At 71.7% G+C, this 57671-nt stretch carries 48 protein-coding genes and 1 tRNA gene (1 of these 49 cut by a window edge); 24 read left to right on the forward strand and 25 right to left on the reverse strand.

Annotation, left to right across the window (positions count from 1 at the left end):
• Nucleotides 1–1084: the 5' portion of a TadA family conjugal transfer-associated ATPase gene (locus tag IEZ04_RS26220; RefSeq protein ID WP_189219430.1), read on the reverse strand. It extends 146 nt beyond the left edge of the window; only the first 1084 of its 1230 coding nucleotides appear in the window; it begins with the start codon at nt 1082–1084; its stop codon lies off the left edge, out of view.
• Between the two features lie 58 nt (nt 1085–1142).
• Nucleotides 1143–2237, reverse strand: coding sequence for a septum site-determining protein Ssd (gene ssd / locus IEZ04_RS26225; RefSeq protein WP_189219431.1), 1095 nt, complete (start codon nt 2235–2237; stop codon nt 1143–1145).
• A gap of 646 nt (nt 2238–2883) precedes the next feature.
• Between ssd and IEZ04_RS26230 the strand changes: the two genes are divergently transcribed.
• Nucleotides 2884–3708 carry an HAD family hydrolase gene (locus IEZ04_RS26230; RefSeq protein ID WP_189219432.1) on the forward strand — a complete coding sequence of 275 codons (825 nt, stop codon included), beginning with the start codon at nt 2884–2886 and terminating at the stop codon, nt 3706–3708.
• Between the two features lie 419 nt (nt 3709–4127).
• Here IEZ04_RS26230 and IEZ04_RS26235 read toward each other — a convergent pair whose 3' ends face one another.
• Nucleotides 4128–4949, reverse strand: coding sequence for a Fic family protein (locus IEZ04_RS26235; RefSeq protein WP_189219433.1), 822 nt, complete (start codon nt 4947–4949; stop codon nt 4128–4130).
• A 142-nt stretch (nt 4950–5091) separates the two neighbouring features.
• Between IEZ04_RS26235 and IEZ04_RS26240 the strand changes: the two genes are divergently transcribed.
• Nucleotides 5092–6072 carry an ATP-binding protein gene (locus IEZ04_RS26240; protein ID WP_189219434.1) on the forward strand — a complete coding sequence of 327 codons (981 nt, stop codon included), beginning with the start codon at nt 5092–5094 and terminating at the stop codon, nt 6070–6072.
• A gap of 51 nt (nt 6073–6123) precedes the next feature.
• Here IEZ04_RS26240 and IEZ04_RS26245 read toward each other — a convergent pair whose 3' ends face one another.
• Entirely contained in the window at nt 6124–7392 is a 1269-nt protein-coding gene (locus tag IEZ04_RS26245) for a polysaccharide deacetylase family protein (protein ID WP_189219435.1), read from the reverse strand.
• 322 nt (nt 7393–7714) lie between these two features.
• On the opposite strand from IEZ04_RS26245, the gene IEZ04_RS26250 reads away from it, so the two are divergent.
• From IEZ04_RS26250 to IEZ04_RS35175, 6 genes are all read left to right on the forward strand, one after another.
• Nucleotides 7715–10051 carry a SulP family inorganic anion transporter gene (locus tag IEZ04_RS26250; RefSeq protein WP_189219436.1) on the forward strand — a complete coding sequence of 779 codons (2337 nt, stop codon included), beginning with the start codon at nt 7715–7717 and terminating at the stop codon, nt 10049–10051.
• A 315-nt stretch (nt 10052–10366) separates the two neighbouring features.
• A complete protein-coding gene (gene acs / locus IEZ04_RS26255; protein ID WP_189219437.1) occupies nt 10367–12322 on the forward strand; it encodes an acetate--CoA ligase in 1956 nt (651 codons plus the stop codon).
• Between the two features lie 219 nt (nt 12323–12541).
• Nucleotides 12542–13957: a Na+/H+ antiporter NhaA gene (nhaA, locus tag IEZ04_RS26260; protein WP_189219438.1), complete on the forward strand. Its 1416-nt coding sequence runs from the start codon at nt 12542–12544 to the stop codon at nt 13955–13957.
• Nucleotides 13958–14157: 200 nt separating this feature from the next.
• Nucleotides 14158–14637: a phage holin family protein gene (locus tag IEZ04_RS26265; protein WP_189219439.1), complete on the forward strand. Its 480-nt coding sequence runs from the start codon at nt 14158–14160 to the stop codon at nt 14635–14637.
• A gap of 242 nt (nt 14638–14879) precedes the next feature.
• Complete coding sequence (locus tag IEZ04_RS26270) at nt 14880–15827, forward strand: alpha/beta fold hydrolase (protein WP_189219440.1); 948 nt, start codon at nt 14880–14882, stop codon at nt 15825–15827.
• Between the two features lie 128 nt (nt 15828–15955).
• Entirely contained in the window at nt 15956–16135 is a 180-nt protein-coding gene (locus tag IEZ04_RS35175) for a hypothetical protein (protein WP_229821284.1), read from the forward strand.
• 19 nt (nt 16136–16154) lie between these two features.
• Here IEZ04_RS35175 and IEZ04_RS26275 read toward each other — a convergent pair whose 3' ends face one another.
• The 3 genes from IEZ04_RS26275 to nth all read right to left on the reverse strand — a co-directional run bounded on the left by IEZ04_RS26275 (nt 16155) and on the right by nth (nt 19341).
• On the reverse strand, nt 16155–17354 hold the full coding sequence (locus tag IEZ04_RS26275; protein WP_189219441.1) for a MarP family serine protease: 1200 nt from the start codon (nt 17352–17354) through the stop codon (nt 16155–16157).
• A gap of 96 nt (nt 17355–17450) precedes the next feature.
• Complete coding sequence (locus IEZ04_RS26280; protein ID WP_189219442.1) at nt 17451–18146, reverse strand: NUDIX hydrolase; 696 nt, start codon at nt 18144–18146, stop codon at nt 17451–17453.
• Between the two features lie 250 nt (nt 18147–18396).
• Nucleotides 18397–19341 (reverse strand): endonuclease III, encoded by a 945-nt coding sequence (gene nth, locus IEZ04_RS26285; protein WP_373296364.1) that lies wholly within the window; start codon nt 19339–19341, stop codon nt 18397–18399.
• Nucleotides 19342–19742: 401 nt separating this feature from the next.
• Between nth and IEZ04_RS26290 the strand changes: the two genes are divergently transcribed.
• Entirely contained in the window at nt 19743–20417 is a 675-nt protein-coding gene (locus IEZ04_RS26290) for a Crp/Fnr family transcriptional regulator (protein WP_030573597.1), read from the forward strand.
• 121 nt (nt 20418–20538) lie between these two features.
• Here the strand turns inward: IEZ04_RS26290 and IEZ04_RS26295 are convergent, their stop codons facing one another.
• The 5 genes from IEZ04_RS26295 to sp36 all read right to left on the reverse strand — a co-directional run bounded on the left by IEZ04_RS26295 (nt 20539) and on the right by sp36 (nt 23291).
• A complete protein-coding gene (locus tag IEZ04_RS26295) occupies nt 20539–21369 on the reverse strand; it encodes an MBL fold metallo-hydrolase (RefSeq protein WP_189219444.1) in 831 nt (276 codons plus the stop codon).
• Nucleotides 21366–21578 carry a hypothetical protein gene (locus tag IEZ04_RS26300; RefSeq protein ID WP_189219445.1) on the reverse strand — a complete coding sequence of 71 codons (213 nt, stop codon included), beginning with the start codon at nt 21576–21578 and terminating at the stop codon, nt 21366–21368. Before IEZ04_RS26300 ends, IEZ04_RS26295 begins: the two co-directional genes overlap by 4 nt.
• Complete coding sequence (locus IEZ04_RS26305) at nt 21575–22453, reverse strand: NUDIX hydrolase (RefSeq protein WP_189219446.1); 879 nt, start codon at nt 22451–22453, stop codon at nt 21575–21577. The genes IEZ04_RS26300 and IEZ04_RS26305 overlap by 4 nt, the downstream gene beginning before the upstream one ends.
• A gap of 215 nt (nt 22454–22668) precedes the next feature.
• On the reverse strand, nt 22669–23136 hold the full coding sequence (locus IEZ04_RS26310) for a RidA family protein (protein WP_189219447.1): 468 nt from the start codon (nt 23134–23136) through the stop codon (nt 22669–22671).
• Nucleotides 23133–23291: a Sp36 family protein gene (gene sp36 / locus IEZ04_RS26315; protein WP_003967454.1), complete on the reverse strand. Its 159-nt coding sequence runs from the start codon at nt 23289–23291 to the stop codon at nt 23133–23135. The genes IEZ04_RS26310 and sp36 overlap by 4 nt, the downstream gene beginning before the upstream one ends.
• A 106-nt stretch (nt 23292–23397) precedes the next feature.
• Between sp36 and bagA the strand changes: the two genes are divergently transcribed.
• Both bagA and bagB read left to right on the forward strand, forming a co-directional pair.
• Nucleotides 23398–24375: an ATPase BagA gene (gene bagA, locus IEZ04_RS26320; protein WP_189219448.1), complete on the forward strand. Its 978-nt coding sequence runs from the start codon at nt 23398–23400 to the stop codon at nt 24373–24375.
• Complete coding sequence (gene bagB, locus IEZ04_RS26325) at nt 24372–25889, forward strand: ATPase BagB (RefSeq protein WP_189219449.1); 1518 nt, start codon at nt 24372–24374, stop codon at nt 25887–25889. Before bagA ends, bagB begins: the two co-directional genes overlap by 4 nt.
• Nucleotides 25890–26118: 229 nt before the next feature.
• Here bagB and wblA read toward each other — a convergent pair whose 3' ends face one another.
• Complete coding sequence (wblA, locus tag IEZ04_RS26330; RefSeq protein WP_030573555.1) at nt 26119–26457, reverse strand: transcriptional regulator WblA; 339 nt, start codon at nt 26455–26457, stop codon at nt 26119–26121.
• A 592-nt stretch (nt 26458–27049) separates the two neighbouring features.
• Between wblA and IEZ04_RS26335 the strand changes: the two genes are divergently transcribed.
• Nucleotides 27050–29401, forward strand: a complete 2352-nt coding sequence (locus tag IEZ04_RS26335) for a transglycosylase domain-containing protein (RefSeq protein ID WP_189219450.1) — start codon at nt 27050–27052, stop codon at nt 29399–29401.
• Nucleotides 29402–29550: 149 nt separating this feature from the next.
• Here the strand turns inward: IEZ04_RS26335 and IEZ04_RS26340 are convergent, their stop codons facing one another.
• On the reverse strand, nt 29551–30018 hold the full coding sequence (locus IEZ04_RS26340; RefSeq protein WP_189219451.1) for a GatB/YqeY domain-containing protein: 468 nt from the start codon (nt 30016–30018) through the stop codon (nt 29551–29553).
• A 203-nt stretch (nt 30019–30221) separates the two neighbouring features.
• Between IEZ04_RS26340 and IEZ04_RS26345 the strand changes: the two genes are divergently transcribed.
• From IEZ04_RS26345 to IEZ04_RS26365, 5 genes are all read left to right on the forward strand, one after another.
• Nucleotides 30222–31154, forward strand: coding sequence for a metallophosphoesterase (locus IEZ04_RS26345; RefSeq protein ID WP_189219452.1), 933 nt, complete (start codon nt 30222–30224; stop codon nt 31152–31154).
• 110 nt (nt 31155–31264) lie between these two features.
• Entirely contained in the window at nt 31265–32161 is an 897-nt protein-coding gene (locus IEZ04_RS26350; protein WP_189219453.1) for a Pr6Pr family membrane protein, read from the forward strand.
• Between the two features lie 29 nt (nt 32162–32190).
• Nucleotides 32191–32264: transfer RNA gene (locus IEZ04_RS26355), tRNA-Pro, on the forward strand.
• A gap of 220 nt (nt 32265–32484) precedes the next feature.
• Nucleotides 32485–34740 carry a glycosyltransferase family 4 protein gene (locus tag IEZ04_RS26360; RefSeq protein WP_189219454.1) on the forward strand — a complete coding sequence of 752 codons (2256 nt, stop codon included), beginning with the start codon at nt 32485–32487 and terminating at the stop codon, nt 34738–34740.
• Nucleotides 34741–34990: 250 nt separating this feature from the next.
• Nucleotides 34991–36955 carry an NAD-binding protein gene (locus IEZ04_RS26365; RefSeq protein WP_189219455.1) on the forward strand — a complete coding sequence of 655 codons (1965 nt, stop codon included), beginning with the start codon at nt 34991–34993 and terminating at the stop codon, nt 36953–36955.
• Between the two features lie 60 nt (nt 36956–37015).
• On the opposite strand, the gene IEZ04_RS26370 is transcribed toward IEZ04_RS26365, so the two are convergent.
• Nucleotides 37016–38890 (reverse strand): S9 family peptidase, encoded by a 1875-nt coding sequence (locus IEZ04_RS26370; RefSeq protein WP_189219456.1) that lies wholly within the window; start codon nt 38888–38890, stop codon nt 37016–37018.
• Between the two features lie 172 nt (nt 38891–39062).
• Here IEZ04_RS26370 and IEZ04_RS26375 point away from each other — a divergent pair, with 172 nt between their 5' ends.
• Nucleotides 39063–39887, forward strand: a complete 825-nt coding sequence (locus IEZ04_RS26375; protein WP_189219457.1) for an SURF1 family protein — start codon at nt 39063–39065, stop codon at nt 39885–39887.
• 90 nt (nt 39888–39977) lie between these two features.
• On the opposite strand, the gene IEZ04_RS26380 is transcribed toward IEZ04_RS26375, so the two are convergent.
• The 8 genes from IEZ04_RS26380 to IEZ04_RS26415 all read right to left on the reverse strand — a co-directional run bounded on the left by IEZ04_RS26380 (nt 39978) and on the right by IEZ04_RS26415 (nt 48210).
• Complete coding sequence (locus IEZ04_RS26380; protein ID WP_229821286.1) at nt 39978–41294, reverse strand: hypothetical protein; 1317 nt, start codon at nt 41292–41294, stop codon at nt 39978–39980.
• Nucleotides 41295–41422: 128 nt separating this feature from the next.
• Nucleotides 41423–42100, reverse strand: a complete 678-nt coding sequence (locus IEZ04_RS26385) for a SigE family RNA polymerase sigma factor (protein ID WP_189219458.1) — start codon at nt 42098–42100, stop codon at nt 41423–41425.
• 394 nt (nt 42101–42494) lie between these two features.
• Nucleotides 42495–43598: an aspartate-semialdehyde dehydrogenase gene (locus IEZ04_RS26390; RefSeq protein ID WP_189219459.1), complete on the reverse strand. Its 1104-nt coding sequence runs from the start codon at nt 43596–43598 to the stop codon at nt 42495–42497.
• Nucleotides 43598–44875: an aspartate kinase gene (locus IEZ04_RS26395; RefSeq protein WP_189219460.1), complete on the reverse strand. Its 1278-nt coding sequence runs from the start codon at nt 44873–44875 to the stop codon at nt 43598–43600. Before IEZ04_RS26395 ends, IEZ04_RS26390 begins: the two co-directional genes overlap by 1 nt.
• 383 nt (nt 44876–45258) lie before the next feature.
• A complete protein-coding gene (locus tag IEZ04_RS26400; protein ID WP_189219461.1) occupies nt 45259–46242 on the reverse strand; it encodes a M56 family metallopeptidase in 984 nt (327 codons plus the stop codon).
• Between the two features lie 239 nt (nt 46243–46481).
• On the reverse strand, nt 46482–47141 hold the full coding sequence (locus IEZ04_RS26405) for a DUF5063 domain-containing protein (RefSeq protein WP_189219462.1): 660 nt from the start codon (nt 47139–47141) through the stop codon (nt 46482–46484).
• Nucleotides 47134–47733 carry a recombination mediator RecR gene (recR, locus tag IEZ04_RS26410; RefSeq protein WP_189219463.1) on the reverse strand — a complete coding sequence of 200 codons (600 nt, stop codon included), beginning with the start codon at nt 47731–47733 and terminating at the stop codon, nt 47134–47136. Before recR ends, IEZ04_RS26405 begins: the two co-directional genes overlap by 8 nt.
• Nucleotides 47734–47868: 135 nt before the next feature.
• Nucleotides 47869–48210 carry a YbaB/EbfC family nucleoid-associated protein gene (locus tag IEZ04_RS26415; RefSeq protein ID WP_189219464.1) on the reverse strand — a complete coding sequence of 114 codons (342 nt, stop codon included), beginning with the start codon at nt 48208–48210 and terminating at the stop codon, nt 47869–47871.
• Nucleotides 48211–48643: 433 nt separating this feature from the next.
• Here IEZ04_RS26415 and IEZ04_RS26420 point away from each other — a divergent pair, with 433 nt between their 5' ends.
• A complete protein-coding gene (locus IEZ04_RS26420; RefSeq protein ID WP_189219465.1) occupies nt 48644–49408 on the forward strand; it encodes an SLATT domain-containing protein in 765 nt (254 codons plus the stop codon).
• Here the strand turns inward: IEZ04_RS26420 and IEZ04_RS26425 are convergent.
• Nucleotides 49345–51579, reverse strand: a complete 2235-nt coding sequence (locus tag IEZ04_RS26425; RefSeq protein WP_189219466.1) for a serine/threonine-protein kinase — start codon at nt 51577–51579, stop codon at nt 49345–49347. The genes IEZ04_RS26420 and IEZ04_RS26425 overlap by 64 nt on opposite strands.
• A gap of 347 nt (nt 51580–51926) precedes the next feature.
• Here IEZ04_RS26425 and IEZ04_RS26430 point away from each other — a divergent pair, with 347 nt between their 5' ends.
• From IEZ04_RS26430 to IEZ04_RS26445, 4 genes are all read left to right on the forward strand, one after another.
• Nucleotides 51927–52646 carry a GntR family transcriptional regulator gene (locus tag IEZ04_RS26430; protein ID WP_189219467.1) on the forward strand — a complete coding sequence of 240 codons (720 nt, stop codon included), beginning with the start codon at nt 51927–51929 and terminating at the stop codon, nt 52644–52646.
• A gap of 203 nt (nt 52647–52849) precedes the next feature.
• On the forward strand, nt 52850–53500 hold the full coding sequence (locus IEZ04_RS26435; protein ID WP_189219468.1) for a putative DNA-mimic protein: 651 nt from the start codon (nt 52850–52852) through the stop codon (nt 53498–53500).
• A gap of 370 nt (nt 53501–53870) precedes the next feature.
• On the forward strand, nt 53871–54377 hold the full coding sequence (locus IEZ04_RS26440) for a hypothetical protein (protein WP_229821287.1): 507 nt from the start codon (nt 53871–53873) through the stop codon (nt 54375–54377).
• A gap of 50 nt (nt 54378–54427) precedes the next feature.
• On the forward strand, nt 54428–54799 hold the full coding sequence (locus IEZ04_RS26445) for a peptidase inhibitor family I36 protein (protein WP_189219469.1): 372 nt from the start codon (nt 54428–54430) through the stop codon (nt 54797–54799).
• Between the two features lie 292 nt (nt 54800–55091).
• Here the strand turns inward: IEZ04_RS26445 and IEZ04_RS26450 are convergent, their stop codons facing one another.
• Complete coding sequence (locus tag IEZ04_RS26450; RefSeq protein ID WP_189219470.1) at nt 55092–56375, reverse strand: adenylosuccinate synthase; 1284 nt, start codon at nt 56373–56375, stop codon at nt 55092–55094.
• A 199-nt stretch (nt 56376–56574) separates the two neighbouring features.
• On the opposite strand from IEZ04_RS26450, the gene IEZ04_RS26455 reads away from it, so the two are divergent.
• A complete protein-coding gene (locus tag IEZ04_RS26455) occupies nt 56575–57663 on the forward strand; it encodes a diacylglycerol kinase (protein WP_189219471.1) in 1089 nt (362 codons plus the stop codon).
• Nucleotides 57664–57671: the final 8 nt, after the last annotated feature.

Raw genomic sequence — 57671 nt, forward strand, 5'->3', positions numbered from 1 at the left:
CCAGTCCGCCAGGAGCCCGCTCCAGCACGTGCACCTCCGCGATCCGTCGTCGCCCGTCGCGATCCCGTACCAGGTGGAGGACCACCGACAGCGCTGCCGCCAGCTGGCTGTGGAGCGCGGCCCGGTCGAGCCCGGCCGCCGTGCCCAGCGCCTCCAGGCGGGCGGGCACCTGTGCCGCGGCGTTGGCGTGCAGAGTCCCGCACCCTCCTTCGTGGCCCGTGTTGAGGGCGGCGAGGAGGGACACGACCTCGGGACCTCGCACCTCGCCGACGACCAGCCGGTCGGGCCGCATCCGCAGCGCCTGCCGCACCAGGTCCTGCAACTCGACGAGCCCGGCCCCCTCCTGGTTGGCGGGTCTGCCCTCCAGCCGTACGACGTGCGGATGGTCGGGCCGCAGCTCCGCCGAGTCCTCGGCCAGCACGATCCGTTCACCGGGATCGACCAGCCCGAGCAACGCGCTGAGCAGCGTCGTCTTGCCCGTGCCGGTGCCCCCGCTGATCACGTAGGACGAGCGGGAGGTGATCAGCGCCCGCAGTACGCGGGCTCCGCCGGGCGGCACCGTCCCCGCCGCCACCAACTCGTCGACAGTGAACGCCTTCGGTCGCACCACCCGGAGGGACAGACAGGTCGAGCCCACGGCCACCGGCGGCAGCACGGCGTGCAGACGCGTGCCGTCCGGGAGCCGCGCGTCCACCCACGGCCGGGCGTCGTCGAGCCGCCGTCCGGCCACGGCGGCCAGACGCTGCGCCAGGCGTCGTACGGCCGCCGCGTCCGGGAAGGTCACCGCGGTCAGCTCCAGGCCGCCGCCACGGTCCACCCAGACCCTGTCGGGTGCCGACACCAGTACGTCGGTCACGGACGGATCGGCGAGGAGCGGCTCCAGCGGCCCGCTGCCGACCAGCTCGGAACGCAACCGCTCGGCCACGCCGAGGACTTCGGTGTCCCCGAGCACCCGGGCCCGCTCCCGGAGCGCCTGGGCCACGCGCGCGGGCGTCGGTTCGGACCCGTTCTCGGCGAGCCATTGCCGTACGTCGTCCAGGAGAGCTTGGCCGTCACCGGCCGTCGTGCCCCAGGTGCCGTTCACGCGGCCTCCTTCCCGTCAGAAGCGCACCCGGGGACGCCCACGCGCGCGTCGGTCTTCCTCATGCGGCCTCGACCCCCGTCAGCGCCCGGTCCCAGAACGCGCTGCCGAACCGGGCGAGCGGCCCGCGCACGGCGCCGCCGGGATGGTTGCCGGTATCCATCAGCCCGGTCTCCACGGGCACTTCGCCGACCAGTGGCAGTCCGAGCAGCCGGGCCACCTCGCGGTCGTCCAGCCCCGGCGCGTACGGGCCGCGAACCGCCACCCGCAGGTCGCGCAGGACCATGCCAAAAGCGGAGGCGACTCTTCCGGCCGCCGTGATCGCGCGCAGTTCGGCAGGGACGACCAGGAGACCCACGTCGATCTGGGCGAGCATCTCGGCGACGCCGTCGTCGATGCGGCGCGGCAGGTCGACGACCACCGCGCCGCCCCGTCGGCGGCCGGCGGCGAGCACCGCCCGTACCGCCTGGGGAGGCACGGTGACCGCGTCACCGCGGTCCCAGCTGAGGACCCGCAGCGCGTGCAGTTCGGGCAGCGACTCCTCCAGGGCGCCGCCGCCGACACGGCCGCGCGACGCGGCGAAGTCGGGCCAGCGCAGCCCCTCGGCCGCCTCACCGCCCAGGAGGACATCGAGCCCGCCGCCGAGCGGGTCCGCGTCGACAAGAAGGGTGCGTCGGCCCTGGCGTGCGGAGGCGACGGCGAGCGCGCAGGCCAGGGTGGACGCCCCGGCACCGCCGCGGCCACCGATGACGCCGACCGTCAGGGCGGGTCTGCCGACCCCCTCGGCCACGTCGGCGATACGGTCGACCAGCCACTGCTCGCCGTCCGGCAGCACCAGCACGTGGTCGGCGCCGATCTCCACGGCCCGCCGCCAGATCCCGGAGTCGTCCTGGTCCCGGCCGACCAGCACCACGCCCCTTCTCCGCGCCGCCCCGCGCACTCGGCGCGCTGCGTCGTCTCCGACGAGGACGAGCGGCGCCGAGTCCCAGCTGTCCCTGCCCTGCGGACCGCCGTGATGGACCTCCGGTCTGGCCCCTGCGGCCGCGCACAGGCGCAGCAGGTCGTCCAGCAGTTCCGCGTCCTCGGTGACGATCAACGGCCTGCCCTGCCGCCCTTCGGCGGCGGGCGGCCGGTCGTCGGTGATGGCTCCCGCCATGACGTCCGTCCCCCTTCGCTGCTCCCCGCGCCGGATCCGGAGCCCACCTCGCCCCGTGAATCCCGCCCGTGTTGAAGTCCTGTGTGAAGAACCGGCGACCGGCCTCCATATGCACGGCCGGCAGAAACCGGCCGGGCGCACCGGCAAACCGAACCGGCCATGAACTCGCCGCCAGCGGTGCGTGCTGGAATCACGGTGCAGCGATCCCCGAAATCATGTGGATCTTGGTCTAAAACTGTGGACATCGCAGGGGCTGTGAATATCGCCGTCACTCAAACAGGCGACCCCGACGACGCTCCCGCACGACGCCGACAAGGCTTCGCCGGGGCCTTGCCACGGCCTCGGCACGGTTGCCGCAACGCAGCCTGACAGCTACCCGCAGTGACGGATCATGAGGAGTGGGCCAAGGCCGCCCAGAGGCCGCGACACGGCGCGGCGATCTCGGAAAAGGTGGAGAAAACCCACCCGGACATGCGACGACCCCCGCCGGGGGGGAGAGCGGGGGTCGTCCCCACGGCCGACTCGGGGGGGGGAGGAGTCGGGCCGGGTTAGCACGGTCGCGAACGATCCGTGACTTCCATGGTGTACCCGAGAGCCCTCTCAGGCAAACCCACGCGCCCCACACTAGCCCGAATGGCGGGCACATATGCTCGGCCTCGTGGATAACCACTCCTTGCCCCGCACAGCGGCCTTCTTCGACCTGGACAAGACGGTCATTGCGAAGTCGAGCACACTCACGTTCAGCAAGTCGTTCTACCAAGGCGGCCTGATCAACCGCAGAGCGGTCTTGCATACCGCATATGCCCAGTTCGTCTTCCTCGCCGGCGGCGCCGACCACGTCCAGATGGAGCGGATGCGCGCGTACCTGTCCGCGCTGTGCCGCGGGTGGAATGTCCAACAAGTGAAGGAGATCGTCGCCGAGACGCTTCACGACCTGATCGATCCGATCATCTACGACGAGGCCGCCTCCCTCATCGAGGAGCACCACCTCGCCGGGCGGGACGTCGTCATCGTCTCGACGTCCGGAGCCGAGGTGGTCGAACCGATCGGTGAACTGCTCGGCGCCGACCGCGTGGTCGCGACCCGGATGGTCGTCGGCGACGACGGCTGCTTCACGGGCGAGGTGGAGTACTACGCCTACGGCCCGACGAAGGCGGAGGCGATCAGGGAGCTGGCCGAGTCGGAGGGCTACGACCTCGCGCGATGCTATGCCTACAGCGATTCCGTGACCGACGTGCCGATGCTGGAGACCGTCGGGCACCCGCACGCGGTGAATCCGGACCGCGCGCTGCGCCGCGAGGCGCTCGCGCGCGGGTGGCCGATTCTGGACTTCAACCGCCCGGTGCGACTCAAGCAGCGGCTGTCCGTGACGCCGCGTCCGGCACTCATGGCCGCGGCCGCCGTAGGAGCCGCAGCGGCCACGGCGGGCCTGGTCTGGTACGCGAGCCGCCGACGGATGTCCACGGCATGAAACAAGGCCGAGCATTCCCGACCGGCCGATAACCCGGGTGCCCTTTTCGCGTCTGTTTGAACGTAAAAGTAAAGAAGTGCAGCCAGGGCTTCCACTTGGTGCGGTCCGGGAGTACAAAGGATTCAACGGCCCGCGAGACCAAGGGACATCCGAAGGGATCACCTTTAACGCAATTGGCCACACGGACCGAGCATGGACACCGAGCACCCACGCGACGTCGACCCGTCGATTACGGGCCAGCCGCACCAGGCGACGGGCGAGGTTCCCGACCTGATGGGCAACATATCGAGGACGCATGGTAACCCGGTGGACATGCCGGCGGCGGTACGAGTACTCGTACCGCCGCTACCCTTTCCGGGCGACCGGCCCCGCGCCGGAAACGCCGCGCAGGGAACACGACCCGCACTCGTGAGAGGGCGTCAGGCCGCTCCGCGCTGCAGGGCCTCGCAGACGGCCGTCGACTCACGGGCGCCGAGTCCGACCGCCTCGCCGCAGTGGGTGATCCAGGCGGACATGCCCTCAGGTGTGCCGGAGACGTAGCCCTCCAGCGCGGCGACATAGGCGGCGCGGCCCCGTTCCGCGTGGCCGACCTCGGCGGGACAGATGGACTTGGGGTCGAGTCCGCTGCCGACCAGGACGATGCGTTCGGCCGCGCGCGCGACGAGGCCGTTGTGGGAGCCGAAGGGGCGCAGCGCCAGCAGTTCGCCGTGCACGACGGCGGCGGTCACCAGGGCCGGGGCCGAACTGCCCGCGATGATCAGCCGGGACAGTCCGTCCAGACGTCCCGCGACCTCGTCGGCGTCCGGCAGCGGAAGGTCCACGAGCGGCTCGTCGACCTGTTCACCGTGCTGCCGGGGACGCCCCACGCGCGCGTCGCCGTCCGCCGCCGCCACCAGGTGCAGCCGGGCCAGCACGCGCAGGGGCGACTGCCGCCAGATGGACAGCAACTGACCCGCTTCGGCGGTCAGCCGGAGCGCCGCACCCATGACACGGGCTTCGTCGCCGCTGAAGTCACTGCGGCGGCGCACCTCCTCGAGGGCCCAGTCGGCACCGGCCAGCGCCGCGGAGCCGCGCGCCCCCCGAAGCGCCGCCTCCGAGGTGACCTCGTTGCTGCGACGGCGCATGATCCGGTGCCCGTAGACCCGGTCCACGGCCTTGCGCACGGACTCGACGGACTCGGCCACGCTGGGGAGCTCCCCCAGGGCCGCGAGGGGGTCAGCGGTCGCGCCTTTCGTACTCATGAGTACGACAGTACGCGCCCCGTCGCCCGGCCGTCTCCCGCCCGGTCGGGGCGCTCCCGCCCATCGCGCCCTCCCACACAAACGAGTGGTCTCACCCACCAAGCAGTCACCCAGGGAGGTCGGCACACTACGCTAGGTGAACATGAAAATTGCTTTCGTAGGGAAGGGCGGCAGCGGCAAGACCACCCTGTCCTCCCTGTTCATCCGGCACCTGGTTGCCGTAGGGGCACCGGTCGTCGCCGTCGACGCCGACATCAACCAGCACTTGGGGGCCGCGCTCGGCCTCGATGACGCGGAGGCCGCCGGGCTGCCCGCGATGGGCGACCGGCTGCCGTCGATCAAGGACTACCTGCGCGGTTCCAACCCCCGCATCGCGTCCGCCGAGACGATGATCAAGACGACTCCGCCCGGCCAGGGGTCCCGGTTGCTGCGGGTGCGCGAGAACAATCCGGTGTACGACGCCTGCGCGCGTCCGGTGAAGCTCGACGGCGGCACCGCCCGGCTGATGGTCACCGGCCCCTTCACCGACGCCGACCTGGGCGTCGCCTGCTACCACTCCAAGACGGGCGCGGTGGAGCTGTTCCTGAACCACCTCGTCGACGGCCCCCACGAGTACGTGGTGGTCGACATGACGGCCGGCTCGGACTCCTTCGCGTCCGGCATGTTCACCCGCTTCGACATCACGTTCCTGGTCGCCGAGCCCACCCGGAAGGGCGTGTCGGTCTACCGCCAGTACAAGGAGTACGCCCAGGACTACGGGGTCGCCCTGAAGGTCGTCGGGAACAAGGTGCAGGGCCAGGACGACCTCGACTTCCTGCGCGCGGAGGTCGGCGACGACCTCCTGGTCGCCGTGGGGCACTCGGACTGGGTACGCGCCATGGAGAAGGGGCGGCCGTCGGCGTTCGAGCACCTGGAGGAGGCCGACCGCGACTCCTTGCGCACCCTGCAGGCGACCGCGGACGTCACGTACCACCGACGGGACTGGGAGCGTTACACGCGCCAGATGATCCACTTCCACCTGAAGAACGCGAGCACATGGGGCAACGCGCGCACCGGAGCCGACCTGGCGGCACAGGTCGACCCCGGGTTCGTCCTCGGCGAGGGTTTCGCGGCCACGGCCTGATCCTCGCCTCGTGCCCGGCTTCCGGCGGCTGTCCGGCCGGCAGTACGGAGGTCACCGTCCGGCTGCCGGCGCACCGGGGACACCTCTCGGGGCGGGAGCGGGCTCGCCGCCCAGGAAGGTCTTCCAGCCCCGCTCCGGAGCCTGGCCGACCTTGAGGCTGCGCAGCTTGGCGAGGATCCTGGGGTCCTGTGCGTCGAGCCAGTCGGCGAGTTGGCGGAAGGAGACGCAGCGTACGTCGCGCTGGGTGCAGACCCTCTCGACGGTCTCCTCCACGGCACGCATGTAGGTGCCGCCGTTCCAGGACTCGAAGTGATTGCCGATGATCAGGGGTGCCCGGTTGCCGTGATAGGCCCGCCGGAATCCCCTGAGCAGGCCGTCGCGGAACTGGTCGCCCCAGTGGTCGTGCAGGTCCGGGTCCCCGGTCCGCGCGTCGGACTGGTTCATGTAGAAGTTGTAGTCCATGGTCAGCGTCTCGAAGCCGCGGCCGGGGACGGGAACGAGTTGCATCGACAGGTCCCACAGCCCCCGCTTCTTCTCGGGCCACACCTGGTCGTTGACACCGCTGCTGTCGTAGCGGAAGCCCAGGTCGCGGGCGGCCTTCCGGAAGTTCTCCCGGCCCTCGAGACAGGGAGTGCGGCCGCCGATCAGCTCCTTGTCGTAGTCGAAGGGCAGCGGGGCCTCCTTCCCGGCTCTCGCTGTGGTCCTCCAGGACTTCACGAAAGTCTTGGCCTGGCTGATCTCGCTCTTCCACTCGGCCACCGACCACTCGCCGACCCCTCCGCCCTCACCACAGAAGTGCCCGTTGAAGTGGGTCCCGATCTCGTTGCCCTCCAGCCACGCACCTCTCAGCTGCTTCACGGTGTCCCTGACGCCCCGCACATCGTTGAAGCCGATGTCCGAGCTGCCCGGCGCGTGCCGCGGCGGCTCGTACCGCTCGCTCCTCGCCTCCGGGAGCAGGTACACGCCGCTCAGGAAGTACGTCATCGTGGCGTCGTTCTCCCTGGCCACCTTGCGGAAGTGTGAGAACAGCCGCTGACCGTCCTCGCCCGCTCCGTCCCAGGAGAAGACCACGAACTGCGGCGGCCGCTGCCCCGGTCTCAACCGCTCGGGCCTGGGCAGATGCGGTTGGCTCCCGGTGTAGGCGGTCGAGCCGTCGCCGATCGGACGCATGACGCTGCCGGGTGCCGGAGCCGCGGCGGCCTTTCTCCCACGGCGCACGTCTCTCTCCGGACCGGCGCCACCGAGCGCGCAACCGGCGAGCGCCGGGGCGCAGACGGCGGCGAGCGCGACCCCTGCGGCGATCCTCTGGGGAGTGGCCATGGTGGTGCCACCTCCTTCCTGCAGTCGGGACATCGCTGAGCAACGTCGCACGAACCACTCGAAGGATTTGTACGACAAGCTGATAAAAAACACTATTCATTCCTTGGGGTGGTCTACTACCCCATTTGCGGCGATTATCCAGACCTGCCCTTTACTCTTGATTACGATTCATTTACCGAGCGTTGGGACATCCGGCGCTTCGGCTCGTCGAGACATCTCCAGAGATCCCGCCGCTTTACGCCGTGACCCACGGTCACCCGGCCCCGCTCATCCGCGGGGACCACCTGCTACGGACCGCGCCGCCCCGGAGGAGACGGGAACCATGCCAGCCTGCGTCCCCGCCCGAGACACCGAACCGACTCGGACGAAGAGCGCCCACCCACCCCACAGCCCCCCACGCGTCCCGCACCGGCGGTTCCGGGTCGAGGGCGCCGATCTGTCCGCCTCACTCGCCGTCTTCCTGATCGCTCTCCCGCTGTCCCTCGGCATCGCCCTCGCCACCGGCGCGCCTCTCCAGGCCGGTCTGGTCGCCGCCGCCGTCGGAGGCGTCGTCGCCGGGCGCATCGGCGGTTCCCCGCTCCAGGTCAGCGGCCCCGCCGCCGGGCTCACCGTGGTGACCGCCGAGCTCATCCAGCGCTACGGCTGGCGGACCACCTGCGCCATCACCGTCCTGGCCGGGCTCGCCCAGCTCGGGCTCGGGTGCCTGCGCGTGGCCCGTACGGCACTGGCCGTCAGCCCGGCGATCGTGCACGGGATGCTCGCCGGCATCGGCGTCACCATCGCCGTCGCCCAGCTCCACATCGTGCTCGGCGGCACCCCGCAGAGCGCCGTCGTCGACAACCTCCGCGCCCTGCCCGCCCAGCTGGCACGGCTGCACCCCGCCGCCCTGGTGACGAGCGCCCTGACCCTCGCCGTGCTGCTCGCCTGGCCCCGGCTGCCCGGCCGGGCCGGCCGCCTGCTGCGCAAGGCACCCGGCGCGCTCGTCGCCGTCGCCGCGGCCACCACGACCGCCGCCCTCGCCGGGCTGCACCTGCCCAAGGTCGACCTGCCCTCCTGGCACAGCCACGCCCTGGCCGGCCTCCCCGAGGGACCGGCGCTCGGTCTCGCCGCGGCCGTCCTCACCACCACGCTGGTGTGCAGTGTGCAGTCGCTGCTGGGCGCCGTCGCGGTGGACAAACTCGCGGCGGGACGGCCGGGCCTGACGCGGTCGAACCTCGACAGGGAACTGCTCGGCCAGGGTGCCGCCAACATCCTCTCCGGTACGCTCGGCGGACTGCCCGTGGCCGGTGTCGCCGTGCGCAGCTCGGCGAACGTGCACGCCGGCGCCGTGAGCCGCAACTCCACGATGCTGCACGGCCTGTGGGTCGTCGTGGCCGCGCTGCTGCTGGTCCCGATGCTCGAACTGATTCCCCTCGCCTCGCTCGCGGCCCTCGTGATGGCCGTCGGCGTCCAGATGGTCTCCCTCCACCACATCCGTACGGTCACCCGGCACCGTGAAGTGCTGGTGTACGCCGTCACCACGCTCGGCGTCGTGCTCCTCGGCGTCCTGGAGGGCGTCGCGGCGGGTGTCGCCGTGGCCGTCACCGTCGCCCTGCACCGGCTCGCCCGCACCCGCATCACGCACGACGAGGAGGACGGGGTCCACTTCGTCCATGTGAGAGGCCAGCTGACGTTCCTCGCGGTGCCCCGGCTGAGCCGCGCCCTGCACCTGGTCCCCCATGGCGCCGAGGCGGTGGTGGAGCTGGACGGCTCGTTCATGGACCATGCCGCCTACGAGACGCTGCAGGACTGGCAGAAGACGCACACCGCGCAAGGCGGATCCGTGGAACTCACCGGGCGCAACGGCGTGCGGATCGCCGAGCCCGCCGACGCGTCCGGCTGCCGGTGCCGCCCATGGACACCCTGGCGCAACCACCACTGCGAGAGCCCACGCCCCGCCGCGTCCGGCGAACAGGCCGAGGAGGTTCCGCACACCGTGCCCAGCTCGTACCGGCTGGCACGCGGAATCAGCGCGTTCCAGCGGAACACCGCTCCCCTGGTGCGCGGTGAGCTGGCCCGGCTGGCGCGTGAGGGACAGCAGCCCTCGCAGCTCTTCCTGACCTGCGCCGACTCACGGCTCGTCACATCGATGATCACGTCCAGCGGTCCGGGCGATCTCTTCGTCGTACGCAATGTGGGCAATCTCGTCCCCCTGCCCGGCGAGGAGAGCGGGGACGACTCGGTGGCGGCGGCGATCGAGTACGCGGTGGACGTACTGAAGGTGCGGTCGATCACCGTGTGCGGGCACTCCGGCTGCGGTGCGATGCAGGCCCTGCTGAACGCGGCTCCCGAAGCCGCCCGGACACCGCTCGCCCGATGGCTGCGGCACGGGCTGCCGAGCCTGGAGCGCATGGCGGACACGGAGCGGCCCTGGGCCCGGATCGCCGGGCGGGCGCCGGTCGACGCGGCGGAGCAGCTCTGCCTCAGCAACGTGCTCCAGCAGTTGGAGCACCTGCAGGCGCACGAATCCGTGGCTCGCGCTCTGCGCGAGGGCGGGCTGGAGCTGCACGGCATGTACTTCCATGTGGGCGAGGCACAGGCGTACCTGCTCACCGATGAGTCCGGGCTGTTCCACCACGTGGAGGCGCACGACTCCGAGGATCAGCGCGACTCCGCGTGACGTGAACCGCCGCGGTCGTGTGCTCCGGCGGTCTGCCGGAGCACACGACCGCGACCGGTTTCCGACAGGTTCGGCGCGGCCAGGACCGGGAAGTCGGCGTGAATCCGATCCTCTCCGACCCCGTCCGTCTTCCCGATCCCCCGCGCGCCCCGTCTGAACCCCGTCCGCCCCGCGTCCGTGACCATCAGTGGCCCCAACTGCGGAGCCTCCCGTCCACAGGTCTACACCACTAACCCGTCGACCCTTGTCAGCGGCAGCCTTGTCTGATGAGCTGTGGCCCGGGACACAACGGACACCCTGAGAAAGGGAGATGTCGTGAGCAACGAATCCTTGGCCAACCTGCTCAAGGAAGAGCGCAGGTTCGCACCCCCCGCCGACCTGGCCGCACACGCCAACGTCACCGCGGAGGCGTACGAACAGGCCAAGGCTGACAGGCTCGGCTTCTGGGCCGAGCAGGCCCGCCGCCTGACCTGGGACACCGAGCCCACGAAGACCCTGAACTGGTCGAATCCGCCGTTCGCCAAGTGGTTCGAGGACGGCAGGCTCAATGTCGCCTACAACTGTGTGGACCGGCACGTAGAGGCCGGACACGGCGACCGGGTCGCCATCCACTTCGAGGGCGAGCCGGGCGACAGCCGGTCCCTCACCTATGCCGACCTCAAGGACGAGGTGTCGAGGGCGGCGAACGCCCTGCTGGAGCTGGGCGTCCGGAAGGGCGACCGGGTCGCCGTCTACATGCCGATGATTCCCGAGACGGCCGTCGCGATGCTCGCCTGCGCCCGGATCGGCGCCGCCCACTCCGTGGTGTTCGGCGGCTTCTCCGCGGACGCGCTCGCGGCCCGCATCCAGGACGCCGACGCCAGGGTGGTCATCACCTCCGACGGCGGTTACCGGCGCGGCAAGCCGTCCGCCCTCAAGCCCGCGGTGGACGAGGCGGTCGAACGCGCCGGCACCGTGGAGCACGTCCTCGTCGTCCGCCGCACGGGCCAGGACGTCGCCTGGTCCGAGGGCCGGGACGTGTGGTGGCACGACGTCGTCGGGCGGCAGTCCGCCGAGCACACCCCCGAGGCGTTCGAGGCGGAGCACCCGCTCTTCATCCTCTACACATCGGGCACGACGGGGAAGCCGAAGGGCATCCTGCACACCTCCGGCGGCTACCTCACCCAGACGGCGTACACCCACCACGCCGTCTTCGACCTCAAGCCCGAGACCGACGTGTACTGGTGCACGGCGGACGTCGGCTGGGTGACCGGCCACTCGTACATCGTGTACGGACCGCTGGCCAACGGCGCGACGCAGGTCATGTACGAGGGCACACCCGACACGCCGCACCAGGGCCGCTTCTGGGAGATCGTGCAGAAGTACGGCGTCACCATCCTCTACACGGCGCCGACGGCCATCCGTACGTTCATGAAGTGGGGCGACGACATCCCCGCGAAGTTCGACCTGTCCAGCCTGCGCGTCCTCGGGTCGGTCGGCGAGCCGATCAACCCGGAGGCATGGGTCTGGTACCGCAAGAACATCGGCGCGGACACGACACCGATCGTGGACACCTGGTGGCAGACCGAGACCGGCGCGATGATGATCTCGCCGCTGCCGGGTGTGACGGAGACCAAGCCGGGTTCCGCCCAGCGGCCGCTGCCGGGCATCTCCGCGACCGTCGTCGACGACGAGGCGAACGAGGTCCCGAACGGCGGCGGTGGCTACCTGGTCCTGACCGAGCCGTGGCCGTCGATGCTGCGCACCATCTGGGGCGACGACCAGCGGTTCATCGACACCTACTGGTCGCGCTTCGAGGGCAGGTACTTCGCCGGGGACGGTGCCAAGAAGGACGAGGACGGCGACATCTGGCTGCTCGGCCGTGTCGACGACGTGATGCTCGTGTCCGGTCACAACATCTCCACCACCGAGGTGGAGTCGGCGCTCGTGTCGCACCCGTCGGTGGCGGAGGCGGCCGTGGTCGGCGCGGCCGACGAGACGACCGGTCAGGCGATCGTGGCGTTCGTGATCCTGCGCGGTACGTCCTCCGAGACCGAGGACCTGGTGGCCGAGCTGCGGAACCACGTGGGCACGACCCTCGGTCCCATCGCCAAGCCGAAGCGCATCCTGCCGGTGGCGGAGCTGCCCAAGACCCGCTCCGGCAAGATCATGCGGCGTCTGCTCCGCGATGTGGCGGAGAACCGCCAGGTCGGAGACGTGACGACACTGGCCGACTCGACGGTCATGGACCTCATCCAGACCAAGCTGCCCGCGGCGCCGAGCGAGGACTGAGTACGTCACTGGAGGGGCACCCGTTGCCAGTGGTGATGGGTGTCCCTCCCTGGCGCGCCCTGTGGGACACCCTCCGCATCAGCACCGGGGCCGGGCCTCCCGGCGCCCACCATTGGATAAGCTCAGGAACACATAACCGAACGAGAAGGTATTCGAGGCGCGCCGGGAAGTCTGGTCGGCAGATGATCAGCCCTGCCCACCGACCGGAGGCTCCCTCAGATGTCCGCCCGCCGTACCCCCACTCCCCCCGCGACCGCCCGCAGGTTCCTCGGCCGTCTGTCCCTGCCCGAGCGGAACTTCGTCGCGGAGGCGCTGCGCACCGAGACCGTCGGCGGTGTCCTCCTCCTGGTGGCCGCCGTCACGGCGCTGATCTGGGCGAACGTCCCCTCGCTGGCCTCCAGCTACGCAGCCGTACGGGACTTCCACCTGGGCCCCGCCGCACTCGGCCTCGACCTTTCCATAGGGCACTGGGCCGCGGACGGACTGCTCGCCGTCTTCTTCTTCGTCGCCGGCGTCGAACTCAAGCGCGAACTGGTCGCCGGTGAACTACGGGATCCCAAGGCGGCCCTCCTGCCCGTCGTCGCCGCGCTCTGCGGCATGGCCGCCCCCGCGCTCGTCTACACGCTCACCAACCTCGCCGGTGGCGGCTCGCTCGGCGGCTGGGCGGTACCCACCGCCACCGACATCGCCTTCGCCCTGGCCGTCCTCGCGGTCATCGGCACCTCGCTGCCCGCCGCCCTGCGCGCCTTCCTGCTCACCCTCGCCGTCGTCGACGACCTGTTCGCCATCCTGATCATCGCGGTGTTCTTCACCAGCGACCTGAACTTCGCCGCGCTCGGCGGCGCGCTCGTCGGTCTCGCCGTCTTCTGGTGGCTGCTGCGGAAGGGCGTGCGCGGCTGGTACGTGTACGTCCCGCTGGCCCTCGTCATCTGGGGACTGATGTACAACAGCGGCATCCACGCCACGATCGCCGGTGTCGCGATGGGCCTGATGCTGCGCTGCACGCGGCGGGAGGGCGAGGAGCAGTCCCCCGGCGAGCACATCGAGCACCTCGTACGGCCGCTGTCCGCCGGTCTCGCCGTACCGCTGTTCGCCCTGTTCAGCGCGGGTGTCGCGGTCTCCGGAGGTGCGATCGCCGACGTTTTCGCGCAGCCCGAGACGCTGGGTGTGGTGCTCGGTCTCGTCGTCGGCAAGACGGTCGGCATCTTCGCCGGGACCTGGCTGACGGCCCGGTTCACCAGGGCCACGCTCAGCGACGACCTCGCCTGGCCGGACGTGTTCGCGGTCGCCACGCTCGCCGGTATCGGTTTCACCGTGTCGCTGCTCATCGGCGATCTCGCCTTCGCGGGCGACGCGGAGCTCACCGACCGGATCAAGGCCGCCGTCCTCCTCGGCTCCTTCATAGCGGCCGTGCTGGCCACCGTGCTGCTGAAGGTACGCAACGCCAAGTACGCGCGGCTGCACGCGGAGGAGGAGCGCGACGACGACCTCGACGGCGTCCCCGACATCTACGAGCAGCACGATCCGGCGTACCACCTGCGCATGGCCGAGATGTACGAACGCAAGGCCGCCGAGCACCGCAGGCTTGCCGAAGTGGTGGGCAGGGCAGGCGAGCGGTACGACGGTCCGGCATGATCTGACAGGACCGTACAGAATTCGCAGGCACCCCGGAGCCGTACGAAGGACGCACGACGGAGCACGCGCAGTGGCCTTGGCGACAAGGCGCCGCGCGAGCCCTGCCGGCGGACCGGACCGTACGCAGACCCTCGCACGGCCGAGGCCGCACAGGCCTCACGGCCCCGGGACGCCGCAGGACGCGGAAGAGGGAGACTTCGATGAGCGCACCCGACGGCAGCCCGGTCGGCGCCGAACACAGCATCGGCCAGCTGTTCGCCTCGGCGACGACCGAATTGTCCGCACTGGTGCACGACGAGATCGCGCTGGCCAAGGCCCAGCTCAAGCAGGACGTCAAGCGCGGTGCGGTCGGCGGCGGCGCCTTCACGGCGGCCGGCGCGGTACTGATCTTCTCCCTGCCCATGCTGAGCTTCGCCCTCGCGTACGGCATCCGGACGTGGAGCAACTGGAACCTCGCCATCTGCTTCCTGCTGTCGTTCGCCGCGAACGTGCTGGTCGCCGGGGTGCTCGCACTGATCGGCGTCGTCTTCGCGAAGAAGGCCAAGAAGGGGCAGGGCCCGCAGAAGGTCGCCGCCTCGGTCAAGGAGAGCGCGAGCATCCTGCGACAGGCCAAGCCGCACCACCGTCAGCCGCAGTCGGCCGACGGCACCGTCGAGGCTGTGGCACGCTCGTCGTCATGACGGACCCCGCCCCCAACCCGGCATCCCCGGACTCCCCGGCGTTCCGGGCCGCCGCAGCTTCCCCGGCGTCACCAGCCGCCTCGGAGCCGCCCGCTCCCACGGGATCAGAGAGCGCCGCGGCGTCCGCGTCGGTCCCGGGCCCGGCGTCGCCGCCGGTTCCCGATACGGCGTCGCTCCCAGGCCCGGCAGCAGCTTCGGCGTCGGCTCCGGCTCCGGCTCCGGCTCCGGCACTGGCTTCGGATGTGACGCCGGTTCCGGCTCCGGCACAGCCCACGTCGGTCGTACGGCTCGACCTGCCCGGCGGGAAAGAGGTGACACACCGGGACGTCGCGGCCAACGGTGCACGCTTCCACATCGCCGAGCTGGGTGACGGCCCGCTGGTCCTCCTGCTGCACGGCTTCCCGCAGTTCTGGTGGACCTGGCGGCACCAGCTCGTCGCCCTGGCCGAGGCGGGCTTCCGAGCCGTGGCCATGGATCTGCGCGGCGTCGGCGGCAGCGACCGCACGCCCCGGGGTTACGACCCGGCCAATCTCGCGCTCGACATCACCGGCGTGGTCCGCTCCCTCGGCGAGCCCGACGCCGCGCTGGTCGGCCACGACCTGGGCGGCTATCTGGCGTGGACGGCCGCCGTGATGCGGCCCAAGCTCGTGCGGCGACTCGCGGTCGCCTCGATGCCGCACCCGAGGCGCTGGCGCTCCGCGATGCTGTCCGACGTGAAGCAGACGACCGCGAGCTCCTACATCTGGGGCTTCCAGCGGCCCTGGATCCCCGAGCGGCAGCTCACCGCCGACGACGGTGCCCTGGTGGCTCGTCTGCTGCGGGACTGGTCGGGACCGCGGCTCCCGGACGACGAGACGGTGGAGACGTACCGGCGCGCCATGTGCATCCCGTCGACCGCGCACTGCTCGATCGAGCCGTACCGCTGGATGGTCCGCTCGATGGCCCGGCCGGACGGCATCCAGTTCAACCGCCGTATGAAACGTCCGGTCCGGGTGCCCACGCTCCATCTGCACGGCTCGCTCGACCCGGTGATGCGCACGCGCAGCGCGGCCGGTTCCGGCGAGTACGTCGAGGCGCCCTACCGGTGGCGGCTGTTCGACGGCCTCGGCCACTTCCCGCACGAGGAGGATCCGGTGGCGTTCTCGGCCGAACTCATCAACTGGCTGAAGGATCCCGAACCCGATCGGTGACCGCGTGAACACGGTCGGTGGCCGGATCGGGACCACCGGCCGACGCCCGGAACACATGCCCGATGCATACCCCGATTGGGGGGCCTGAGAGCGGTTATCGACCTTGGGGCAGGGGCACACGTCCGGGTATGGGCTGGACGCACGATTACAGTGACGCAGCACGCAACCGCCGCTCGGCCTCGGAGCTGAGCTCCTACCAGGGGGGAATGCCGCAGCTCACGGGCACGAACCCGCAGTTGGGAATCCCGCGGATTCTGCGCCGCCGGGCCCGTTGGGTCTCGGCACGGCTACGTCACACACGTCCGTAACACACGCCCGTGATCCGGCCTACAGCGCGCAGCTGTCGCTGCCCACCTGCTGGTTGGCCGTACGTCCCGCGGAGATGTTGCCGCGGACCTCGTCCGCGGTGAGGGCGTAACCGGTGTCCGGGTCGTCCAGTGACTTGGCGAAGATCACGCCGTACACCTTGCCGTCGGGCGTCAGCAGCGGGCCGCCGGAGTTGCCCTGACGGACGGTCGCGTACAGCGAGTAGACGTCGCGGCGGACGGTGCCCCGGTGGTAGATGTCCGCGCCGTCGGCCGTGATGCGGCCGCGCACGCGCGCGGGGCGCACGTCGTACGCGCCGTTCTCCGGGAAGCCCGCCACGATCGCGCCGTTGCCGCTGACGGCGTCGTCCGTCGTGAACTCCAGCACCGGCGCGTCGAGATCCGGCACGTCCAGTACGGCGATGTCCCGCCGCCAGTCGTAGAGGACGACCGTGGCGTCGTACGTGCGGCCCTCGCCGCCTATCTGCACGGTGGGCTCGTCGACTCCGCCGACCACGTGGGCGTTGGTCATCACCCGCCGCTGGTCGAAGACGAATCCGGTGCCCTCGAGGACCTTGCCGCAGCTCTCGGCGGTGCCCATGACCTTGACGATGGACTTCTTGGCCCGGGCGGCGACCGCACCGCCGGCCAGCGCGGGATCGGGCGGCTGGACCTCGGTGATGGGCTCCTGGGCGAACGGGCTGAAGACCTGCGGGAAGCCGTTCTGCGCGAGGACCGAGGTGAAGTCGTCGAACCAGCTGTTGGCCTGATCCGGGAGGACGCTCTGCACGCCCAGCAGCAGTCTGGAGCCGCGCACCTCCTTGGCGACCGTCCGTATCGTCGTGCCCGCGAGGAGTGAGCCGATCAGCCAGGCGACCAGGAGCATCGCCACCACGTTGACGAGGGCGCCGCCGGTGGCGTCCAGGGCACGGGCCGGGGACCAGGTGATGTACCGGCGCAGTTTGTTGCCCAGATGGGTGGTCAGGGCCTGGCCTACGGAGGCGCAGACGATGACGACGATCACCGCGGCCACGGCGGCGGCCGTGCTCACCTCGGCGTCGTCGGTCAGCGCGTCCCAGACGACGGGGAGCAGGAGGACGGCGCCGAGGCCGCCTCCAAGAAAGCCGATCACCGACAGGATGCCGACCACGAAGCCCTGGCGATAGCCCACGACGGCGAACCACGCGGCGGCCACCAGCAACAGGATGTCCAGCACGTTCACCGCTTCACGCCTCGCCTCGTCACCTTGCGGTCGCCCATCCCCGCCCCGGGGCCCCGGAGACGGCCCCCGGAAGAACACAGCACGGCTGCCACCCTGTCATGCGCGCTGGTCGAGCGGCACCTGCCTGTCGTGGTCCCAGGGCAGCTCCCAGCCCGCGAAGTGCAGCAGGCGATCGATGATCCCGGCCGTGAATCCCCAGACGAGGGCCGATTCCACCAGGAACGCCGGGCCTATGTGCCCCCGGGGATGGACCGCCGTGGCCCTGTTCGCGGGGTCGGCGAGGTCCGCCACGGGGACGGTGAACACCCGCGCGGTCTCGTTCGGATCCACGACGCCCACCGGGCTCGGCTCGCGCCACCAGCCGAGCACGGGCGTCACGACGAAGCCGCTCACCGGGATGTAGAGCCGGGGCAGGACGCCGAAGAGCTGGACGCCGCCCGGGTCGAGCCCGGTCTCCTCCTCGGCCTCGCGCAGGGCGGCCCGCAGCGGACCGTCGGTGCCCGGGTCACCGTCCTCGGGGTCGAGGGCGCCCCCGGGGAAGGCGGGCTGGCCGGCGTGCGACCGCAGGGATCCGGCGCGCTCCATGAGCAGCAGCTCCGGCCCGCGCTCCCCCTCGCCGAACAGGACGAGCACGGCGGACTGCCGTCCCGCGCCGTCGGCCGGCGGCAGGAAGCGGCTGAGCTGCCGCGGCTCCACCGTCTCCACGACACGCGCCACCGGGTCCAGCCATGCGGGCAGGCCGTCCCTGCTCAGGCCCAGCCGTTCGTCGTGCGTGTCGCTCGCGTGCTTCATCGCCACCCCCGTCGCTCTGCTGCTCCCAACGTCCCCGCGAACACGGATCGTTCCACGTGTCCCTCGTGTGGGTGTGCCGCCGGGTTCCATTGACACGGGTGGACTTCCGGGACCCGCCGGGGCGGGTGGGCCGTCATGCCCCTCCTCCGACGCCCGGTACCGGTCCGGTACGCGCCACCGGGTACGGGGTGGCGGCGCCCCGCGGTCCGTGCTCCTCCCTCCCGGCAACGCCCCCGCCGGGCGGGTACCGTCACGCGGCCCCCAGCGGCGGTGCCGGGATGCCGCCCGCGTCCAGGTAGGCCTGCGGGGGCTTGAGGCGCTGGCCCGGAAAGCCGCCCTTCTCGTACTTGAGGAGCTTCTTCGCCTTCTCCGGGTCGGTCTCGCCCTCGCCGAAGGCCGGGCAGAGCGGGGCGATGGGACAGGCGCCGCAGGCGGGCTTGCGGGCGTGGCAGATACGGCGGCCGTGCCAGATGACGTGGTGCGAGAGCATCGTCCAGTCGCTCTTCGGGAAGAGCGCGCCGACGGCCGCCTCGATCTTGTCGGGCTCCGTCTCCTCGGTCCACCGCCACCGGCGCACCAGCCGCTGGAAGTGCGTGTCCACGGTGATCCCGGGCCGCCCGAAGGCGTTGCCGAGCACCACGAACGCGGTCTTGCGGCCGACTCCGGGGAGCTTGACCAGGTCCTCCAGCCGCCCGGGGACCTCACCGCCGAACTCCTCCACCAGCGCCTTCGACAGCCCGATCACCGACCTGGTCTTGGCCCGGAAGAACCCGCACGGCCGCAGGATCTCCTCGACCTCCTCCGGGTTGGCCACCGCCAGGTCCTCGGGGGTGGGGTACTTCGCGAACAGTCCCGGCGTCGTCTGGTTCACCCGCAGGTCGGTGGTCTGGGCGGACAGGACCGTGGCCACGAGCAGCTGGAAGGAGTTCTCGAAGTCCAGCTCCGGGTGGGCGTACGGGTAGACCGCGGCGAGCTCGCGGTCGATGCGGCGGGCGCGGCGGACGAGGGCGGTGCGCGACTCGGGCTTCGGTGCGCGACCGGTGACACCCGGCGCGCCGGCCGCCCGGCCGGACGCGGCCTCCTGTCCGGACGCCGCCGCCTTCTTGACGGCGGCCCTCTTTCCGGCGGCGCCCTTCCCGGCAGCGCTCTCCTCGGCGGCGCCCTTCCCGCCGACGGCCTCCGCGGACGCGGTCAGCTCGTCGGCGGCCTCCGCGCGCGCGGACCTGCCGGTCGTGGTCCTCTTCGCCGCGCTCTTCTTGGCTGCAGTCACCTTCGTACCCTTTGCCGTTTTCTTCGCTCCCCCGGGGTTCTGTTCGCCCACAGCGGAATCCCGACGTACAACCACCTGCCCAGCCCCTCAGGCCTGTGTGCTCACCGGTGATTTGGACACCCGGCCAGCGTAAGGCCCAGCAAGGACATCCGCCCCGGAGCCGGGAGATCGGCCCCCGATTGGACCCCTGCCGCGAGTACCGGCACACGGGTGCGGCATCCTTGTGACAGATCACACTGTTTGGACCGTCCGGCAAAATGGGGAGCTCGGTCCCCTGGTACACCGGGGAGCAAGATCCCCTGAGCAGGTCGACAAGGAGAGAACTCGTGGACGACGTTCTGCGGCGCGCCCCGCTCTTCGCGGCGCTCGATGACGAGCAGGCCGCGGAGCTCCGCGCCTCCATGAGTGAGGTGACCCTCGCACGCGGTGACTCGCTGTTCCACGAGGGCGACCCGGGAGACCGCCTCTACGTGGTCATGGAAGGCAAGGTCAAGCTCCACCGCACGTCCCCCGACGGCCGCGAGAACATGCTCGCGGTGCTCGGCCCCGGCGAGCTGATCGGCGAGCTGTCCCTCTTCGACCCCGGTCCGCGCACGGCCACGGCCACCGCGCTGACCGAGGTCAAGCTGCTGGGCCTCGGCCACGGCGACCTCCAGCCGTGGCTGAACGCGCGCCCCGAGGTGGCCGCCGCCCTGCTGCGCGCCGTCGCCCGGCGGCTCCGCAAGACCAACGACCAGATGTCCGACCTGGTCTTCTCGGACGTGCCCGGCCGTGTGGCCCGTGCGCTCCTGGACCTCTCCCGCCGCTTCGGCGTGCAGTCGGAGGAGGGCATCCACGTCGTCCACGACCTGACGCAGGAGGAGCTCGCCCAGCTCGTCGGCGCGTCCCGCGAGACGGTCAACAAGGCCCTCGCCGACTTCGCCGGCCGCGGCTGGCTCCGCCTGGAGGCCCGCGCGGTGATCCTCCTCGACGTGGAGCGCCTGGCCAAGCGGTCGCGCTGACCGCCCCTCCCGCCGTACGGCGACGGGTCCCGCCCCACGAAGGGGCCGGGACCCGTCGCCGTTCCCGTACCGGCGCCGAACCCTCGGTCCCGGCGGACCCTCGGTCCCGGCGGGGCGGGGCTCAGATGAGTCCGTGCTCCCGCAGGTAGTCCAGCTGGGCCCGGACCGACAGCTCGGCCGCCGGCCACAGGGAGCGGTCCACGTCCGCGTACACGTGCGCCACGATCTCGCCCGGCGTCCGGTGGCCGTCCTCGACGGCCGTCTCCACCTGGGCGAGCCGGTGGGCGCGGTGGGCGAGGTAGTACTCCACCGCGCCCTGGGCGTCGTCGAGGACGGGCCCGTGCCCGGGCAGCACCGTGTGCACGCCGTCGTCGACCGTCAGCGACCTGAGGCGCCTCAGGGTGTCCAGATAGTCCCCCAGACGGCCGTCAGGGTGGGCCACGACGGTCGTACCGCGCCCCAGGATGGTGTCGCCCGTCAGGACCGCCCGATCGGCCGGGAGATGGAAGCACAACGAGTCGGCGGTGTGTCCGGGCGTCGGTACGACGCGCAGTTCCAGCCCGTCGACCGCCACCACGTCGCCCGCGCCCAGTCCCTCGTCCCCGAGCCGCAGCGCCGGGTCCAGCGCCCGCACCCTGGTCGCCGTCAGCTCCGCGAACCGCGCGGCACCGCCGGCGTGGTCGGGGTGGCCGTGCGTGAGCAGGGTCAGCGCTACGCGCTTGCCGGCCTTCTCCGCCGTGTCGACGACGTGCTGCAGGTGCCCCTCGTCCAGGGGACCGGGGTCGACGACGACCGCCTCCGCGGAGCCGGGCTCGGACAGGATCCAGGTGTTGGTGCCGTCGAGGGTCATCGCGGACGCGTTGGGCGCGAGCACGTTGACGGCGCGCGCGGTGGCGGGGCCTGACAGGACCCCGCCCCGTGGCTGGCCGGGCAGGGCGGCGGCGTCGGTCATACGGGGACACGCTCCAGTGCGTCGGTCGGGAATCGATGGGCCGGGATCCGGTCGCGGCCAGTCGGGATCCGGTTGAAGTCAACCGAGAACCGGTCGAGGTCAGCCGGGGACCGGTCGGAGTCGGCCGGAGTGCGGTCGGCAGGGGGCGGCTGGTCGTCCGGGAGCCGGTCGTCCGAGAGCCGGTCGTCCATGAGCCGTCCGCGGGTCATGCGGGGGCTCCACCCGTGGGAGCGGTGGGGACGTGCTTGGTGAACTCGTCGTGGCCGGGCCAGGAGAGCACGATCCCGCCGTCCCGCAGCCGGGCCGTGGCCAGGACGGGCGTCAGGTCGCGCGCGGGCGCCGCGGCCAGCGCCTCGGCGGCCGTGGCGTACGCGGTGAGCCCGCGCAGCGTCGCGATGGTGGGCGGCATCATCAGCAGGTCGCCCCGGTCGTAGGCGTCGGCCGCGTCCCGGGGGCGGATCCACACGGTGCGGTCGGCCTCCGTGGAGGTGTTGCGAGTGCGCTGGCCCTCGGGCAGCGCGGCCACGAAGAACCAGGTGTCGTAGCGGCGGGCCTCGAACTCCGGCGTGATCCAGCGGGCCCAGGCGCCCAGCAGGTCGGACCGCAGCACCAGTCCCCTGCGCTCCAGGAACCGTGCGAAGGACAGCTCATGGGCGGCCAGCGCAGCGCGATCGGCCTCCCAGTCCTCACCCGTCGTGTCACCGACCACCGTGTCGGCGCTCGGACCCGCGAGCAGGACGCCCGCCTCCTCGAACGTCTCCCGCACGGCCGCGCACACGATCGCCTGGGCGGAGATCTCGTCGACACCGAGTCTGTCCGCCCACCACGCGCGCGTGGGGCCCGCCCAGCGGACGAGGTGGTCGTCGTCGCGTGGGTCCACACCGCCGCCCGGGTACGCGTACGCGCCCGCGGCGAAGGCCATGGAGGCGCGTCGGCGCAGCATGTGCACCACGGGAGTGCCGTCGGTGTCCTTCAGGAGCATGACCGTGGCCGCCCGCTTCGGGGCGACCGGGGTGATCGAGCCCTCGGCCAGCGCGCGGATGCGTTCCGGCCACTCCGGTGGGTACCACTGACCGTTCGCCATGGCCGGAGGCTATCCCTTGGCGCGCGGATGTTCGAGAGCGACATCGGTGTACGGGGGCGCCGTCGTACCGATCGCGGAGACGGGTCGACGGTCCGGGTCGACGGTCCCGGAGGACAAGCGGTGACCGGCGCCCTCGGGCTCAGGCGCCGGTCACCGCCCGCCTCCGCCGCCGTGGACACCGGCGCCCGTGCGGGACTCCGTGGCCACCGGCCCGGTCACGCCTGCGTCAGCTCCACCTGGATCTCGACCTCGACCGGAGCGTCGAGCGGCAGGACCGCCACGCCGACCGCGCTGCGGGCGTGGACGCCCTTGTCGCCGAGGACCTCGCCGAGCAGCTCACTGGCGCCGTTGACGACGGCGGGCTGGCCCGTGAAGTCGGCGGCGGAGGCGACGAAGCCCACGACCTTCACCACGCGCGCGATGCGGTCGAGGTCACCGGTGACCGACTTGACCGCCGCGAGCGCGTTCAGCGCGCAGGTACGGGCCAGATCCTTGGCCTCCTCCGGCGTGACCTCGGCGCCGACCTTCCCGGTGACGGGCAGCTTGCCGTCCACCATGGGCAGCTGGCCGGCCGTGTACACGTACACGCCGGACCGCACGGCCGGCTGGTACGCGGCCAGTGGCGGCACGACCTCGGGCAGCGTCAGCCCGAGGTCCGCCAGCTTCGCCTCGACGGCGCTCACGCCTTCTCCCGCTTCAGGTAGGCGACGAGCTGCTCGGGGTTGTTCGGCCCGGGGACGACCTGGACGAGCTCCCAGCCGTCCTCGCCCCAGGTGTCCAGAATCTGCTTCGTGGCATGGACGAGCAGCGGCACGGTTGCGTATTCCCACTTGGTCATGCGGCCGACTCTAGCCGCTGCCGTACACGGGTCACGTGGCCGAGTGCGGCCCCGTTGTCCACAGCCTCCCGCTTAGGACGTGGGCGGACTGGTTACGCTCGAATACGTGAGCAGGCTCCAGGTCGTCAGTGGCAAGGGCGGTACCGGAAAGACCACGGTCGCCGCAGCACTCGCGCTCGCCCTCGCGACCGAGGGAAAGCGCGCCCTCCTGGTCGAGGTCGAGGGCAGACAGGGCATCGCGCAGCTCTTCGAGACGGAGGCGTTGCCGTACGAGGAGCGGAAGATAGCCGTGGCGCCGGGCGGCGGGGAGGTGTACGCACTCGCCATCGATCCCGAACTGGCCCTTCTGGACTACCTCCAGATGTTCTACAAGCTGGGCGGCGCCGGCCGGGCCCTGAAGAAGCTCGGTGCCATCGACTTCGCCACCACCATCGCGCCGGGCCTCAGGGACGTGCTCCTGACGGGCAAGGCGTGCGAGGCGGTGCGCCGCAAGGAGCGGGACGGCCGTTTCACGTACGACTACGTGGTGATGGACGCCCCGCCCACGGGACGCATCACCCGCTTCCTGAACGTCAACGACGAGGTGGCGGGCCTGGCGAAGATCGGCCCGATACACAACCAGGCCCAGGCCGTGATGCGTGTCCTGAAGTCGCCGGAGACGGCGGTGCACCTGGTGACGCTGCTGGAGGAGATGCCCGTCCAGGAGACCGCGGACGGCATCGCGGAACTGCGCGCCGCGCGGCTGCCGGTGGGCCGGATCATCGTGAACATGGTGCGGCCGACCGTGCTGGACTCCGCCGATCTGGAGTTCATGGCGGCCGCCTCCCGTCCCGCCGTCGCGCGGGCGCTCTCGTCCGCCGGGCTCGGCGGCGCGCGGCGCGGCGGCGGCGCCGAGCGGCTGGTCCAGCCACTGCTGGGGCAGGCCGAGGAGTACGCCGAGCGGCACACCCTGGAGCAGGAGCAGCGGGCCGTACTGCGGGAGGCCGGCCTGCCGCTGCACGAACTGCCGCTGCTCGCCGAGGGCATGGACCTGGCGGGCCTGTACGAACTGGCCACGGAACTGCGTCAGCAAGGGATCTCATGAGTTCGGACCCGGCCGCCACGCACGACTCGGCCTCCACACACGGCTCGGCCTCCACACACGATGCGACCCGTCCGCAGGGCACGCGGAGCACGTGGGCCACACAGGACACGCCCGGCCCCTCCCGTGCCCACGACCCCCACCGCTCCATCCGGCCGGTCCGTGCGCTGGCGGTCGATCCGCTGCTGGACGACCCGGCGACCCGCATCGTGGTCTGCTGCGGCTCCGGCGGCGTCGGCAAGACGACCACGGCGGCGGCCCTGGGACTGCGGGCCGCCGAGCGCGGCCGCAAGGTCGTCGTGCTCACCATCGACCCGGCCCGTCGGCTGGCACAGTCCATGGGCATCGACTCCCTGGACAACGTGCCCCGCCGGGTGAAGGGCATCGACGACAGCGCGGGCGGCGAACTGCACGCCATGATGCTCGACATGAAGCGCACCTTCGACGAGATCGTCGAGGCGCACGCGGACCCCGAGCGGGCGGCCGCCATCCTCGGCAACCCCTTCTACCAGTCGCTCTCGGCGGGCTTCGCGGGCACGCAGGAGTACATGGCGATGGAGAAGCTGGGGCAGCTCCGCGCGCGGGACGAGTGGGACCTGATCGTCGTCGACACCCCTCCGTCGCGTTCGGCGCTGGACTTCCTGGACGCCCCGAAGCGGCTCGGCTCCTTCCTGGACGGGAAGTTGATCCGGGTGCTGCTGGCGCCGGCGAAGATGGGCGGGCGCGCGGGGATGAAGTTCCTCAACGTCGGGATGTCGATGATGACGGGCGCCCTGGGCAAGATCCTCGGGGGACAGCTGCTGCGGGACGTGCAGACGTTCGTGGCCGCCATGGACTCGATGTTCGGCGGGTTCCGCACGCGCGCGGACGCCACGTACAAGCTGCTGCAGGCGCCCGGCACGGCGTTCCTGGTGGTGGCGGCGCCCGAGCGGGACGCACTGCGGGAGGCCGCGTACTTCGTGGAGCGCCTGGCCGCCGAGGACATGCCGCTGGCGGGTCTGGTGCTCAACCGGGTCCACGGCAGCGGTGCGGCGCAGCTGTCCGCCGAGCGAGCGCTCGCCGCCGCGGAAAATCTTGACGAGGTCCGCATTGTGGATCAGCAGAGCGGGAAAGTAGGACTTCGTAGCTCTTCCGACACGTATGACAGTCCAGAACCGCCCGCATCCGAGGGTTCCGCGTCCGAGGCTCCCGCACCCGAATCCGGCTCCCCCGCCGAAGATCGGGCCGCCACCGACCGGGCCACTGCCGACGGGCGATCCACCGCCGACGACCGGACCGTCGAACAACTCACCGCAGGCCTGCTGAGGCTGCACGCCGAGCGCATGCAGCTGCTCTCCCGCGAGCAGCGCACACGCGACCGCTTCACCGCGCTCCACCCCGAGGTGGCCGTGGCGGAAGTGGCCGCACTGCCCGGTGACGTCCATGACCTCGCGGGGCTACGGGACATCGGAGACCGGCTCGCGGCCATACGCCCCGAGCTCCCCGAGTCCGGGGTCGAGGTCGAGACCGGCGCCTGAGCGTCTCGGGACATGCCTGCTCCAGGACCCTGACCGCGCCGCCCGCCGGCCGGTCGGGGCCAGACCGGGACCGGGTGCGACACCCTAGGGTGCTCGCCACCTTGAGATGCCCGAAGCAGTCCCGCGCGAGCGAGCCCGTGGTTCGCGTGAGCCCCTATGCCGGCGATCCCGCTGATCCCGGTATCGCCGCTACTCCTGGTGCTCCCGCGCACGGGGAATGGAGCAGTGCTCAGCCCACCGCCGCGTAGTTCTCGTACGTCTCGTCCTCGTCGAGGGGCAGCAGGCCGGCGCCGCGCTCGTACTCCGTACGCGCCGTCTCCAGCAGCCTGCGCCATGACGTGACGGTCGGCCGCCTGCGCAGCAACGCACGGCGTTCACGCTCCGTCATGCCTCCCCACACGCCGAACTCGACGCGGTTGTCCAGCGCGTCGGCCAGGCACTCCGTACGCACCGGGCATCCGGTGCACACCGCCTTGGCCCTGTTCTGCGCTGCTCCCTGCACGAACAGTTCATCCGGATCGGTAGTGCGGCAGGCAGCCTGCGCACTCCAGTCGGTTACCCAGCCCATACCGGCGCCGTCCTCTCCCGAATCGAGGCTCCCCCACGGCGGCAGACGGCATATTCACCGCCGCCAGTTGAGGACGTTACGGAAGGTGGGCACAGTGCAACACCCCCTTCGGGCCCAATCTTGAATGGCCCGAACGGACTATGCGTAAGCGGCAGATCACCCGCAGGAGTGACCTGAGGACATACGTGACCATCCCGTCAGACTGGGACAGTTGTGTTGCGCCACATCGGACGGCTGGTGACACACAAGGCGGATTCGGACACGCATCCGGGAAAAGGGGAACCGGAGTTGGAACGATCCGGGGTCGCCAGACGTACTTGATACATGGGTCTACTGCTGTGACAACCGAGAGCAGCTTAGGCCAAGGCATGGACATGTGTCCGGCGAATTAGAACGTTGGCACTTGTCCTCGGCATGCCGACCGGCGGTGTCACCGGGTCGCCCGCGGCGACACCGGGCGACCAGCGGCAATGGCGACCGGCGGCACCGCCGGGCGACCGCCCGCCCCCGGACGTCACGATCCGGTACTCGAACATCCCGAGGACCGATTGCTCCCTCGGAACCCCCATGACTACGGATTAGGCTTCCCTTCATGGCAAACAAGCGCTCGGGCGGTGGTCTGTCACCCACGCAGCAGGCCGCCAGGTTCCTCGGTGTCAGCGTGCTCGCGGGGGCCGTCATGGCGGGCATCGCCCTGCCCGCGGTCGGCGCACTGGGCCTGGCCGCCAAGGGATCGGTCGAGGGATTCGACGAGATCCCGTCCAATCTGAAGCGCCCGCCGCTGAGCCAGCGCACGCAGATCCTGGACAGCCAGGGCGGGCAGATCGCCACGGTCTACTCCCGTGACCGCACGGTGGTCGACCTCACGGACATCTCGCCGTACATGCAGAAGGCGATCGTCGCGATCGAGGACTCGCGGTTCTACGAGCACGGCGCGGTCGACCTCAAGGGCATCCTGCGCGCCCTGAACAAGAACGCGCAGAGCGGCGGCGTCGAGGAGGGCGCGTCGACGCTGACGCAGCAGTACGTGAAGAACGTCTTCGTGGAGGAGGCCGGCGACGACCCGACGAAGGTCGCGCAGGCCACCCAGCAGACCCTCGGCCGCAAGATCCGCGAGCTGAAGTACGCGATCCAGGTCGAGGAGGAGCTCGGCAAGAAGAAGATCCTGGAGAACTACCTCAACATCACCTACTTCGGCCAGCAGGCGTACGGCGTCGAGGCCGCCTCCCGGCGCTACTTCTCCAAGTCCGCCAAGGACCTGGAGCTCCAGGAAGCCGCCCTCCTCGCCGGCATCGTCCAGGCCCCGACCCGCTACGACCCGGTGAACGACGAGGCGACGGCCAGGAACCGCCGCAACGTGGTCCTCCAGCGCATGGCCGAGGTCGGCGACATCACCCAGGCGCAGGCCGACGAGGCCAAGAAGACTCCGGTCGAGCTGGACGTCAGCAGGCCGAAGAGCGGCTGCATCACGGCGGTCAAGGGCGCGGGCTTCTTCTGCGACTACGTGCGCGAGGTCTTCCTGACCGATCCGATCTTCGGCAAGACCAAGGAGGACCGGGCCGCGGTCTGGAACCAGGGCGGTCTGACGATCCGCACCACGCTGGACCCGCAGGCCCAGGAGTCCGTGCAGCAGTCGGTGCAGGACCACGTCGACCAGGACGACGACGTGGCGACCGCCGCGACGATCGTCGAGCCCGGCACCGGCAAGATCCTGGCGATGGGCCAGTCCCGGCCGTACGGCGTCGACAGCAAGAAGAACGAGACGACGCTCAACCTCTCGGTCGACGAGGACATGGGCGGCGGCGCCGGGTACCAGCCCGGTTCGACGTTCAAGCCGATCGTCGCCGCGGCCGCCATCGAGCGCGGCACGCCGGCGACCAAGACGTACTCCTCCCCGTACGAGATGGACTACCCGAGCCCCGTGGCCACGTGCGACGGCAAGCGGTGGGTGAACGACGACAAGAAGCCCGCCGAGCTGTCCAACGAGAACGAGTCCGAGGTCGGCCCGTACGGCATGAAGGAGGCGACCGCCCTCTCGGTCAACACCTACTTCGTGCAGCTGATCAGCGACATCGGCATCTGCCCGGTGACCGAACTGTCGAAGAAGATGGGCGTCGAGCGGGCCGACGGGGACAAGATGCCCGAGGTGCCGTCCATCGCGCTCGGCACCCAGGAGGTGTCGCCGCTGACGATGGCGAACGCGTACGCGACCTTCGCCTCCCGCGGCACGTACTGCACTCCGGTCGCCATCGAGTCGATCACCCAGCGGGTCGGCGGGAAGACGAGCTCCCTCGACGTGCCGAAGTCGACCTGCTCGCGTGCGATGTCGGAGAAGACCGCCGACACCGTCAACACGCTCCTCCGGGGCGTGGTCGAGGACGGCACGGGCACGCAGGCGGGTCTCGGCAGCCGCCCGAGCGCGGGCAAGACGGGTACGACGGACTACCGCTACGCGGCCTGGTTCGTGGGCTACACGCCGAACCTGGCCGGTGCGGTCTGGGTCGGCGACCCCGCGCACGACCGGCAGATGGTGAACATCACCATCGGCGGCCGGTGGCACGACAAGGTGTACGGCGGTGAGGTTCCGGGCCCGATCTGGCGCGACATGATGTCCGGCGCCCTCGAGGGCAAGGAGGCGCCCGACTTCAACCTGGTCGACATTCCCAGCGGCGGCGGTGGCGGTCGCGACCGGGGCGACGACGGCAACAACGGGGACGGAGCCGGGAACGGCGGCAACGGCTGGGACGGCTGGCCGGGCGGCAACGGAAACGGCGGGAACGGCAACAACGGCGGCGGCAACGGGAACGGCGGCAACAACGGTGGCAACGGCGGCACCGGTGGCTTCATCACCGGAGGCACCGACGGCGGCACCTTCCCCGAACCCGACTTCTCGCTTCCGGGGAACATCTTCCAGGGACAGGGCGACGGAGGTCGCTTCGGCTGACCGTCGGCGGTGACGTGACAGAGGCGGAGGCGGGGACGGTGACCGGCCGGTCACCGTCGGTCACCCCGGCATGTGCACGGCGGTGGGGCGCTCTCCGGACTGACCGGGGAGCGCCCCACCGTCGTAAGCCGTACGACGAGACCGCTCGCTCAGGCGCCCGCGAGGAGCTGCTTGACCACCGCGGCGACGCGGCCGCCCTCGGCCTGCCCGGCCACCTTGGGGTTCACGATCTTCATGACCTGCCCCATGGCGCGCGGCCCCTCGGCACCCGCCGCGCGGGCCTCCTCGATCGCCTGGGCGACGATCTGCCGGAGCTCCTCGTCCGACAGCTGCTTGGGCAGGTAGACGGCGAGGACCTCGCCCTCCGCCTTCTCCCGCTCCGCCTGCTCGGGGCGGCCGCCCTGCGCGAAGGCGTCCGCGGCCTCGCGCCGCTTCTTCGCCTCCTTGGTGATCACCTTGAGGACCTCGTCGTCGGAGAGCTCACGCTTCTCCTTGCCCGCGACCTCCTCCTTGGTGATCGCGGCGAGCGTCAGCCGGAGCGTCGAGGAGCGGAGCTCGTCGCGCTCCTTGATCGCGGCGTTGAGGTCTTCCTGCAGCTTCGACTTGAGCGTGGTCATGGACCTGATTGTCGCAGGTGCCCGGGGTGGACCGCCCTCCCATTCACCGGCGACGGACGCGAGGCCGACGACCGCCCGTCGTGGGTGGCACCGGCCCCGGGCACGAGGGGCGTTACTCGCCTGCCCGGCAGGGAACTTGGCCGGCCGACGGGGTTGTCCACAGGCGGCGTTGGGTGTCGCCCGGGTCTGACACGATGGGGCGTATGCGAGCGCGATACGGAGTACCTGTGGGGATCGCGGCGGTCGGCGCCGCCGGTCTGTTGTACGCGGCGGGGTTCGAGGCCCGCTCCTTCCGGCTGCGGCGGGTGACGGTGCCGGTGCTGCCACCGGGCATGCGCCCCGTGCGCATACTCCAGGTCTCCGACATCCACATGGTGAGCGGGCAGCGCAAGAAGCAGCGCTGGCTGCGCTCGCTGGCCGGCCTGCGGCCCGACTTCGTGATCAACACCGGGGACAACCTCTCCGACCCCGAGGGCGTCCCGGAGGTCCTGGACGCGCTGGGCCCGCTGATGGAGTTCCCCGGGGCCTATGTCTTCGGCTCCAACGACTACTACGGCCCGAAGCTGCGCAATCCCGCCCGCTACCTGCTGGAGAAGGCCCAGGGGCGGCACGGCCTGAACGGCAACGCGCCCGCGGTGGGCGTGGTCCACAACCCGTGGGAGGAGCTGCGGGACGGCTTCGACGCGGCCGGCTGGCTGAACCTGACGAACACCCGCGGCAGCCTCAAGGTCGACGGCATGGACATCGAGCTGACCGGCCTGGACGACCCGCACATCAAGCGCGACCGGTACGCGCAGGTGGCCGGCGGGCCGTCGGAGTCGGCCGACCTCTCGCTGGGCGTCGTGCACGCGCCGTACCTGCGCACGCTGGACGCGTTCACCGCGGACGGCTACCCGCTGATCCTGGCGGGCCACACCCACGGCGGCCAGCTCTGCATCCCCTTCTACGGCGCGCTCGTCACCAACTGCGACCTGGACACGGACCGGGTGAAGGGCCTGTCGAGACACACGGCGGACGGCCACACGTCCTACCTGCACGTATCGGCGGGCTGCGGCACGAACCGCTACACCCCCGTACGGTTCGCCTGCCCGCCGGAGGCATCGCTGATAACGCTGGTGGGCCGGGGCCGGGAGTGAACAGCGGGCCGTGGGCGATACCGCGATCGCCCATCTCGCGGGCGTAGCCCATCACCCGACCGGATCAGCTCATTCAGCCCATTTCGCCGGTGCGGCCTAGCCTGAGACGCATGACCGCACCGATACCCAGGGACATCCCCGAGCTGCCCCCGATCCCGGGCGTCGCCAAGCGGCTGTCGCCCCTGGTGCCCGCGAGAGCGGTACTGCCCCTGACCTGGCGCCCCGCGGCGGCCGCCTTCCGCGCCCTGGTGGCGCTCGCGGCGGCAGCGGGCGTAACCGTCGAACTGCTCACGGGCAGTCCGCTGCGCGCACTGGGCCTCTGGTCGGTCCAGTGCGGTGTGCTGGTGGCGGTGGTGTTCGCCTGCTCGGCGGTCCGGGCGTGGTCGGCCCGCCACCCCCTGCCACCCCTGGTGACGGGCGGCACGCTGCTCTACGCCTGGACCGCGGGCTTGCTGCACCACCTGCTGCTGACACACGGCGTGGGCGCGTTCGCCCTGACGGGAGCGGGGACGGGAGCCGGCGCCGGTGACGTGGCCGCGCTCACGAACTGGCACGGAGCGACCTCCCCGCTCCTGCACACGGCGATCCCGCTCGCGGTGGCAGCGGACTGGCTGCTGCTGACCCGCCCCGGCACCCTGCGGCTGGTCCACACGGCGACGTGGCTGCTCTTCCCGCTGGCGTTCCTGGGCTTCACACTGGCCCGCGGCACCCTGCTCGGCACCCTGCTCGCGGACGACTCTCCGACGCCGTACCTCTATCCGTTCCTGGACGTGACCACGTACGGCTACAAGAGCGTCCTCCCCAACATCCTCCTCATCGGCGTCGCGATCTCCGTCCTGGCCCTCGCCCTGGTGACCGTCGACCACATCCGCCCCAACCTGCTCCGCACCGGCCGCGACACCCCCCGCGGCCCCCGGGGACCGGGCGACCGGCTCAGCCACGTGGCGTCCTGGGACCAGCTCCCCGAAAACCGGATTTCGTCTCCAGCCACGAGTGGGCTAGAGTAAACGTCGTCGCCGCGACAAGCAGCGACGATCGGGGTGTAGCGCAGCTTGGCAGCGCGCTTCGTTCGGGACGAAGAGGTCGTGGGTTCAAATCCCGCCACCCCGACAGAGAAACACAGGTCGAAGGCCTGGTCCTCAGTGAGGGCCAGGCCTTCGGCGTTGTTGTCGCCAGGAGCGGGTCGCGATTACGTGCCGTGTCCATGTATGTGACCTGCGTAACGAATGTGTAGCCTTGCCGACTGTCTGGGCCCTACTCGTGGTGGTCGGCGTGCGGCAGGCGCGCGGTGCATCCCGCCGGCTCGGGCGAGATCGGCGAGGAGTGAGCAGTGAAGATCGCTTTTCTGATCAACAACGCCTACGGCATCGGCGGCACCATCCGCTCGACCGTGAACCTCTCCCGTGCGCTGGCCGCCCGGCACGACGTCGAGGTGGTCAGCGTGCATCGGGTGAAGGACGAGCCCGCGCTCCCGTTCGACGCGGGGGTGACGTTGACGTCTCTGATCGACATGCGCGAGGAGAGCCCCGCCTATGCGGGCGGTCATCCCCTGACGCGCCGGCCCTGCACGATGTTCCCCGACACCGGTGCCGCCGTGAACTCCTCCCGTCTGCCCTACTCGGCGCTCCATGACGAGCGCATCGGCCGGTGGCTGCGCGAGACGGACGCCGACGTGGTGATCGCGACCCGGCCCGACCTCAACGGTTACCTGGCCCGGGACGGGCGGAGCCGGTACCTGCGCATCGGACAGGAGCATCTCAGTCTCGACGCCCACAATCCCACCCTGAGAGCGCATCAGAACCGCGCGATCGCACGGCTGGACGCCTTCGTCACTGTGTCGGAGGCTGATGCCGCGCAGTACCGCCGGGCGCTGCCGGGCGCGTCGACCCGGATCCTGTCCATACCCAACAGCGTGCCCGAACCCGGTGTCGAGCCGTCCGACCGGAACTCGTGCGTCATCGTGGCCGCCGGGCGGCTCGTGGCCGTCAAGCGGTACGACCGGCTGATCGACGCCTTCGCGAGGATCGCCGACGCCCACCCCTCCTGGACGCTGCGTCTGTACGGGCGCGGACCCGAACGGCCGGCACTGCGACGCCGCATCGACGAGCTCGGTCTGTACGAGCGGGTGTTCCTCATGGGGCCGGTCTCGCCGATCGAGACCGAGTGGGCCAAGGGCGCCATCGCCGCGGTCTCCTCCGACATGGAGTCCTTCGGTATGACCATCGTCGAGGCCATGCACTGCGGTGTGCCGGTCGTCTCCGTGGACTGTCCGCATGGTCCGAGAGAGATCATCGAGCATGGTTCCAACGGGCTGCTCGTGCCGCTGGACGGGGACGGGGACAGGGACGGTGTGGAGGGTCTCGCGGCGGCTCTCGGCCGTCTCATGGCCGATCCGGATCTGCGCGCGCGGCTGGGCGCTGCCGCCCGTGCGCGAGCCGGCGCCTACGCGCCCCCCGCGGTGGCCCGCCGGTACGAGGAGCTGTTGCGTGAGCTGCACGGCGCGCGCGGCAGGAGGGCGGCGCGCGCTGTCGGGCGGGGCTTCCTGTTCGCCCGGCTGCGTGCGGCGCTGCCTTCCGTCAGGCTCGGTCGGCCGCGCGCACCAGCCGTCGTACCGGAGCCTGAGCCCTCTCCGGTGCCCGCCGTGCGTCCGCTCGCCTTCGCCCGGGCCGGCGCCGACGGGAGCATCGGCGTCCGGCTGGACGTCTCGTCCCTGCCGCCGGGACCGCTGGACTTCCTGGCGCGGCTGCGCAACGACCCGAAGAAACGGCACATTCGTGTTTCGGTGCCTGACGGTGACGCGGTCGCGGACGGTGACGCGGTTCCCGAGGGGGCGGCTCCCGGTGCGCCCGATGCTGATGGTGTCCGGGTCATGCTCGATCCGGCCGGTCATGAGCTCGCCGAGGGGCGCTGGGACTGCTACGTGGTCCCCCGGGGCGCGACGGCCGGGCGGACGCGTCTGATCAGTGGGCTCGCCGAGCGGTCGCGGAGAGTCGGCCGGCTCCCCACCGTCGTCGGCGGCCACGTGACCTCCTGGCTGCCCTACACCACCACCGACGGGTTCCTGGCCCTGCGCGTCTGGCGGCGTTCCGCGCACGCCGAGGTCACCGGCGTCGTCATCGGCGACGACCACGCCACCGTCTCCGGACGGCTCCTGTGCGGTGATCCTGGAGCGGACATGCTGCGGGACGCCTCGGTGGTCGCCGTCTCGCGTCAGGGCGAGGCGTACGACTTCACGCTGCCGGTCGTTCCCCTCGCCCTCCCCCCTCCTGTCCCCGACGGTCCCGGGGATCGCGGAGAGGGTCTCTGCTTCTCGTTCACCGTCCCGTACGACCGGGCTGTGGCCCTGCGCGGCATCGAGCATGAGCACAAGGACGAGCACGGCCTGTGGGACTTCCGCCTCCGCCTGACACCCGCCGGTGCGCCCGTTCGCGTCGGCCGTATCGGTGGGGACGTCGTCGACCGGAAGAAGATCGATGTCCTTCCCGCCGTCCGCCTTCCTCACCCGGAGCGGGGAGACACGCGCGTGAAACCGTTCTTCACGGTCACCAACGACCTGGCGCTGAGTCTCCGGAACGTCGCCCTCTGAGTACAGGGGACTCACGGGTCACTCGCCCTGCTCCTCACCGGGTCACTCACCGGGGCTCTCACGGGATCACTCTGGCCCCACGCACAACCGTGCGGCAGTCTGTTGCCCCGTGGGGAGCCTTCCGTATCAAAGCGCAGCGCAGCCGGGTACGTCGCAGCAGACGATCTCGCTGCAGAGGACGCAGAGGACGACGCAGAGGACGACGCAGAGGACATCGCAGCGGAGCGGATCGCTCGCCTCCGGGGCGCACATGGTGGTGTGCGGTGACGACGGGCTCGCGCACCGGCTGGCGGCCGAGTTGCGCGTCGTCTACCGGGAGCAGGTGACCCTCGTCGTACCGCCGAGCGAGCGGGTCGCGCGGCAGCCGGTGGTGGGGCGGGCCCGGACCTCGGGGCTGCTGGACCGGTTCTCCGCCGTCGTCAACCGGAACGCCGGCAGCGGTGACGCGCAGGTCGCCGACTCCTCGGACGGCTCCGGGACCCGGGGAGGCCGCAGCGGGCCCCCGGAGCGGGTGATGCAGGCCGCGGAGGCCGACGAGGACGTGCTGGCCGAGGCGGGTGTGGAGCGGGCCGCCGCGCTGGCGCTCGTGTACGACGACGACGAGACCAACATCCGGGCCGCGCTCACCGCCCGGCGGCTGAACCCCCGGCTGCGGATCGTCCTGCGGCTCTACAACCGGCGGCTGGGCCAGCACATCGAGGAGCTGCTCGACCAGGCGTCGGCCCTCGCCGTCGGGGACGGCGACACATCGGGTACCGGCGCCCGGGGCCGTTACGGCTTCGACGCCCTCACCACCGTGCTCTCCGACGCCGACACGGCCGCGCCCGCGCTGGCCGCCACCGCCGTCGCGGGCACCAGCAAGGTCGTACGGGCGGACGGGCTCATGCTGCGGGCCGTGGAGCGCCAGCCCGGGCAGCGCGGCCGGGGGGCCGGGCTGTGCACGCTGGCCCTGCTGTCCACGACGACCAGCGACCCCGCCGGGGACGAGGGGTCCGAGGGCAGCGGGGCGCGGGGGCCGCAGCTGCTGCCCGACGAGAGGGAGGCGGCCGCGGCGGAGGGGCGCGGGAGCGTCGTGCTGGAGACCGTGTCGTACGCGGGGCCCGCGCTGCCTCCCGGGCGGCGGGTCCTGCCGTTGGAGGCGGTGCAGTCGCTGTTCTCGCGGCGGTTGCGGTGGTCGTTCGCGGGACTGGTGGCGTGTGTGGTGGCGCTGGCCGTGGCGCAGGTGGTGATCACCGATGAGCATCCGCTGCACGCGACGTACGTGACGCTCCTCGATCTCTTCGCGATCAACGAACCGGCGCTCGACGGATCGCCGGGCGAGCAGGTGCTGCAACTGCTGTCCGGGCTGATGGGGCTGTTGTTGCTGCCGGTGCTGCTGGCCGCCGTGCTGGAGGCGCTGGGGACGTTCCGCAGCAACACGGCGCTGCGCCGGCCGCCCCGCGGGCTGTCGGGGCACGTGGTGCTGCTCGGGCTCGGCAAGATCGGCACGCGGGTGCTGACCCAGCTGCGGGAGCTGCACATCCCCGTGGTGTGCGTCGAGGCGGACCCGGAGGCGCGGGGTACGGCGGTGGCACGGCGGCTGCGCGTCCCGGTGATCCTGGGGGACGTCACGCAGGAAGGGGTCCTGGAGGCGGCGAAGATCCACCGGGCGCACGCGCTGCTGGCGCTGACCAGCGAGGACACGACGAATCTGGAGGCCGCGCTGTACGCGCGCTCGCTGCGGCCCGACCTGCGCGCGGTGCTCCGGCTGTACGACGACGACTTCGCCACCGCCGTGTACCGCACGCTGCGAGCCGCGCACCCGCAGGCGCTGACCAGGAGCCGGAGCGTGTCGCACCTGGCGGCACCCGCGTTCGCCGGGGCCATGATGGGACGGCAGATCCTGGGGGCCATACCGGTCGAGCGGCGGGTGCTGCTGTTCGCGGCCGTCGAGGTGGAGGGGCACCCGCAGTTGGAGGGGCGGACCGTGGGCGAGGCGTTCCACGCCGGGTCCTGGCGGGTGCTGGCCCTGGACACCACGGACCCGGCCGAGCGCACGGCCGACCTCTCCGCCCCGCGCGGTCCGGACGCGTCCGGCGGGCCGTCCGGACTGGTCTGGGACCTGCCCCCCACGTATGTGCTCCGCAGACAGGACCGGGTGGTGCTGGCCGCCACGCGCCGCGGACTGGCGGAGTTCCTGGGTCGCCGGCCGGGGGCGGGCGGCGGACACGGGTGAGGCACGGCTCGTGCCGGGAGCCGCACCCCACCGCCCGCCCCTCGCCCCCGGGCAGGGCCCTCAGGACCGCCCGAGGTGTCTCCGGGCGAAGTCCAGCTCCAGGCGCACCTGCTTGATGCGTTCGTCGACCACGAGGGAGCCGTGGCCCGCGTCGTAGCGGTAGACCTCGTGCGGCGCGCCGCGGGCGACCAGGCGGTCGACGTAGTTGTCGACCTGGCGGATCGGACAGCGCGGGTCGTTGACGCCCGCCGAGATGTAGACCGGCGCCTTGACCCGGTCCACGTACGTCAGCGGCGACGAGGCCTCGAAGCGCTCGGGCACCTCCTCGGGCGTACCGCCGAGAAGCGTGCGGTCCATGGCCTTCAGAGCCTCCATCTCGTCGTGGTAGGCCGTGACGTAGTCGGCGACGGGGACGGCCGCGATGCCGAGGGCCCAGTGGTCCGGCTGGGTGCCGAGGCCGAGGAGCGTCAGGTAGCCGCCCCAGGAGCCGCCCGTGAGGATCAGCCGGGACGGGTCGGCGACACCGGAGGTCACCGCCCACTCCCGCACCGCCGCGATGTCCTCCAGCTCGATGAGGCCGACACGGTGCTTCAGGGCGTCCGTCCAGGCACGGCCGTACCCCGTGGAGCCGCGGTAGTTGATCCGGATCACCGCGTACCCGTGGTCGAGCCAGGCCGCCGGGCCCGCCGCGAACGAGTCGCTGTCGTGCCAGGTCGGGCCGCCGTGGATGTCGAAGACGGTGGGGTAGGGGCCGTCGACGCCCCGCGGGCGCTGGACCAGGGCGTGGATACGGCCGCCCGGGCCCTCCACCCAGACGTCCTCCACCGGCACCGAACCGGGGCACTTCACGGGCTCCCGACCAGCACCACCAGTACCACCGGTGGTGACCGGCGGCGGGTCGAGGACGACCTCGCCCGTCGTCGAGCGCACCGCCGGCGGCTCGGCGGCCGACGACCACAGGTACTCCACGCTGCCGTCCGGGCGGGCCGTCGCCCCCGAGACCGTGCCCGGCGGGGTCGGCACCCGGGTGAGGCCGCGGTCGGCCAGGTCGTACCGGTAGAGCTCGCTGCGCGCCTCGAAGCTGTGCACGACGAGCAGCGCGGAGCCGTCCGGGTACCACTCGGCGCTCAGGTCGCCCGGCAACTGTGCCGCGATGCCCAGGTCGGTCTCCTCGCCGGAGGCGACGTCCCAGACCAGCGGCTCCCAGCGGCCGCCCCGCTGGTGGCCGACGAGCAGGCGCGTGTCCCCCTCGACCGGGGCGAAGCCCAGCACTTCCAGGCCCAGCTCGACCGTGCCGCCCTTGGTGTCGTCCAGCTCCGCGACCGCCGTGCCGTCCAGGCGCAGCACCCGCAGTGCCGAGTGCATCGCGTCGCCGTGCTCGGTGTGCTCGATCGCGATCAGCGATCCGTCGTGCGAGAGGTCGCCGACGCCGGCCGACTCCCGGTGCCGGTAGATCTCGACGGGCTCCTGGCCCTGCCGGGAGACGTGGATCGTGGAGCCGTCCTCGTCCGTGGAACGGCCGATCACCGCCGTACGTCCGTCCCGGGCGATCGCGAGGCCCGCCGGGTAGGAGTGGTCCAGGCCCGGCGCGGCCTCCTCGTCCGGACCGCCGTGGAACGGCTGGCGCCGCCACACCCCGAACTCGTCGCCGTCCTTGTCGTCGAACCACCAGACCCACTCGCCGTCCGGCGAGAGCACACCGTCCGTCGTGCCGTTCGCCCGGTCGGTGACCTGGCGGCGCTCCCCCGTCACGCGGTCCCACGCGTAGAGCTCGTACGTCCCCGTCACATTGGACACGAACAGCGAGCGGTGGGGCGCGTCCTCCGCCCACTCCGGCAGCGACACCCGGGGCGCGCGGAAGCGCTTCTCCCAGTCGGGCATCGATCCGCTCTGTTCCCGCGGTTCCTGCGGGGTGGATCCGTTGCTCTCAGTCATGGCCCCATACTGCCCGCCCCGGCGGACATCTGGCCGTCGAGGTCCGCAGCCTGGGGAAAACTCGGCCCTCGCGTGAACGGCGATCACCCACACGAGCGAGCCGCACGGAACCGGACTCCCAGAACCGGCCCCGCCCGGTGACGTCGCCCGGCTGCCCCGTACCGTTGAGGGCGTGTACCGGTTCCTGCTGACGCCCCGCTGGTGGGGGATCAACATCTTCGTGTTGCTGGCCATCCCCTTCTGCGTCTTCATGGGGTCATGGCAGCTGAGTCGGTTCGAGGACCGGGTGGAGACCCACCGGGCGGCGGACGAACAGGCCGAGGTGGCGAAGCACGAGACGGCCCGGCCGCTGGACGAGCTGCTGCCCGTGGACAAGGAGACCTCCGGCCGGCAGGTCACGGCGACGGGCCGGTACGGCACACAGCTGCTGGTGCCGGAACGGAAGCTGGACGACCGGCGCGGGTACTACGTGCTGACGCTGCTGCGCACCGACGACGGCCGTTCGCTGCCCGTCGTACGGGGCTGGCTGCCCGGTACGGCGGACCCGGCGAAGGCACCGGCCGCGCCCACCGGCGAGGTGACGGTCACCGGCGCCCTCCAGGCGTCCGAGACCCCCGGCTCGAACGGAGTGCCCTCGCTCGGCGGCCTGCCCGAGGGCCAGACCGGGGCGATCAGCGCGGCCTCGCTGATCAACCTGGTGCAGGACGACCTGTACGACGCGTGGATCACGCTCACCGAGGCCGATTCCGGGATGACGGCCGTGCCCGCTACCGCGCCCAATGACACGGGCCTGGACCTGAAGGCGTTCCAGAACCTGGGTTACACCGGTGAGTGGTTCGTCTTCGCGGGCTTCGTTCTCTTCATGTGGTTCCGGCTGTTCCGCCGCGAGGTGGAGTCCGTCCGCGACGCCCGGCTCGGACTGATCACCGAGGGCGGCGAGTCCGCGGCCACGGGGACACCGGCCCGGGACTCCGGCCGGCAGGGTGAGCCCGTGTAGTACGCGGCATCTCGCCGATCAACGGTCGGGCGGAGCGGCCGGGCCGTGGGGTCGGTGCCAGCGGTCGGACGACGCGGGCGGGACGTGCGGTCAGGATCGCGCCAGCAGGCCCGTCCAGTAGATCGTGCCCGCGCACGCGTTGCGCACGGTCACCGTGGCGGACGGTGCGCCGCCCGGCGCCGTGTGCGTGACCGCGACGCTGCCCTCGGCGATGTCCTCCCCCTTGAGGAGCTGCGTCGTCGTACCGGTGCCCTCGGTGGCGGTATCCTCGCTGTCGGGGACGCTGTCGGTGGGGCTCGGGTCCGGGGACGGAGCGTCGGTTCCGCCGCCACCGCCGCCGCCTCCGGTGGTGGGACAGGGCTCCGAGGGCACCCAGGCGAACTTCACCTCGTACCCGCCGCCCGGCTGGAGCACCATCTGGGAGAGCGCGAGCGCGGGGTCGGGCAGCCCGGTGGCCGCGTCCCCCACGACGTGTCCGGCCACGAGGACCCTGGACGGGTCCGCCGCGCCCATGGCCGCCGGGCTCACGGTGCCGGTGCCGGAGACGGTGCAGCTGTCGCCGGAGACGTTGGCCACGCGGAAGGTGCCGTACACGGCGCCGGTGGCGTCCGGGGCGCCCAGGTTCGCGTACGCGCCGCCGAGCTGTGCCGCCGTACAGACCTGGACGGAGCCGGTGGGCGGCGTCACGGTCGCCTCGGGGTTCTCCGGGCCCCGGGTCGTGGCCTCGTCCTCCTTCTGCTTCTTCTCCGCGCCGCTCTCCTCCTCGGTGTCCTCGGGGGAGCCGGTGGAGCCGCTGGACGCGCTGGCGGTGCCGCTGTCCTCCGGGCCCTGGCCTCTGCTTCCCTGCGCGTCCTGGGAGTTGCCGACCGTGGCGGTGTTGGCGTCGGAGCCGGTGGAGTGGGAGACGTGGACGACGGCGGGGATCGCCGTGCCGACGAACAGCACGGCGGCCGCCATGCCGACGACGGCCTGCCGCTTGCGCGCCCGCCGGGCGGGGACGGCCCGCCGCAGGTGTTCCAGCGTGCCGTCGCGTGGCTCGATCCCGTCGACGGCGTGCTGCAGCAGCCTGCGCAGTGCCAGCTCGTCCCCGATGAGCGTGTCGGAGCCGGCTATGTCGGCGGTGTCGGCCTTGCCGGAGCCGGGCGCGCCGACGGTGTCACCCCTGCCGGAACCGGACGCGCCGACGGTGTCACCCCTGCCGGAACCGGACGCGCCGACGGTGTCACCCCTGCCGGAACCGGACGCGCCGACGGTGTCACCCCTGCCGGATCCGGACGCGCCGACGGTGGCCTCGCCGGCACCGGACCCGTCGCCGTCGTACCTGCCGGGGCCGGGCTCTCCGTCGGGGTGGTCGTGGTGTTCCGGACCCTGGCTCGCGGGGCCCTGTTCGTCGGGGCCGTGGTTCACAGTTCCGTTCCCAGCGTGCGTTCGATGGTGAGCGTGCGCCTCGTGCCGATCGCGCTCCTGCGCGCCGTCTTCCGCACGGTCCTGTCCGACCTCGCGCTCGCGCTCGTGTTCGCGCCCTTCCTGGCCACTCATGCCGATGACCCCATGGCGACCCTGAGCGCCGCGATGCCGCGCGAGCCGTACGCCTTGACGGAGCCCAGCGATATGCCGAGCGCCTCGGCGACCTGCGCCTCGGTCATGTCCGCGAAGTAGCGCAGCACCAGCACCTCGCGCTGGCGCCGCTGGAGGCCCTTCATCGCCTTGATCAAGGAGTCGCGCTCCAGCTGGTCGTACGCGCCCTCCTCCGCGCTCGCCATGTCCGGCATCGGCTTCGACAGCAGTTTCAGGCCGAGGATGCGGCGGCGCAGTGCCGAACGGGAGAGGTTCACGACCGTCTGGCGCAGGTACGCCAGCGTCTTCTCCGGGTCGCGCACCCGCTTGCGCGCCGAGTGCACGCGGATGAAGGCCTCCTGGACGACGTCCTCGCAGGACGCGGTGTCGTCGAGCAGGAGTGCCGCGAGACCGAGGAGCGAGCGGTAGTGCGCGCGGTAGGTCTCGGTGAGGTGGTCGACGGTGGTGCCCAACGCCGTTTCGGCGGTGGTCTCTTCGGCGCCGTCGCGCTGACCGGGAATGCGGGCGGGCCGCGCTGCGGGCATGGGCGCGATCACCGGCATGCCGCCGGGTGCGCCGGGCATGCGGGGACGGCGGGGCGGACGCAGGGCGGGGCCTGCCGTCTGGACCGCGGTGAAGTCGAGTACCTCTGCCACGCAAGTTGGACACGCGTGGGGGCGACGGGGTTGTACGGACCGGGCATCACTTTCGCGTCGGCGACGGGCTCCCCCTGCACCGGCGTCTCCGCCGGTCTCTCCGACGGCACACCGGACAACGCGTCAAATGCCCACATGCGTACCAGCTCTTCCTCTATGCCCGTGTGTCGTGACGTCCGGCCCCCCGGAGGGCGCTCGCAAAGACGCTCCCCGCCCACCGCGCGGTTGCGGGGGACGGGGAAGCGTTTCGTCGGACGCCGCACGCCGGGAGCGCGCGACAGAAGCGGCCCCGGTCGGCACCGGTGACCGCTTGAAACCACAACAAAGATCCTACAAATCAATCCTCATACGAGCAGGGGGATTTCCGGTGACCCCGGGTGGCCGGGCGAAGGGATCAGTCGCCGCGCGCCGCGTCCCTGCCGGTGTGCGATCGCGGTTCGGCCGCCACCAGTTCGGCGATCTGTGTCGCGTTCAGGGCGGCGCCCTTGCGCTGGTTGTCGCCGCACACGAAGAGTTCGAGCGCCGTCGGGTCGTCCAGCGCGCGGCGCACGCGGCCCACCCAGGTCGGGTCGGTGCCCACCACGTCGGCCGGCGTCGGGTACTCCCCCGCGGCCGGGTTGTCGAAGAGCACGACCCCCGGGGCGGTGGCGAGGATCTCGCGCGCCTTGTCGACGGTGACCTCGCCCTCGAAACGGGCGTGGACGGTGAGGGAGTGCGTGGTGACCACGGGGACCCGGACACACGTCACGGCCACCGGGAGCGTCGGCAGCCCGAGGATCTTGCGGGACTCGTCGCGTACCTTCATCTCCTCGGAGGACCAGCCGTCCTCGCGGAGCGAACCGGCCCACGGCACCACGTTGAGCGCGACCGGCTCGGGGAAGGGGCCGGTGTCGTCGCCCACGGCCCGCCGTACGTCGCCGGGGTGCGTCCCCAGTTCCGTACCGGCGACGAGGGAGAGCTGCCGGCGGAGCGTCTCGACGCCCGCGCGGCCGGCCCCGCTGACCGCCTGGTACGAGGAGACGACCAGCTCGCGCAGCCCGAACTCGGCGTGCAGCGCGCCGAGCGCCACGATCATCGACAGGGTGGTGCAGTCGGGGTTGGCGACGATCCCGCGCGGGCGGCGGCGGACGGCGTGCGCGTTGACCTCGGGGACGACCAGCGGCACGTCCGGGTCCATGCGGAACGCGCCCGAGTTGTCGACGACCACCGCGCCGTGGGCGGCGGCGACGGGCGCCCACTGCCCGGCGACCTCGTCGGGCACGTCGAACATCACGACGTCGACCCCGTCGAAGGCGTCCTCCGACAGGGCCACCACCTCGACCTGCTCACCGCGCACGGCCAGCTTGCGGCCGGCCGAGCGCGGCGAGGCGATCAGGCGGATCTCGCCCCAGATGTCCGCGCGCTGGGACAGGATCTGGAGCATGACCGCGCCGACGGTCCCGGTCGCTCCCACGACCGCGAGCGTCGGCCTGCCGGCGCGACCGGCATCGGGGGTCATCAGCGGCCGGTGCCTCCGTAGACGACGGCCTCGTCGCTGTCGGAGTCGAGTCCGAAGGCGCTGTGGACGGCGCGGACGGCCTCGGGGACGTCGTCGGCGCGGGTGACGACCGAGATGCGGATCTCGGAGGTCGAGATGAGCTCGATGTTGACCCCGGCGTCGCTGAGCGCCTCGAAGAAGCCGGCCGTGACGCCCGGGTTGGTCTTCATGCCGGCACCGACCAGCGAGATCTTGCCGATCTGGTCGTCGTAGCGCAGCGACTCGAAGCCGATCGCGCTTCTGGCCTTCTCCAGGGCGTCGATCGCCTTGCGGCCGTCGGTCTTCGGCAGCGTGAAGGAGATGTCGGTCAGGCCCGTCGACGCGGCCGAGACGTTCTGCACGACCATGTCGATGTTGAGTTCGGCGTCCGCGATGGCGCGGAAGATACCGGCGGCCTCACCCGGCTTGTCGGGCACACCGACGACCGTCACCTTGGCCTCGGAGGTGTCGTGCGCGACACCGGAGATAAGGGCCTGCTCCACCTTCTGGTCCCCTTGCTCTATCGGCTCACTGCTGACCCACGTGCCCTGCAGCCCGCTGAAGGAGGAGCGGACGTGGATCGGGATGTTGTAGCGGCGGGCGTACTCCACACAACGGTGGAGCAGCACCTTGGAGCCGGACGACGCCAGCTCCAGCATGTCCTCGAAGGAGATCCAGTCGATCTTCCGGGCCTTCTTCACGACCCTCGGGTCGGCGGTGAAGACGCCGTCGACGTCGGTGTAGATCTCGCAGACCTCGGCGTCGAGCGCGGCGGCCAGCGCGACGGCGGTCGTGTCGGACCCGCCGCGGCCGAGCGTGGTGATGTCCTTCTTGTCCTGGCTGACGCCCTGGAAGCCGGCGACGATGGCGATGTTGCCCTCGTCCAGCGCGGTACGGATACGGCCCGGCGTGACGTCGATGATGCGCGCTTTGCCGTGGACCGAGTCGGTGATGACACCCGCCTGGCTGCCGGTGAAGGACTGGGCCTCGTGGCCCAGGTTTTTGATCGCCATCGCCAGCAGGGCCATGGAGATCCGCTCTCCGGCGGTCAGCAGCATGTCGAACTCACGTCCGGCAGGCATCGGCGACACCTGCTCGGCGAGATCGATCAGCTCGTCCGTCGTGTCGCCCATCGCGGAAACGACCACGACCACCTGGTGGCCGTTCTTCTTCGCTTCCACGATCCGCTTGGCGACGCGCTTGATGCCCTCGGCATCGGCTACGGAGGAGCCTCCGTACTTCTGCACGACAAGGCCCACGTGCGCTCCTCGCTCAGTCCGTCACTGTCCGCACATACTCACGTACTGCGGTCGGCTCAGTCTATCGAGCGGCCGGTTTCACCCTTCTGGGTATCGCATGGTGAGATGTCCCGTCCACCCTGCGATGCCCCGGGATTTCTCCCGGATTCCGCCCGGCCCCTGCCGGAATCCCCTCGCGAGACTCCGGACGCTCCGGAGCTCTACCTGCCCACGACCGTGCGGGACACTCGGAAAAGTGCCCTGCGTCACACGGCCGCATGACGCCGGGCCCTCCCGGGATGCCGACCCGCGCGTCGGCCGCCATCATGACCCATCCCCGGGGGTGTCAGCGCCGGCCCTACCGGTGGTACCACCGCCGGTGCCGCGGAGGTGCTACCGGAGTGCTACAGCACCGCCAGCGCCGGGAAGAAGGCGATGAGCAGCGGCAGCAGGGGGATCAGCGCGGCGGCCGTCGTGGTGGCGGCCCGCCGGGTGCGGTCGAGACGGGGCGGGGGCTCCAGGAGCCGCTGGACCCGGTCGCCCAGGAGGCGCCGGGTGCCGGCACAGCTCAGGACGCCCCGGTGCCGGTTGAGCTCGATGAGCGCGAGGGCCGCGGTCAGGTGGCCGCAGCGGCGCGAGGCCGTGTCGTCGGCGGCGAGCTCGACGAGGCGGTGGGTCTGGTCGGCGAAGTGGGCGAAGAGCGGAACCCGCGGGAAGCCCGTGGCCAGCGCCGTCGACAGGTGCAGCAGCCAGTCGTGGTGGGCGCGGGCGTGGCCCAGCTCGTGCGCGAGCACGGCGTCGACCTGCTGGTCGTCCAGCCGGCGCAGTGCGCCCGTGGTGACGACGAGCCGCGGCTTCGTCCCCGCGATCAGCCAGGCGTCCGGGTACTCGTCCTCGAGGACCAGCAGCGGGCCCCGGCCGCCCGTGCGACCACCAGCGCGACCGTCCGCCGGGCCGTCCACGAGACCGTCCGCCAGGCCGGCGGGCAGCTCGGGGACCCGTTCGCGCAGATGTGCCCGGCGCAGCCGTTCGCGCCGCCGGGCCTCGACCAGCTCCCGGGCGAGCATGGCGCCCGTCCAGGCGGCACCGCAGGCCAGCAGCAGGGTCAGTACGGCCGTCCCGGGCGGCGCCGTGGTCAGGTCGTACGCGGCGGTGACGGCCGGGGGCGCGGGCGCGAAGGCGTGGATCCGGACGGTGTCGAAGACCGTCGCGGCCCCGAGCACCAGCGCGGCCAGACAGCTCAGCAGCACGGTGCCGACCAGGCACTGCCACACCCACAGCGCGACGACGGGTTCCCGCTCCGGCCAGCCGGCCCGGAGCAGGACGCGGGGACCCAGCACGGCGGCGGTGAGGGCCACGGTGGTCAGCAGGAGCAGGAGAGCGGTCATGGCACGGCCCTCGGCACGGTCGGCGGGGAAGCGGTCATGGCAGGACTTCCGGCGAGGTCGCCGGGGAAGCGGTCACGCGCGGTCGGCGGCGCGGTCGACGGGGAGGCGCTCACGGCATGGCCTCCGGCGCGGTCGCCGGGAAAGCGGTCATGGCAGGACCTCCGAGCGCGGTCGGTCGGCGGGGAAGCGGTCACGCGCGGTCGACGGGGAAGCGGTCATGGCGCGGCCTCAGGCCACGGTCACTTGACCTGGCGCAGCCCCAGCGGGCCCGCGATCTCCTCCGCCATCACCCGGCCGGCCTCCAGCTCCAGGGCCTCGTCGCCGAGGTCCTGGTCGGTGTCCAGGCCGTCCAGCTCCTCCAGGGGCTGGTTCAGGCGGACGTGGGCGACCAGGGACTGGAGGGCGCGCAGGGTCGCGGAGGCCGTGGATCCCCAGTTGGAGAAGTAGGAGAACTGCCACCACCAGAGGGCCTCCGTGGTGCGGCCCGCACGGTAGTGGGCCATGCCGTGGCGGAGGTCGGTGATGACGTCGGCGAGGTCGTCGGAGATACGGGCCGGGACGGGCGCCTTGCGGGGCTCGTACGGGTCGAAGACCTCCGAGTACACGTCGACCGGCTCCAGCATGCGGGCCAGGTTCTCGCGCAGCTGGTCCACGTCCTGCTCCGGGCCGAGGTCGGGTTCGTACCGCTCGTCCGGCACGATGTCCTCGTGTGCGCCGAGCCGCCCGCCGGCCAGCAGCAGCTGGGAGACCTCCAGCAGGAGGAAGGGGACTGCCGAGTCGGGTTCGTCGCCCTTGGCCACCTCGGTGACGGCGACCAGGAAACTCTCGATCTGGTCCGCGATCTGGACCGCGAAGTCGCCGGGGTCCAGATGGGTCGCGTGCAGCGTCGCGTCAGACATCTAGGAGTCGTCTCCCCTCGAAGGCGCGGCCGAGGGTGACCTCGTCCGCGTATTCCAGGTCGCCACCCACCGGGAGGCCGCTGGCCAGGCGGGTGACCCTGAGGCCCATGGGCTTGATCATGCGGGCGAGGTACGTGGCGGTGGCCTCGCCCTCCAGATTGGGGTCCGTGGCCAGGATCAGCTCGGTGACGGTGCCGTCGGCGAGACGCGCCAGGAGCTCGCGGATACGCAGGTCGTCCGGGCCGACGCCCTCGATCGGGCTGATCGCTCCGCCCAGCACGTGGTAGCGGCCGCGGAACTCGCGGGTGCGCTCGATGGCGACGACGTCCTTCGGCTCCTCCACCACACAGATGACGGCGGGGTCGCGGCGCGGGTCGCGGCAGATGCCGCACAGCTCCTCCTGCGCCACGTTCCCGCAGGTGGCGCAGAAGCGCACCTTGGCCTTGACCTCCATGAGGGCCTGGGCGAGACGGCGGACGTCCGTCGGTTCGGCCTGGAGGACGTGGAAGGCGATCCGCTGCGCGCTCTTGGGACCGACGCCGGGGAGCCGCCCCAGTTCGTCGATGAGGTCCTGGACCACGCCTTCGTACAACGGACTGCCTGCCCTTCGTGCCTTGCCTTCGTGGAGTCTTTCAGTTCGTACTGTCAGTTCGTACGGTAATTGGCCCTCGCCCCGCCGAGAAGGCGAACTTCGCCGGACGGGGCGGCGGGGGCCACCGTGACGCGGCTAGAACGGCAGCCCGGGGATGCCGCCGCCGCCCAGCCCCTGGGCGAGCGGGCCGAGCTTCTGCTGCTGGAGCTTCTGGGCGTTCTCGTTGGCCGCCTGCACCGCGGCGACGACCAGGTCGGCGAGGGTCTCGGTGTCCTCCGGGTCGACCGCCTTCGGGTCGATGACCAGACCGCGCAGCTCGCCGGAGCCGGTCACCGTCGCCTTGACCAGGCCGCCGCCCGCCTGGCCGTCGACCTCGGTCCTGGCGAGCTCCTCCTGCGCGTTCGCCAGGTCCTGCTGCATCTTCTGGGCCTGCTGGAGCAGCTGCTGCATGTTGGGCTGGCCACCACCGGGGATCACGATCAGCTCCTGACGTTCCGTTTTTCCGCTTGGCACGAGCCTACGTGGTCGGCGCGCCCGTCGCCCAAGCACTCTTTCGGGTGAGGTCGCGGGGGAGCCTATACCTGATCAAGCCCCTCGTCCGGGCGGAAAAACGACGAAAGCGTCACCGCAGCCACTCGTTGAGCGCTAGGAAGGGGACGGCTGAGGGTCGGGAAAGGGGCGGCCGTGTGCTGGAAGTGAGGCGTGAGGCGAGGCATGGAGGGAGGCGGGCGTCCTGCACCATGCACCGTCACGTCGTCACGTCGTCACGTCGTCACGTCACACACGGTCACGATGGATCATTCGGCGCCGTGCACCGTCCCGGTGCGCCGGTGTTCCGCTCTCGGTCGTGCGGCCGTCATCGGTCAGGTCAGGTCGCGTCAGCAGCAGTGCAGTAGGTAGGGAGTGCCGGGTGAGCCAGCCGGAGATGCAGCCCGAGAGAACGTCCCCGAAGGGGCGGGGCGACAGCGCCGGGTTCCGGTCGGGCGGTGGGCCGGGGGGTGAGCCGGGGCCCGATCTGGCCGGGCGGCCGTTCCCGGCGGGTGACTGGGGGGAGCCGGCGGAGCGGCTGGAGGAGCTGTACCAGTGGGTGGAGGGGGGCGCCCTCCGGACGGTCACGTGGTACCTGGCGGACCGGGTGTGGAAGCGGCGGTGCGCGTGGGTGCTGCGGGCCGGGGCGGCGCTCGGGGCCCTCGCCGGGGCCTCGCTGCCGCTGCTCGACCTGACCGGGGTGGTGGGCGGGATGGCGCCCTGGGGATATCTGTCGCTGCTGCTGTGCGTCGCGTGCGTGGCCGGGGACCGGTACTTCGGGATGACGTCCGGCTGGATGCGCGACGTGGCCACGGCCCAGGCCGTACAGCGCCGGCTCCAGGCACTCCAGTTCGACTGGGCGTCCGAGAGCGTGCGGGAGGTCCTCGGCCCGACGGACGGGACCGCGAGCGAGGCCGCGGAGCGGTGCCTCGGGGTGCTGCGGAGGTTCACCGAGGACGTCACGGAGCTGGTACGGACCGAGACCGCCGACTGGATGATCGAGTTCCGCACGGGGTCCGCGCCGCTCGGCATCCAGACGGCCGGCCCGGGAACGGCCCGCCCGGAGACGTCCTCGAACGGCCGTTACCCCGCCCCGCCGACCACCCGCCCGAACATGCCACGCCAGCGACCGCCGGAGGCCCGGTGACCGTGGCCGGGCGCTGAGCCGTCCGGGGACCGGGCGTCGAGCCGTCCGGGGACCGGGCGCGAGCGCGGCCGGTCCTGGTCCGCCGCCTTCGTGTACGTCCAGGTCTCCCCGGACAGCACACGGCGCAGCCGGCCGTCCGGGAGCAGCGTGACCTCGGACGCGGCGCCGGGGGTGCAGGAGCCGGCCGGTTCGCCGACGACGACCCGCGAGGGGCCGATCCGCAACGGCCCCCCGTCGGCCGGCGCGGACGCCAGCTCGGCCTCGAACTCGCAGTGGAAGGTGCCTCCCCTCACCGTTCCGTCCACGGTGAGCGCCAGCACCGTGTCGCCGACCTCGCCCTGCCGGAAGACCAGCGTGCGGGAGCTCCGTCCGCTCGTGGCACTGTCGCTCCCCTCCCAGGAGCCGAGGTACGCGTCGGGAACGGCGCCGCCCCTGGACTCCTGAGGGGTGGGCTGCCCGGCGGAGGGCACCGTGGGCTCGGAGGCGTCCGGTTCCGGGTCGCCCGGTGCGGAGGCGTCCGGTCCCGTGGTGTCCGGCCCCGGGGCCGCGGGCGCGCTCACCGACGGATCGGCCGCGTCGTCGTCCCCGCCCGCGCCGCTCTTCATCAGCGCGTACACCGATCCGCCGGCGCCGAGCGCCACGACGAGGGCGACCGCGATGAGGGCCGCGGTGGTGCGGCTCGATCTGCCCGGGCCCTCGCCGCGCTGCTGGTGAGCGGTGGGGCCGGGGGCGTAGGCGCCGCCGTACGGGGATGCCGGGCCGAAGCCGTAGGGCGGCGGGGCCGAACCGGGACCGTACGGCGGCGTCGCACCCGCTGCCGGCTGTCCGTAACCCGCCGCCTGTCCGTACCCCTCCTGCCCGTGTCCGCTCCACCAGCCGCCGTCGTGCGCGGGGCCGTACTCGGGCGGGGGCGGCTGAGGGTGCTGCTGCGGATAGCCGTAGGCGGGGGGCGGCGGGGGGAGTGCGGGCGGAAGTGGGGGCGGGAGTGGAGGCGTCTGCGGTGCGTCCGAGACCTGGGTCGGCAACCGGTCGACGCCGGGCGGGGGTGGCGGGGGCGGAGCTCCACCGTCCTCGCCGTCCTCGCCGTCCTCGGGCGCACCGGGCGCCGCGAGTCGGCCGGGTGCACCCGACCGTCCGGACACGCCCGCCCCGTTCTCCGCCCCGCTCCCCGCCCCGTTCGCCGCACCCTTCCCCACGCCGTTCTCCGTGCCCCGCGTCTCCAGCGGATCCTCGGTGTCCAGCAACCGCACCGCGTGCCGGCCGAGTTGGGCCACCAGCGCACTCGGCAGCCACGGGTCGCGCGAGCGCCCGTCCGCGAGGGCGTCCGCCGCGCCCGTGCGCGCCAGGACCCGGTCCAGCGTGGGCCGGTCCGCGGGATCCTTGCGCAGGCAGTCCCGGACGAGGTCGGCGAGCCCCTCGGGCAGACCGGCGAGGTTCGGCTCGTCCTGCGCGATGCGGAACATCAGCGCGTGCACCCCGGAGTCGGCGCTTCCGAAGGGGAGGATCCCGCTCGCGGCGTACGCCAGCACGGAGCCCAGGCAGAAGACGTCGCACGCGGGCGTGAGCCGGTCCCCGCGCACCTGTTCGGGCGCCATGAAGCCGGGCGACCCGACGAGCGCCCCCGTGCGCGTCAGCCCGCCGTCGGTGACGGTCTCCAGGGCGCGGGCGATGCCGAAGTCGATGACGCGCGGACCGTCGATGGTGACCAGCACGTTGGACGGCTTGAGGTCCCGGTGGACGATTCCGGCGGCATGGATGTCCATCAGCGCGTACGCGAGCCCGGCGGCGAGGACGCGCACCGACCGCTCGGGCAACGGCCCGTGATCGTGTCCGACGACCGTCTGGAGGCTGGGCCCCGCGACGTACCCCGTGGCCACCCAGGGAATGACGGCCTCGGTGTCGGCGTCCAGCACCGGTGCCGTCCAGTGTCCGCCGACACGCCGTGCGGCCTGCACTTCCTGCCGGAACCGCGCCCGGAACTCCTCCTGCTCGGCGAGTTCCCGCCGTACCAGCTTCACGGCGACGGTACGGCCCCGGTCGGAGCGGGCCACGTACACCTGGCCCATCCCGCCCGCGCCCAGCCGGGCGAGCAGTCCGTACGATCCGGCCCGCCCGTGAAGCCTGTGCCCCGGAGGCACCCCCCGCGGATCCCCCGTTCCCAGGTTCTCCATCGTCGCCCCACCTTCCCCCCGGTCCGGGTGCAACAGACAAATCGAGGATAGTCCGGTCGTACCGGGAGGCCAGGGGAACGGACGGAGTCCACTGGTTCGTGACAGCCGCACGGTGCTCCGCGAGCAGCGAGGGAGCATCGAGGGAGCCGGAGCGAGAAGCCGGGCGGCGCTCGGCGTGTCCCGCCGACGGGCGTCCTCACGTATGGGGACAAGCTGCGAACACCTCGAAGCGACTTGTGAACGCGTAAGGTGACGTGCTCGTAGAAATGTGTGCAGAAGAATGCGCGCAGCAGAGCAGGCGCAGACAAAATCGCACGCACCCGCACGCGGAGAAAGAGGCCCCGACGATGGCCGGCACCGGTGGCGGCAGCCCGAGCCGCAACGGCAGTGGCACCGTGACGCGTAGCACCCTGCGGCAGCAGATCGCGGACGCGCTCCGCGACGAGGTGCTGGCCGGCCGCCTCCAGCCGGGGCAGGAGTTCACGGTCAAGGAGATCGCCGACCAGTACGGCGTCTCCGCGACCCCCGTCCGTGAGGCCCTGGTCGATCTGTCGGCGCAGGGTCTGCTGGACTCGGTGCAGCACCGCGGCTTCGAGGTGCACGCGTACTCCCTCGGCGACTACCGCGAGATGATCGACGCCCGCGGCATCGTCATCGACGGCATCTTCCGTGACAAGCGGCTCGGCGACGGCCCCGCCACGGCCGCCGTCCTCGCCGCCGTGCGCCGCCGCGGCGAGGAGGCCCGGCGGGCCGCCGCCGCCGGTGAGCTCAACATCCTCATCGGCTACGACCTGCGCTTCTGGCGCGAGCTGAGCGATCTGTTCGGCAACCCCTATCTCGCCGACTTCCTGCACCGGCTGCGCGTACGGACCTGGGTGTGCGCCGTCCAGCACCTGCGCGGACTGTCCGATCCGCGCGGGCAGTTGTGGACCGGGTACACCGAACTCGTCGACGCCCTGGTGCGCGGCGACACCCGCACCGCCCACAAGATCGTCGCCGGCCACAACGCCGACAGTCTGGCCCTCGTCGAGCGCCTGGCGGCCGAACGGCCGGAAGGGCGCGCCTGACACGGTCTGACACGGTCCGATGGAACCCGGCACGACAGGACCCGGTAAGACCCGGCAGGACCCGACAGGACCTGATGCGACCCGCGGGACAAGACTGGTTCGCGGGCCTGCGGTGTGTGGGTAAGGGGTACGCACGAAGGGCGCTGAGGCGGGCCTCAGCCATTACGCTTTCTTGACCACCGTGCTACCCGAGGAGCCTCCTTTTGGCCTGTGACCTGTGGCTGGTCCCGCTCGTCGACGTGTTGTGCCACACCCCCGACAACCCCTTCGCCGACGAGCTCGCGCTCTACAACAAGACGCTCGGCGAGGCCGGCCTGCCTCCGGTGCCGGTGTACCAGTACATGCCGGGCCTGTCGGGTGACGTGGCCCCGGTCGCGGGCTTCGACTACGACGCGCTGCACTTCCTCCGGCGGGCCTACCTGCTCCAGGTCTGCGGGCTTCCGGTGACCCCGGTGGACGAACTGGGCGGGGACTACGAGCAGTTGCTGGAGATGTTCGAGTCGACCGCCCAGCAGTCCCACCTGGTCTGGCACTACGACCACGCGGGCGCGTACGTCCCGGTCGACTTCCCGCACCCGCTCTCCAACGACGAACTCCTCGCGGGCGGCGGCCCCCTGGGCTCCTCCCAGACGCTGCTGCGTGAACTGGAGTTCGTGGCCCCGTCGATCGGGATAGACCCGGCGAACCCCCCGGCGGCCCCCGCCGCCCCGCTCGCCCCCACGGAACTGGAGGAGCCGGCCGTCCCCGCCCCGTACGACCCCAGCCCCTTCGCCCGCGAACGGCACGTGTGGCTGGGGCTGCACGCGGCGGCCACGCGGAGTCTGGCGCAGGGGTCGATGATCGTGTTCAGCTGAGGGGTGGTCGCCGCCCCACCGACGCGCCCGAGCTCCGCCGTCGTCGCCGGCGCGTCGACATGACGGTTGGCCGGGCGCCGGTAGCCGGCCGCCCGGACCCGTACCCGGACCCATACCCGTACCCGTACCCGTACTCGTACCCGTACCCGTACCCGTACCCGAACAGCGTTCACGCCGGTGCGCTCCGACGCGCTCGCGCATTTCTCCGCCGTCCCGTGCGGGGCCCGCGCGACCACGGCTCGCGACAGCCTGCGCACGCCCGGGTCGGCTTCCCCGCCACCTGAACGGGCGGTGTGGCGCATGGTCCCTTCGGTCGAGGGGGAGTTCACGCTCCCGACCACCGTCGCGAACCGCCCTCCGGGACCGCCCAGTGCGCCACATCGCCCTCGCCGCCGCCGTGTTGCCGGCGGCCTGCCTCCTCGCCGTCACCGCCTGTACGGCCACCACTCCGACATCCCGCCCCGCCCCCGACGACCTCGTCAAGGCCGCGACCCAGCGCCTCACCGACGCCTGCCTCGCCGACCGGGGCTTCGTACCGCCCCGCCCCGGGCGCAGCCCGCTGCCCGCCGCCGAGCAACGGCGCGTCGCCGACGCGCTGTTCGGGGCGGGCCGGGCGGAGCTGTCGCTCAGGCTGCCCACCGGGTACGTCGTCCGCGCCCACACCGACGGCTGCCTGGCCGCGGCGCAGCGGCGGCTGTACGGCGACCAGCGGCGCTGGTTCCGGGCCTCGGTGACCGTCGGCAACCTGCGCCCCGAGGCCGCCCGTACCCACCGCACGCTCGCCGAGGTCCGCGCCGCGCACCGCACCGAGCTGGCCGACTGGGGGCGGATGCGGGCGCGGGCCGTACGGGCCGCCGGACCACTGCTCGCCAAGTGACGCAAGAGATCAAGAGATAACGAGATCAAGAGATAACGAGAGGTACCCACATGAACCGCTTCACCACCCTCATCGCCGCCGGCCTGCTCTCCGCCGGAGCCCTCCTCGCCACCTCGGCCACCGCCGAGTCGGCCGACTGCCGCAGCGGCTACTTCTGCGTGTGGACGGACGCCAATTTCGACGGGATGAAGATCGAGCACAGCGGCGACGACCGCTGGTGGGAGGGCGACATGTCCAACGAGGACTCCTCGTGGGCCAACCACGGGGTCTCCGGCCCCGGCGTGCCCGACCACGTCAAGGTCTACGACGGCCGGGAGCTCACCGGCGGCGTCACCCTCTGCCTGGCTCCCGGACAGGAGGTCGCCTACGACGGGGGCGCGAACGACCGGGGCAGCTCCCATACCTGGACGACGAGCTGTTGATCTCCCACGCCACTACGCACACGGACGGCTGCTCCGTGTCCCGAGTGGCCTGCACAGAGCGAAAGCGATCCTCTGGACGGAGAGAACCTTTCCTTCGTCGCCGAAGTCGCCGAAGTCGCCGAAGTCACCCCACCGTGCTTCGACTGCACGCTCGACGCCGAGGGGTTCCAGGCTCCGGCCCCGCAGGAGCCGGAGCAGCCTGAGGGCAAGTGACCGCAACGGTGTGAGGGGCGCCCCGTCAGGGACGCCCCTCACACCGTCGTACGACCGCCGCGCGGCCCGGGCACCGCCGCTAGATGAACGAGTTGATCTCGATCGTCTCGTCCCGGCCCGGACCGACACCGATCGCGGAGATCGGGGCGCCGGACATCTCCTCCAGGGCCTTCACGTACGCCTGGGCGTTCTTCGGGAGGTCGGAGAAGGTCTTGGCCTTCGTGATGTCCTCGCTCCAGCCCGGCAGCGTCTCGTAGACGGGCTTCGCGTGGTGGAAGTCCGTCTGGCTGTACGGGAGCTCCTCGACGCGCTTGCCGTCGATCTCGTACGCCACGCAGACCGGGATCTCCTCCCAGCCGGTCAGGACGTCGAGCTTGGTGAGGAAGAAGTCCGTCAGGCCGTTCACCCGGGTCGCGTAGCGGGCGATCACCGCGTCGAACCAGCCGCAGCGGCGGTCACGGCCGGTGGTCACGCCCCGCTCGCCGCCGATGCGGCGCAGCGCCTCGCCGTCCTCGTCGAACAGCTCGGTCGGGAACGGGCCGGCGCCGACGCGGGTCGTGTACGCCTTCAGGATGCCGATGACGCGGCTGATCTTCGTCGGGCCGACGCCCGAGCCCGTGCAGGCACCGCCCGCGGTCGGGTTCGAGGACGTGACGAAGGGGTACGTGCCGTGGTCGATGTCCAGGAGGGTGCCCTGACCGCCTTCGAACAGGACCACCTTGTCGTCGTCGAGGGCCTGGTTCAGGACCAGGACCGTGTCGGCGACGTACGGCCTGATCTGCTCCGCGTAGCCCAGCAGCTCCTCGACCACCTGGTCGGCGGCGATGGCGCGGCGGTTGTAGAGCTTGGTGAGCAGCTGGTTCTTGACGTCGAGGGCGGCCTCGACCTTCTGCTGCAGGATCGACTCGTCGTAGAGGTCCTGTACGCGGATGCCCACACGGTTGATCTTGTCGGCGTACGTCGGACCGATGCCGCGGCCCGTCGTGCCGATCTTGCGCTTGCCGAGGAAACGCTCCGTCACCTTGTCGACGGTGACGTTGTACGGCGTGATGATGTGGGCGTTGCCGCTGATCAGCAGCTTGGACGTGTCGACGCCGCGCTCGTTCAGACCGCTCAGCTCGGAGAGCAGGACCGAAGGGTCGACGACGACGCCGTTTCCGATGACCGGAGTGCACTCCGGGGACAGAATTCCGGAAGGGAGGAGGTGGAGGGCATACTTCTGGTCACCCACGACTACCGTGTGGCCGGCGTTGTTGCCGCCCTGGTAGCGCACCACGTAGTCCACCGATCCGCCGAGCAGGTCGGTGGCCTTTCCCTTGCCTTCGTCACCCCACTGAGCACCGAGCAGCACAAGTGCGGGCACGCGCGTACACCCCTTCCGGGCGGGGCATGTCCAACGTCAGGGGCGTACGGGGCACCCTGTGTGCCGCATACACGGTGGCCGTCCCCGGCCGTCCTTCGTCGTCGGACCCGGATGCCCCGGAATAGACGAAGCCCCTGGCTAAATGGCGCAAGGGGCTCTTGCACAAAGATGCTACCCGAGGAAGCGAGGCAGGACCGAGGTGGCGACTTCCGACCAGCTCCTGGTGGTCATCGACCCCCTCGCCCGGCAGACGGACGGAGAGTCGGTACGGATCGCGAAGGACGTGCTCAGCGCGGGCGCGGCGAGTACGAAGGTCTGCCTCCCGGAGGGGCCCGAGGAGTTCGCGCGGGCGCTGGAGAGGCGCGGGTCCCGGCGGCCGGTCGTGATCGGTGACGACCGCGCGCTGCTGCGGGCCGTCTCGTTGCTGCACCGGCAGCGCGAACTCGCCGGATGCGCGCTGTCGCTCGTACCGGTCGGCGGCGGGGCCGGGCCGGGCGCGGGCGCGGGCGCCGGTGGGGGCGCGCCGGCGGGCGAGGGGGCGGGAGGGCTGTCGCTGGCGCGTTCGCTGGGGGTGCCCACCGGTGCCGTCGCCGCGGCGCGTGCCGTACTGGACGGTGTCGAGCGGCGGCTCGACCTGCTGGTGGACGACAGTGACGGGGTGGTGCTGGGGGCGGTGGGCATTCCGTCGGCGGTGATTCCGGCCGGTGCCGGTGGTGCCGACGCCGCTCGCTTCGGGGCTTCCGGAGCTCGTGGGTCCAAGGGGTTCGGGGCTCCTGGGGGTTCCGGGGCTGTGCCGGAGGCCGGGGGCGGGCGTACGGGTGCTCGGCCGGGAGGTCTGCGCCGTGTCGGCGGTTCCGGGACCACCCCCGGACTTCCCGGGACCTCCGGGGCTTCCGCGGGGTCCGCCGAACGTGCCTCGCGGTTGCGGGCCTGCCTGCAGCTCGTACGGACGTACACGTTCGGATCGCGTTCGCCGCGGGCCGCCGTCCAGGGGGCGGGGGCCGGGCCGGCCCGGCTGCGGGTGGAGGTCGACGGGATGCTGCTCGTCGACCTCCACCAGCCGGTGCGGTCCGTGTCGGTGACGCCGGGCGGGAACGGGGCCGCGGAGGTCGAGGTGCGGCCGGCGTCGGCGGACGCCGAGGCCGCCCTGCTGAAGGCCGTCGGGCGGCGGGTGACCGTGTCGGGAGCGGATTTCCGGTACGCGTCGGACTCCGTCGTCGCCGGTCCGGTCCGTACCCGGACGTGGGTCGTACGGGAAGGGGCCTGGGGGCTCACACTGCCGGGGTGAAGGAGGCC

The sequence above is a fragment of the Streptomyces ruber genome (genome assembly GCF_014648075.1).
Classification (GTDB): Bacteria; Actinomycetota; Actinomycetes; order Streptomycetales; family Streptomycetaceae; genus Streptomyces; species Streptomyces ruber.

Excerpts from the sequence above, each read along its gene's own strand:
- IEZ04_RS26335 (WP_189219450.1), top strand. The coding sequence starts at position 27,050 with ATGGCAAACAAGCGCTCGGGCGGTGGTCTGTCACCCACGCAGCAGGCC.
- IEZ04_RS26280 (WP_189219442.1), bottom strand. The coding sequence starts at position 18,146 with ATGAAGCACGCGAGCGACACGCACGACGAACGGCTGGGCCTGAGCAGG.
- IEZ04_RS26230 (WP_189219432.1), top strand. The coding sequence starts at position 2,884 with ATGCTCGGCCTCGTGGATAACCACTCCTTGCCCCGCACAGCGGCCTTC.
- IEZ04_RS26445 (WP_189219469.1), top strand. The coding sequence starts at position 54,428 with ATGAACCGCTTCACCACCCTCATCGCCGCCGGCCTGCTCTCCGCCGGA.
- IEZ04_RS26305 (WP_189219446.1), bottom strand. The coding sequence starts at position 22,453 with ATGGCGAACGGTCAGTGGTACCCACCGGAGTGGCCGGAACGCATCCGC.
- IEZ04_RS26300 (WP_189219445.1), bottom strand. The coding sequence starts at position 21,578 with ATGACCCGCGGACGGCTCATGGACGACCGGCTCTCGGACGACCGGCTC.
- IEZ04_RS26430 (WP_189219467.1), top strand. The coding sequence starts at position 51,927 with ATGGCCGGCACCGGTGGCGGCAGCCCGAGCCGCAACGGCAGTGGCACC.
- IEZ04_RS26245 (WP_189219435.1), bottom strand. The coding sequence starts at position 7,392 with ATGGCCACTCCCCAGAGGATCGCCGCAGGGGTCGCGCTCGCCGCCGTC.
- IEZ04_RS26345 (WP_189219452.1), top strand. The coding sequence starts at position 30,222 with ATGCGAGCGCGATACGGAGTACCTGTGGGGATCGCGGCGGTCGGCGCC.
- IEZ04_RS26365 (WP_189219455.1), top strand. The coding sequence starts at position 34,991 with ATGGTGGTGTGCGGTGACGACGGGCTCGCGCACCGGCTGGCGGCCGAG.
- ssd (WP_189219431.1), bottom strand. The coding sequence starts at position 2,237 with ATGGCGGGAGCCATCACCGACGACCGGCCGCCCGCCGCCGAAGGGCGG.
- IEZ04_RS26340 (WP_189219451.1), bottom strand. The coding sequence starts at position 30,018 with ATGACCACGCTCAAGTCGAAGCTGCAGGAAGACCTCAACGCCGCGATC.
- IEZ04_RS26350 (WP_189219453.1), top strand. The coding sequence starts at position 31,265 with ATGACCGCACCGATACCCAGGGACATCCCCGAGCTGCCCCCGATCCCG.
- nhaA (WP_189219438.1), top strand. The coding sequence starts at position 12,542 with ATGTCCGCCCGCCGTACCCCCACTCCCCCCGCGACCGCCCGCAGGTTC.
- wblA (WP_030573555.1), bottom strand. The coding sequence starts at position 26,457 with ATGGGCTGGGTAACCGACTGGAGTGCGCAGGCTGCCTGCCGCACTACC.
- IEZ04_RS26400 (WP_189219461.1), bottom strand. The coding sequence starts at position 46,242 with ATGACCGCTCTCCTGCTCCTGCTGACCACCGTGGCCCTCACCGCCGCC.
- IEZ04_RS26295 (WP_189219444.1), bottom strand. The coding sequence starts at position 21,369 with ATGACCGACGCCGCCGCCCTGCCCGGCCAGCCACGGGGCGGGGTCCTG.
- bagB (WP_189219449.1), top strand. The coding sequence starts at position 24,372 with ATGAGTTCGGACCCGGCCGCCACGCACGACTCGGCCTCCACACACGGC.
- IEZ04_RS26250 (WP_189219436.1), top strand. The coding sequence starts at position 7,715 with ATGCCAGCCTGCGTCCCCGCCCGAGACACCGAACCGACTCGGACGAAG.
- sp36 (WP_003967454.1), bottom strand. The coding sequence starts at position 23,291 with ATGACCAAGTGGGAATACGCAACCGTGCCGCTGCTCGTCCATGCCACG.
- IEZ04_RS26265 (WP_189219439.1), top strand. The coding sequence starts at position 14,158 with ATGAGCGCACCCGACGGCAGCCCGGTCGGCGCCGAACACAGCATCGGC.
- IEZ04_RS26370 (WP_189219456.1), bottom strand. The coding sequence starts at position 38,890 with ATGACTGAGAGCAACGGATCCACCCCGCAGGAACCGCGGGAACAGAGC.
- IEZ04_RS35175 (WP_229821284.1), top strand. The coding sequence starts at position 15,956 with ATGGGCTGGACGCACGATTACAGTGACGCAGCACGCAACCGCCGCTCG.
- IEZ04_RS26405 (WP_189219462.1), bottom strand. The coding sequence starts at position 47,141 with ATGTCTGACGCGACGCTGCACGCGACCCATCTGGACCCCGGCGACTTC.
- IEZ04_RS26240 (WP_189219434.1), top strand. The coding sequence starts at position 5,092 with ATGAAAATTGCTTTCGTAGGGAAGGGCGGCAGCGGCAAGACCACCCTG.
- IEZ04_RS26235 (WP_189219433.1), bottom strand. The coding sequence starts at position 4,949 with ATGAGTACGAAAGGCGCGACCGCTGACCCCCTCGCGGCCCTGGGGGAG.
- IEZ04_RS26390 (WP_189219459.1), bottom strand. The coding sequence starts at position 43,598 with ATGACCCCCGATGCCGGTCGCGCCGGCAGGCCGACGCTCGCGGTCGTG.
- IEZ04_RS26425 (WP_189219466.1), bottom strand. The coding sequence starts at position 51,579 with ATGGAGAACCTGGGAACGGGGGATCCGCGGGGGGTGCCTCCGGGGCAC.